Origin of the sequence: Mesorhizobium sp. B1-1-7 (assembly GCF_006442705.1) — a bacterium.
In the GTDB taxonomy this organism is placed as follows: domain Bacteria; phylum Pseudomonadota; class Alphaproteobacteria; order Rhizobiales; family Rhizobiaceae; genus Mesorhizobium; species Mesorhizobium opportunistum.
In genome coordinates, this window is the sequence record NZ_VFWQ01000020.1 from 1 (window position 1) to 56,564 (window position 56,564).

The 56,564-nt window shown below is 63.5% G+C and carries 51 protein-coding genes and 2 pseudogenes (1 of these 53 running past the window's edge); 20 read left to right on the forward strand and 33 right to left on the reverse strand.

Annotated features, from left to right (window positions below):
- Positions 1 to 977 (forward strand): annotated as a pseudogene (locus FJ978_RS27560) (phosphomannomutase/phosphoglucomutase); the annotation flags it as partial.
- Positions 978 to 1,169: 192 nt separating this feature from the next.
- The gene (locus FJ978_RS27565) at positions 1,170 to 3,407 is read left to right on the forward strand and encodes a mannose-1-phosphate guanylyltransferase/mannose-6-phosphate isomerase (protein ID WP_140575729.1); all 2,238 of its coding nucleotides are present in this window, start codon (positions 1,170 to 1,172) and stop codon (positions 3,405 to 3,407) included.
- A 213-nt stretch (positions 3,408 to 3,620) separates the two neighbouring features.
- Here FJ978_RS27565 and betB read toward each other — a convergent pair whose 3' ends face one another.
- From betB to betI, 5 genes are read right to left on the reverse strand one after another with little or no spacing between them, the layout of a single operon-like run.
- Complete coding sequence (gene betB / locus FJ978_RS27570) at positions 3,621 to 5,084, reverse strand: betaine-aldehyde dehydrogenase (protein WP_140575732.1); 1,464 nt, start codon at positions 5,082 to 5,084, stop codon at positions 3,621 to 3,623.
- 52 nt (positions 5,085 to 5,136) lie between these two features.
- Positions 5,137 to 6,789, reverse strand: a complete 1,653-nt coding sequence (gene betA, locus FJ978_RS27575; RefSeq protein ID WP_140575734.1) for a choline dehydrogenase — start codon at positions 6,787 to 6,789, stop codon at positions 5,137 to 5,139.
- Positions 6,782 to 7,783, reverse strand: a complete 1,002-nt coding sequence (locus FJ978_RS27580; RefSeq protein WP_140575737.1) for a threonine/serine dehydratase — start codon at positions 7,781 to 7,783, stop codon at positions 6,782 to 6,784. Before FJ978_RS27580 ends, betA begins: the two co-directional genes overlap by 8 nt.
- Positions 7,780 to 9,309 carry a choline-sulfatase gene (betC, locus tag FJ978_RS27585; RefSeq protein ID WP_140575740.1) on the reverse strand — a complete coding sequence of 510 codons (1,530 nt, stop codon included), beginning with the start codon at positions 9,307 to 9,309 and terminating at the stop codon, positions 7,780 to 7,782. Before betC ends, FJ978_RS27580 begins: the two co-directional genes overlap by 4 nt.
- The gene (betI, locus tag FJ978_RS27590) at positions 9,306 to 9,896 is read right to left on the reverse strand and encodes a transcriptional regulator BetI (protein ID WP_140575742.1); all 591 of its coding nucleotides are present in this window, start codon (positions 9,894 to 9,896) and stop codon (positions 9,306 to 9,308) included. The genes betC and betI overlap by 4 nt, the downstream gene beginning before the upstream one ends.
- Before the next feature lie 198 nt (positions 9,897 to 10,094).
- Here betI and FJ978_RS27595 point away from each other — a divergent pair, with 198 nt between their 5' ends.
- Together FJ978_RS27595 and FJ978_RS27600 are read left to right on the forward strand one after the other, a co-directional pair.
- A complete protein-coding gene (locus tag FJ978_RS27595) occupies positions 10,095 to 11,261 on the forward strand; it encodes an acetyl-CoA acetyltransferase (protein WP_140575745.1) in 1,167 nt (388 codons plus the stop codon).
- Between the two features lie 25 nt (positions 11,262 to 11,286).
- Positions 11,287 to 12,291 carry an asparaginase gene (locus FJ978_RS27600; protein WP_140575747.1) on the forward strand — a complete coding sequence of 335 codons (1,005 nt, stop codon included), beginning with the start codon at positions 11,287 to 11,289 and terminating at the stop codon, positions 12,289 to 12,291.
- Positions 12,292 to 12,300: 9 nt separating this feature from the next.
- On the opposite strand, the gene FJ978_RS27605 is transcribed toward FJ978_RS27600, so the two are convergent.
- Positions 12,301 to 13,677 (reverse strand): TIGR03808 family TAT-translocated repetitive protein, encoded by a 1,377-nt coding sequence (locus tag FJ978_RS27605; protein WP_140575748.1) that lies wholly within the window; start codon positions 13,675 to 13,677, stop codon positions 12,301 to 12,303.
- A 120-nt stretch (positions 13,678 to 13,797) separates the two neighbouring features.
- Between FJ978_RS27605 and greA the strand changes: the two genes are divergently transcribed.
- Entirely contained in the window at positions 13,798 to 14,271 is a 474-nt protein-coding gene (gene greA, locus FJ978_RS27610; protein WP_013896479.1) for a transcription elongation factor GreA, read from the forward strand.
- Here the strand turns inward: greA and FJ978_RS27615 are convergent.
- The 4 genes from FJ978_RS27615 to FJ978_RS27630 all read right to left on the reverse strand — a co-directional run bounded on the left by FJ978_RS27615 (position 14,268) and on the right by FJ978_RS27630 (position 18,509).
- Entirely contained in the window at positions 14,268 to 14,657 is a 390-nt protein-coding gene (locus FJ978_RS27615) for a type II toxin-antitoxin system death-on-curing family toxin (protein ID WP_013896478.1), read from the reverse strand. The genes greA and FJ978_RS27615 overlap by 4 nt on opposite strands.
- Positions 14,654 to 14,875 carry an AbrB/MazE/SpoVT family DNA-binding domain-containing protein gene (locus FJ978_RS27620; protein ID WP_013896477.1) on the reverse strand — a complete coding sequence of 74 codons (222 nt, stop codon included), beginning with the start codon at positions 14,873 to 14,875 and terminating at the stop codon, positions 14,654 to 14,656. The genes FJ978_RS27615 and FJ978_RS27620 overlap by 4 nt, the downstream gene beginning before the upstream one ends.
- A 74-nt stretch (positions 14,876 to 14,949) precedes the next feature.
- Positions 14,950 to 17,070 carry a methylmalonyl-CoA mutase gene (scpA, locus tag FJ978_RS27625; protein WP_140575750.1) on the reverse strand — a complete coding sequence of 707 codons (2,121 nt, stop codon included), beginning with the start codon at positions 17,068 to 17,070 and terminating at the stop codon, positions 14,950 to 14,952.
- The gene (locus FJ978_RS27630) at positions 17,067 to 18,509 is read right to left on the reverse strand and encodes a methylmalonyl-CoA mutase subunit beta (RefSeq protein ID WP_140575751.1); all 1,443 of its coding nucleotides are present in this window, start codon (positions 18,507 to 18,509) and stop codon (positions 17,067 to 17,069) included. Before FJ978_RS27630 ends, scpA begins: the two co-directional genes overlap by 4 nt.
- A 338-nt stretch (positions 18,510 to 18,847) precedes the next feature.
- On the opposite strand from FJ978_RS27630, the gene FJ978_RS27635 reads away from it, so the two are divergent.
- Positions 18,848 to 20,392: a helicase HerA-like C-terminal domain-containing protein gene (locus FJ978_RS27635; protein WP_140575753.1), complete on the forward strand. Its 1,545-nt coding sequence runs from the start codon at positions 18,848 to 18,850 to the stop codon at positions 20,390 to 20,392.
- Between the two features lie 95 nt (positions 20,393 to 20,487).
- Here FJ978_RS27635 and FJ978_RS27640 read toward each other — a convergent pair whose 3' ends face one another.
- Both FJ978_RS27640 and FJ978_RS27645 read right to left on the reverse strand, forming a co-directional pair.
- Positions 20,488 to 21,318 (reverse strand): L,D-transpeptidase, encoded by an 831-nt coding sequence (locus FJ978_RS27640; RefSeq protein ID WP_013896473.1) that lies wholly within the window; start codon positions 21,316 to 21,318, stop codon positions 20,488 to 20,490.
- A gap of 191 nt (positions 21,319 to 21,509) precedes the next feature.
- Entirely contained in the window at positions 21,510 to 22,172 is a 663-nt protein-coding gene (locus FJ978_RS27645; protein WP_013896472.1) for a haloacid dehalogenase type II, read from the reverse strand.
- Between the two features lie 153 nt (positions 22,173 to 22,325).
- Here FJ978_RS27645 and FJ978_RS27650 point away from each other — a divergent pair, with 153 nt between their 5' ends.
- The 4 genes from FJ978_RS27650 to FJ978_RS27665 all read left to right on the forward strand — a co-directional run bounded on the left by FJ978_RS27650 (position 22,326) and on the right by FJ978_RS27665 (position 25,528).
- Positions 22,326 to 23,204, forward strand: coding sequence for a branched-chain amino acid aminotransferase (locus tag FJ978_RS27650; RefSeq protein WP_013896471.1), 879 nt, complete (start codon positions 22,326 to 22,328; stop codon positions 23,202 to 23,204).
- Between the two features lie 176 nt (positions 23,205 to 23,380).
- Positions 23,381 to 23,980 (forward strand): superoxide dismutase, encoded by a 600-nt coding sequence (locus FJ978_RS27655; protein ID WP_013896470.1) that lies wholly within the window; start codon positions 23,381 to 23,383, stop codon positions 23,978 to 23,980.
- Between the two features lie 150 nt (positions 23,981 to 24,130).
- Positions 24,131 to 24,568, forward strand: a complete 438-nt coding sequence (locus FJ978_RS27660; protein ID WP_013896469.1) for a cytochrome c — start codon at positions 24,131 to 24,133, stop codon at positions 24,566 to 24,568.
- Positions 24,569 to 24,577: 9 nt separating this feature from the next.
- A complete protein-coding gene (locus FJ978_RS27665) occupies positions 24,578 to 25,528 on the forward strand; it encodes a cytochrome c (protein WP_140575754.1) in 951 nt (316 codons plus the stop codon).
- Between the two features lie 34 nt (positions 25,529 to 25,562).
- On the opposite strand, the gene FJ978_RS27670 is transcribed toward FJ978_RS27665, so the two are convergent.
- The 3 genes and pseudogenes from FJ978_RS27670 to FJ978_RS27680 all read right to left on the reverse strand — a co-directional run bounded on the left by FJ978_RS27670 (position 25,563) and on the right by FJ978_RS27680 (position 28,843).
- Positions 25,563 to 25,952 (reverse strand): SET domain-containing protein-lysine N-methyltransferase, encoded by a 390-nt coding sequence (locus tag FJ978_RS27670; RefSeq protein WP_013896467.1) that lies wholly within the window; start codon positions 25,950 to 25,952, stop codon positions 25,563 to 25,565.
- 145 nt (positions 25,953 to 26,097) lie between these two features.
- Positions 26,098 to 26,723, reverse strand: a pseudogene (locus tag FJ978_RS27675) (LysE family translocator).
- Positions 26,724 to 26,734: 11 nt separating this feature from the next.
- A complete protein-coding gene (locus FJ978_RS27680) occupies positions 26,735 to 28,843 on the reverse strand; it encodes a S9 family peptidase (RefSeq protein WP_140575756.1) in 2,109 nt (702 codons plus the stop codon).
- A 509-nt stretch (positions 28,844 to 29,352) separates the two neighbouring features.
- Between FJ978_RS27680 and FJ978_RS27690 the strand changes: the two genes are divergently transcribed.
- The gene (locus tag FJ978_RS27690; protein WP_013896464.1) at positions 29,353 to 29,778 is read left to right on the forward strand and encodes a MucR family transcriptional regulator; all 426 of its coding nucleotides are present in this window, start codon (positions 29,353 to 29,355) and stop codon (positions 29,776 to 29,778) included.
- A gap of 99 nt (positions 29,779 to 29,877) precedes the next feature.
- Here FJ978_RS27690 and FJ978_RS27695 read toward each other — a convergent pair whose 3' ends face one another.
- Positions 29,878 to 30,306 carry a SufE family protein gene (locus tag FJ978_RS27695; RefSeq protein WP_013896463.1) on the reverse strand — a complete coding sequence of 143 codons (429 nt, stop codon included), beginning with the start codon at positions 30,304 to 30,306 and terminating at the stop codon, positions 29,878 to 29,880.
- A gap of 130 nt (positions 30,307 to 30,436) precedes the next feature.
- Entirely contained in the window at positions 30,437 to 30,787 is a 351-nt protein-coding gene (locus tag FJ978_RS27700; protein ID WP_140575768.1) for a DUF5330 domain-containing protein, read from the reverse strand.
- Positions 30,788 to 31,320: 533 nt separating this feature from the next.
- Between FJ978_RS27700 and FJ978_RS27705 the strand changes: the two genes are divergently transcribed.
- The 3 genes from FJ978_RS27705 (at position 31,321) to FJ978_RS27715 (ending at position 34,251) form a co-directional block, all read left to right on the forward strand.
- Positions 31,321 to 33,069: a HAMP domain-containing sensor histidine kinase gene (locus FJ978_RS27705; RefSeq protein WP_140575850.1), complete on the forward strand. Its 1,749-nt coding sequence runs from the start codon at positions 31,321 to 31,323 to the stop codon at positions 33,067 to 33,069.
- Positions 33,044 to 33,835, forward strand: a complete 792-nt coding sequence (locus tag FJ978_RS27710; protein ID WP_140575770.1) for a peptidoglycan-binding protein — start codon at positions 33,044 to 33,046, stop codon at positions 33,833 to 33,835. Before FJ978_RS27705 ends, FJ978_RS27710 begins: the two co-directional genes overlap by 26 nt.
- Positions 33,836 to 33,903: 68 nt before the next feature.
- Positions 33,904 to 34,251, forward strand: a complete 348-nt coding sequence (locus FJ978_RS27715; RefSeq protein WP_140575772.1) for a DUF1491 family protein — start codon at positions 33,904 to 33,906, stop codon at positions 34,249 to 34,251.
- Here FJ978_RS27715 and FJ978_RS27720 read toward each other — a convergent pair.
- Positions 34,229 to 35,266: a hypothetical protein gene (locus FJ978_RS27720; protein ID WP_140575774.1), complete on the reverse strand. Its 1,038-nt coding sequence runs from the start codon at positions 35,264 to 35,266 to the stop codon at positions 34,229 to 34,231. The genes FJ978_RS27715 and FJ978_RS27720 overlap by 23 nt on opposite strands.
- A gap of 209 nt (positions 35,267 to 35,475) precedes the next feature.
- Here FJ978_RS27720 and FJ978_RS27725 point away from each other — a divergent pair, with 209 nt between their 5' ends.
- Positions 35,476 to 35,664 (forward strand): hypothetical protein, encoded by a 189-nt coding sequence (locus tag FJ978_RS27725; RefSeq protein ID WP_140575776.1) that lies wholly within the window; start codon positions 35,476 to 35,478, stop codon positions 35,662 to 35,664.
- 30 nt (positions 35,665 to 35,694) lie between these two features.
- On the opposite strand, the gene FJ978_RS27730 is transcribed toward FJ978_RS27725, so the two are convergent.
- The 14 genes from FJ978_RS27730 to FJ978_RS27795 form a co-directional block, all read right to left on the reverse strand.
- A complete protein-coding gene (locus FJ978_RS27730) occupies positions 35,695 to 36,264 on the reverse strand; it encodes a DUF1254 domain-containing protein (RefSeq protein ID WP_013896456.1) in 570 nt (189 codons plus the stop codon).
- Complete coding sequence (locus FJ978_RS27735; protein ID WP_140575777.1) at positions 36,257 to 36,841, reverse strand: DUF1214 domain-containing protein; 585 nt, start codon at positions 36,839 to 36,841, stop codon at positions 36,257 to 36,259. The genes FJ978_RS27730 and FJ978_RS27735 overlap by 8 nt, the downstream gene beginning before the upstream one ends.
- A gap of 110 nt (positions 36,842 to 36,951) precedes the next feature.
- Positions 36,952 to 39,105, reverse strand: coding sequence for a penicillin-binding protein 1A (locus FJ978_RS27740; protein ID WP_140575779.1), 2,154 nt, complete (start codon positions 39,103 to 39,105; stop codon positions 36,952 to 36,954).
- Positions 39,106 to 39,247: 142 nt separating this feature from the next.
- Positions 39,248 to 40,504, reverse strand: coding sequence for a Zn-dependent hydrolase (locus tag FJ978_RS27745; RefSeq protein ID WP_140575780.1), 1,257 nt, complete (start codon positions 40,502 to 40,504; stop codon positions 39,248 to 39,250).
- Positions 40,501 to 41,349 (reverse strand): BtpA/SgcQ family protein, encoded by an 849-nt coding sequence (locus FJ978_RS27750; protein WP_140575782.1) that lies wholly within the window; start codon positions 41,347 to 41,349, stop codon positions 40,501 to 40,503. Before FJ978_RS27750 ends, FJ978_RS27745 begins: the two co-directional genes overlap by 4 nt.
- Entirely contained in the window at positions 41,346 to 42,257 is a 912-nt protein-coding gene (locus FJ978_RS27755; protein WP_140575784.1) for a ribokinase, read from the reverse strand. Before FJ978_RS27755 ends, FJ978_RS27750 begins: the two co-directional genes overlap by 4 nt.
- A 13-nt stretch (positions 42,258 to 42,270) precedes the next feature.
- A complete protein-coding gene (locus tag FJ978_RS27760) occupies positions 42,271 to 43,041 on the reverse strand; it encodes a glutamine amidotransferase (RefSeq protein ID WP_140575786.1) in 771 nt (256 codons plus the stop codon).
- 32 nt (positions 43,042 to 43,073) lie between these two features.
- Positions 43,074 to 44,162 (reverse strand): phosphotriesterase, encoded by a 1,089-nt coding sequence (locus FJ978_RS27765; RefSeq protein WP_140575787.1) that lies wholly within the window; start codon positions 44,160 to 44,162, stop codon positions 43,074 to 43,076.
- A 1-nt stretch (position 44,163) separates the two neighbouring features.
- The gene (locus FJ978_RS27770) at positions 44,164 to 45,183 is read right to left on the reverse strand and encodes an ABC transporter permease (protein WP_140575789.1); all 1,020 of its coding nucleotides are present in this window, start codon (positions 45,181 to 45,183) and stop codon (positions 44,164 to 44,166) included.
- The gene (locus tag FJ978_RS27775) at positions 45,180 to 45,977 is read right to left on the reverse strand and encodes an ATP-binding cassette domain-containing protein (RefSeq protein ID WP_140575790.1); all 798 of its coding nucleotides are present in this window, start codon (positions 45,975 to 45,977) and stop codon (positions 45,180 to 45,182) included. Before FJ978_RS27775 ends, FJ978_RS27770 begins: the two co-directional genes overlap by 4 nt.
- A gap of 99 nt (positions 45,978 to 46,076) precedes the next feature.
- The gene (locus FJ978_RS27780; protein WP_013896446.1) at positions 46,077 to 47,018 is read right to left on the reverse strand and encodes a substrate-binding domain-containing protein; all 942 of its coding nucleotides are present in this window, start codon (positions 47,016 to 47,018) and stop codon (positions 46,077 to 46,079) included.
- Positions 47,019 to 47,151: 133 nt separating this feature from the next.
- Positions 47,152 to 47,769 (reverse strand): cupin domain-containing protein, encoded by a 618-nt coding sequence (locus tag FJ978_RS27785; RefSeq protein WP_013896445.1) that lies wholly within the window; start codon positions 47,767 to 47,769, stop codon positions 47,152 to 47,154.
- Between the two features lie 157 nt (positions 47,770 to 47,926).
- Complete coding sequence (locus FJ978_RS27790) at positions 47,927 to 48,859, reverse strand: dimethylarginine dimethylaminohydrolase family protein (protein ID WP_013896444.1); 933 nt, start codon at positions 48,857 to 48,859, stop codon at positions 47,927 to 47,929.
- Between the two features lie 21 nt (positions 48,860 to 48,880).
- A complete protein-coding gene (locus FJ978_RS27795; protein WP_181176732.1) occupies positions 48,881 to 50,482 on the reverse strand; it encodes an amidohydrolase in 1,602 nt (533 codons plus the stop codon).
- A 75-nt stretch (positions 50,483 to 50,557) separates the two neighbouring features.
- Between FJ978_RS27795 and FJ978_RS27800 the strand changes: the two genes are divergently transcribed.
- The 5 genes from FJ978_RS27800 to FJ978_RS27820 all read left to right on the forward strand — a co-directional run bounded on the left by FJ978_RS27800 (position 50,558) and on the right by FJ978_RS27820 (position 55,502).
- A complete protein-coding gene (locus FJ978_RS27800) occupies positions 50,558 to 51,454 on the forward strand; it encodes a LysR substrate-binding domain-containing protein (protein WP_140575793.1) in 897 nt (298 codons plus the stop codon).
- Between the two features lie 105 nt (positions 51,455 to 51,559).
- Positions 51,560 to 52,654, forward strand: a complete 1,095-nt coding sequence (locus FJ978_RS27805; RefSeq protein ID WP_140575795.1) for an ABC transporter ATP-binding protein — start codon at positions 51,560 to 51,562, stop codon at positions 52,652 to 52,654.
- A gap of 67 nt (positions 52,655 to 52,721) precedes the next feature.
- A complete protein-coding gene (locus FJ978_RS27810; RefSeq protein WP_140575796.1) occupies positions 52,722 to 53,837 on the forward strand; it encodes an ABC transporter substrate-binding protein in 1,116 nt (371 codons plus the stop codon).
- Between the two features lie 25 nt (positions 53,838 to 53,862).
- Positions 53,863 to 54,696, forward strand: coding sequence for an ABC transporter permease (locus FJ978_RS27815; RefSeq protein ID WP_023764368.1), 834 nt, complete (start codon positions 53,863 to 53,865; stop codon positions 54,694 to 54,696).
- Entirely contained in the window at positions 54,696 to 55,502 is an 807-nt protein-coding gene (locus FJ978_RS27820; RefSeq protein WP_140575799.1) for an ABC transporter permease, read from the forward strand. Before FJ978_RS27815 ends, FJ978_RS27820 begins: the two co-directional genes overlap by 1 nt.
- A gap of 33 nt (positions 55,503 to 55,535) precedes the next feature.
- Here the strand turns inward: FJ978_RS27820 and FJ978_RS27825 are convergent, their stop codons facing one another.
- Positions 55,536 to 56,564, reverse strand: the 3' portion of a protein-coding gene (locus FJ978_RS27825) for a glycosyltransferase (RefSeq protein WP_140575800.1). It continues 39 nt past the right edge of the window; 1,029 of the gene's 1,068 nt are visible here — the last part of the coding sequence; the start codon falls outside the window, past its right edge; the stop codon is at positions 55,536 to 55,538.

The window sequence follows — 56,564 nt, forward strand, 5'->3', positions numbered from 1 at the left end:
CCTATCTCGACGACCTGACCAGGGACAAGCGTATCGCGCGAAAGCTGAAAGTGGTCGCCGCCTGCGGCAACGGCACCGCCGGCGCCTTTGCCCCGGAAGCGTTGCAGCGCATCGGCTGCGAGGTGATCCCGCTCGATACCGAACTCGACCACACCTTCCCGCGCTACAACCCCAATCCCGAAGACATGCAGATGCTGCATGCCATAAGGGACAAGGTTTTGGAGACCGGCGCCGATGTCGGGCTGGGTTTTGACGGCGACGGCGACCGCTGCGGCGTCGTCGACAATGAAGGCAACGAGATTTTTGCCGACAAGGTCGGCGTGATGCTCGCGCGCGACATCTCCGGCCAGCACCCGGGTTCGACCTTCGTGGTCGACGTCAAGTCGACCGGGCTGTTCAACACCGACAGCGTGCTTAAGGCCAATGGCGCCGTCACCGACTACTGGAAGACCGGCCACTCCTACATCAAGCGGCGTGTCGCCGAACTCGGCGCCGTCGCCGGGTTCGAGAAATCGGGGCATTTCTTCTTCAACCCGCCGATCGGGCGCGGCTATGACGATGGGCTGGTCACGGCCATCGCCATCTGCCAGATGCTGGACCGCAACCCGGACAGCTCGATGGCCGACCTCTACCGTGCGCTGCCGCTGACCTTCGGCACGCCGACCATGTCGCCGCACTGCGCGGACGACGTGAAGTATGGCGTGGTCGAGCGGGTGGTCTCCGACTTTCAGGCGATGATGCGCGACGGCGCCGCTTTCGCCGGCCAGAAGATATCGGACCTGATCACCGTCAACGGCGTGCGTGTCGTCGCCGAGGATGGCACCTGGGGGCTGGTGCGGGCGTCTTCGAACAAGCCTGAGCTCGTCGTGGTCGTCGAAAGCCCGGTGTCGTCGCAGCGTCGCCGACAGATGTTCGAGGCCGTCGACGCCGTGCTGCGCCGCAGCCCCGAAGTCGGCGCCTACAACCAGACCTTCTGAGCTGTGATTCGGCCAGCCTGACCTCGATCTCGACGCGTGAGGCCGAAGCCACCATCACCAGTGGAAATGTCGCAGAACCGATCCCTGTCCACATCTCGAACCGATATGAGTTGCCGCATTTCCAATCGGACGAACACGGGCTAAAGGCTTGTGTCGGGCGCCAACCGCAGCTTTTTTGAATACGAGACCTGAATGACCGATCGAATTGTCAGTTTTGTCATGAGCGGCGGCGTCGGCTCGCGACTATGGCCGCTGTCCCGCGAGGACAATCCCAAGCAGTTCCATGACCTGTCGGGCGATGGCTCCATGCTGGCCAAGACCTTGCGCCGGCTGGCGGCAAGATCCGGCGGCGAAACGCCGATATTCCTGATCGCGTCGGAGCGCCACGCGGAACGTGTCCATGCCGACCTTGCCGGCCTGGATCTCGCCGGCGGCGGTCCGCTGTTCGAGCCCACGGGGCGAAACACCGCTGCCGCCGTCGCGCTGGCGACGCTGCGCACTTTGTCCGAGTTCGGCGACAGCCTCGTCCTGGTGGTGCCTTCGGACCACGAAATATCGACGGTAGGGCAATTCTGGCAGAGCATCGAGGCAGGGGCAGATGCGGCGCGCGCCGGCCGGCTTGTGGTGTTCGGCATAAAGCCGACACAGCCTGAAACCGGCTATGGCTATATCGAGGTCGCAGCCGAAAGCGGCGGTATTTTCGACGTTTCGCGCTTCGTCGAAAAGCCGGACCTCGCGACCGCCGAGAGCTATGTCAAAGCCGGAAGCTTCTACTGGAATACCGGCATCTTCCTGTTTCGCGCCGGCGCCATGCGCGACGCGTTCATCGCGTTCCAACCGGATATCTGGCAGGCCACCGAAGCGGCCTACAAGGCGGCGACATCGGATCTGTCCGGCCTCTATATGCCGCTCGAACTCTATGAGGCCATTCCGTCCAACTCGATCGACTACGCGGTCATGGAGCGGGCAAAAGACATCGCCATGGTGCCTGCGGGCTTCCGCTGGAACGACCTGGGCTCCTGGCAATCGCTCCTCGATGTCGGCCCTGCCGACGACCAGGGCAATGTCATCGTCGGCGATGTCGTCGCCATCGATTGCGAGAACTCCTACATCCGCAGTGACGGCAGCTTGCTGTCCGCGATCGGCATGAAGGATGTCGCCATCGTCTCAACTATCGACGCCACTTTCATCGCTCCGGTCAGCCACAGCCAGCACGTCAAGAAGATCGTCGAGCAGCTCGAGAAGAGTGGCCGGCTCGAAACACGGTTTACGCCTGCCCATGATCGGGTCATTGAAAGCGGCGCCTGGCGGCGGCGCGTGCATCACTGGCTGTTTCAGGAAACCTTGCCATTGTGGTCGACATCAGGTGTCGACGAGCGCCACGGCGGCTTCCATGAGGCGCTGGGTTTCGACGCCGAGCCGCTGATGAAGCCCAAGCGCATGCGCACCATGGCAAGGCAGGTCTATGCCTTCGCCGTCGCCAGCGCGCGCGGTTGGGACGGTCCTGCCGACCGGCTGATCGCACATGGCATCGACTTCATGGCAGGGAAGGGGCGCACCGACCGCGGCGGTTGGGTGCGCACGCTGAATGTCGACGGCTCCGTTGCCGATGCCACCGAGGATGCCTACGACCATTCCTGCGTTTTGCTGGCGCTGGCGCATGCACATATGTCGGGCAATCCGGTTGCCCTTCGGCTCGGCGAGGAAACCTTCGCTTTTCTCGATGCCCATCTCGAGGACAGCCGCATGACCGGATTCCTCGAGACATCGGACGGGGAGGGCGAGCGGCGCTCCAACCCGCACATGCATCTGCTCGAGGCTTTCCTGGCCTGGCATCAGGCCACCGGAGAGCGTGCCCATCTGCGCCGTGCCGCACGCATCATCGACCTTTTCCGCAGTCATTTCTTCGATCCTGAAAGCTGGACGCTCGGCGAATATTTCGACGCCGAATGGAAGCCGGCCGCTGGTGACAAGGGGCTCTGGACCGAGCCTGGCCATCACTTCGAGTGGGCTTCGCTGCTGGTCGATTTTGCCGAGCGCAGCGGCCAGGCCGAATTGCGCGGCTTCGCCAGGAAACTCTACGCCTCGGCAATCGCCAGCGGTCTCAACCGCGCCACAGGCCTTGCCTATGGCGCGGTCTCGCGGCAAGGCCTGCCGCTCGACCTGGCGTCACGCAGTTGGCCGCAGGCTGAAGCGGTCAAGGCGGCAATTGCGCTGAATGGCTCAGGCGGCCCCGATCTCAAGCCGGAAATCGAGGCGCGCGTCGGCCGGCTGTTCCGCTGGCACATCGATCCGGCGCCGCTGGGGCTGTGGATCGACCGCATCGACGAGCGCGGCCGCTCCTTGGCATCCGACGTTCCAGCCAGCATTTTCTATCATCTGGTCTGCGCGCTGACGCAGTATCTGGACGGGACGGCGGAGAAGGGGTGAGGCGCTCGCGGCGACGCCGAAGCTGCCGATCTCCCCCCTTGCGGGGGAGATGCCTGGCAAGGCAGAGGGGGGTGCTGTCCCGCCGGCTTCTCATCTCTCGGATGAATGGATCACACCAAAGGTTGGCGATCCTTCACACCCCCCTCTGTCCTGCCGGACATCTCCCCCGCAAGGGGGGAGATCGGCTGTGTCTCGGCTTTCGCCAATCGCCTCTCAATACGGGCTCGCCACGTCCCCCGTCTCGACGTAGACCGATTTCAGCTGCGAGTAGAGTGCCAGCGCCGCCAGCGAATTTTCCCGCCCTATGCCGGACTGCTTGAAGCCGCCGAACGGGATTTCGACCGGCGTCAGATTGTAGGTGTTGATCCAGCAGGTGCCCGCCTGCAGCTCGGAGATGACGCGGTGGGCGCGCGGCAGATCGCGGGTGAATACGCCCGCGGCAAGGCCGAATTCGGTGTCGTTGGCGCGGTCGATCACCTCGTCCTCGCCGTCGAACTTCAGCACGCTCATGACAGGTCCGAAAATCTCCTCCCGGGCGATGCGCATGGTGTCGGTGACGCCGGTGAACACGGTCGGCTCGACGAAGAAGCCGCCATCGAAACCTTGCAGCGAAGGCACGTTGCCGCCGCAAGCCAGCGTGGCGCCATCCTGCTTGCCGGTGCCGATATAGCCGACAACCTTCTCATGCTGCGCTTTCGAGACCAGCGGCCCCATCTGGGTCTCGGGATCGAGTGGATCGCCGATACGGATTTTCTTGGTCCGCTCGACCAGCCTTTCGACAAAGCGGTCGTGAATGCCGCTCTGCACGAAGACGCGCGTGCCGTTGGAGCAGATCTGGCCAGTCGAATAGAAATTGCCGAGCATGGCACCGCCAATGGCGTTTTCGATGTCGGCGTCGTCGAAGACGATCAGCGGCGACTTGCCGCCGAGCTCCATCGTCGCGTGCTTCATCTTTGAGCCGGCAAGCGCCAGCACCTTGCGGCCGGTCGGCACCGAGCCGGTCACCGAAACCTTGGCGACGACATCGTGGCCGACGAGGCCTGCGCCGACATCGCCATAACCCTGCACGACGTTGAACAGCCCGTCGGGCAGGCCGGCCTCGCTGTAGATCTCGGCCAGCGCCAGCGCCGACAGCGGTGTGTTTTCCGATGGCTTGAACACCATGGCGTTGCCCATGGCGAGTGCTGGCGCGGACTTCCAGCCGGCGATCTGGATCGGATAGTTCCAGGCGCCGATGCCGACGCAGACGCCGAGGGCCTCGCGCCGCGTATAGGCGAAGGGGCCGCCGAGGTCGACGGATTCGCCATTGTAGGCGGCGACCGCGCTTCCGAAATATTCAAGGCAATCGGCTGCTGAAGGCGCGTCCGCCACTAGAGTTTCCTGGATCGCCTTGCCGGTGTCGAGCGTCTCGATGCGGGCAAGGTCGGCGTTGCGGGCGCGCAAAATGTCGGCGGCGCGGCGCAGGATGCGGCCGCGCTCGACCGGCTTCAGCCGTGCCCAGGCGGGTTGTGCTGCCCGTGCGGCCTCGATGGCCAACTCAAGCACGTTCGGCGTCGCCGCGCGCAGCATGGCGATGGTCTCACCGGTGGCCGGATAGATGACCGGCAGTGGCGCGCCTTGCTCGTCGTCAACGTAGCGTCCGTTGACATAGTGCGATGCCGTGGGCTGGGCGCGCATGGGAAGTCTCCAAATTCTATTCGCCTGGGCCGGACGTTCGCCGGATCATGCTCTATCTGTCCGACGCCTGCCAGCGCGGATTGATCCATGGTTCCTGATTGGACGGCGCCAGCGGCGTGCGGCCCAGTATGTGGTCGGATGCCTTTTCGCCGGTCATGATCGACGGTGCATTGAGATTGCCGTTGGTGACGCGCGGGAAGATCGAGGAGTCCGCGACCCGCAATCCTTCGACGCCGATGACCCGGCACTCCGGATCGACGACGCTCATCGCATCGTCGGCGCGGCCCATCTTGCAGGTGCCGCAGGGATGGTAGGCGCTTTCGGCGTGATCCCGGATGAAGACATCGAGATCGTCGTCCGACTGCACGTGGCTGCCCGGCGAGATTTCCTGGCCGCGATAGGCATCGAATGCCTTCTGGCCGAAGATTTCGCGGGTCAGGCGGATGCAATGGCGGAACTCCGCCCAGTCGTCCGGATGCGACATGTAGTTGAAGCGGATCACTGGCTTCGATTTCGGATCCGGCGACCGCAGCGTCACCGAGCCGCGCGACTTCGAGCGCATCGGCCCGACATGCGCCTGGAAACCATGCGACTTGGCCGCCGCCTTGCCGTCATAGCGAACCGCCGCCGGGATGAAGTGGTACTGGATATCGGGATAGTCGATACCGGCGCGCGAACGCACGAAGGCGGCTGCCTCGAAATGGTTGGTGGCGCCGAGCCCAGACTTGAAGAACAGCCACTGCGCGCCGATGAGCGCCTTCGAGAACGGGTTCAGCACCGAATTAAGCGTGATCGGCTTGGTCGATTCCTGCTGGATGTAGAGCTCCATGTGATCCTGCAGATTGCGGCCGACGCCGGGCCTGTCGGCGAGCACGGCAATGCCGTTTTCGCGCAAATGCTCCGCCGGGCCGATGCCGGACAGCATCAGGATCTTGGGCGAATTGATCGACGAGGCGGCGACGATCACCTCGCGTCGCGCCTTAACGACCTGAATCTGTTTGTGAGCTTCGATCTCAACGCCGATGGCGCGTTGATTCTCGATGATCACCCGGCGGGCAAAGCCTTTGACCAGGCTAACGTTTTTGCGCCTGAGCGCCGGCCTCAGATAGGCTGATGCCGCCGACCAGCGGCGGCCGCCCTGGATGGTCTGCTCCATCGGCCCGAAGCCTTCCTGCTTCGATCCGTTGTAGTCGTCGGTCAATTCGAACCCGGCCTGGCGGCCGGCGTCGACGAAAGCGCCATAAAGTGGATTGCACCGTGAGCCGCGCTGCACGTGCAGCGGCCCGCCGCGACCACGCCAGCCATCCTCGCCGCCATCAGAATCTTCCATGCGCTTGAAGTAGGGAAGGACGTCGGCAAAGCCCCAGCCGGCCGCTCCCTGTTCGGCCCAATGGTCGAAGTCACGGGCGTGGCCGCGCACATAGACCATGCCGTTGATCGAGGATGAACCGCCGATCACCTTGCCGCGCGGCGTCGCCAGCACGCGGCCACCCAGATGCGGCTCCGGCTCGCTGGCAAAGCCCCAGTCGTAGAGGCTCATGTTGAGCGGGATCGACAGCGCCGACGGCATCTGGATCAGCGGGCCGATATCCGAGCCGCCGAACTCGATGACGATCACAGAATGCTTGCCGTCCTCCGACAGCCTGTAGGCCATGGCCGAGCCGGCCGAGCCGGAGCCGATGATGACGAAATCCGCTTCAAGCATGGTTCATATGCGCCATAAAATCGGCGAGCGAGACGTTGCCGCCAGTTGCCACCACGAGCACGGTCTTGCCCCGCACATCCACCTTGCCGCCGAGCAACGCCGCCAGCGACGCAGCGCCCGACGGTTCGAGCACCAGCTTCATCCGCTCGAAGGCGATTCGCATGGCGCGCCGCACCGATTGATCGTCGACCGTGATGCCGCGCACGCCGGCGGTCTTGACCGCCGCGAAGGGCGCGTCGCCCGGCCGCCGCGACATCAATCCGTCGCAGATCGACTTCGGGCCGATCGGCATGGTCTCGATGCTGCCATGCGCCAGCGATGAACCCATGCCATTGAAACCTTCGGGCTCGACGCCAATGATCTCGGTTGCCGGCGACAGATAATGGAATGCGAGCGACACGCCGCCGATCAGTCCGCCGCCGCCGACCGAGCAGAACAACAGGTCGGCGCTGGCATCCTTGGCCGAGAGCTGGTCGAGCGCCTCGAGGCCCGCGCCCGCCTGGCCGGCGACGATCTCCGGATCGTCGAACGGATGCAGCAGTGCCAGGCGTTCTGTCTCGGCGATCTCGCGCGCCTTGGCGGCGGCAACCTCTTCGCGCGCGCGCTCGCCATGATCGGTCAGCACGACGCGGGCTCCATAGCCTGCGGTGGCGTCGCGCTTGGCGGCCGGCGCATCGATTGGCATGACGATGGTGACCGGAATGCCGAGCGCCTGGCCGGCGGCCGCCAGCCCCTGCGCGAAATTGCCGGAGGAATAGGCAACGACGCCCTTCTTCGCCTCCTCGGCGGAAAGCCGCTTCAGCCGCCAATAGGCGCCGCGTATCTTGAACGAGCCAGCCCATTGCAGCGATTCCGGCTTGATGAAGATGCGGGCCGCACCGGTCTCGCGGGCAAGGGCTGCCGATTCCAGCAGCGGCGTGATCTGCGTCGCTCTGGATGTGACCGCATAAGCCTGCTTGAGATGGTCGAGGGAGGGGACAAGACTTGTCATCATTCGCCTCGCGGATACCTTTTGCTTTCCTCGAGATTGTCGAGATTCATGTGGTTGCGCATGTAGCGCTCGGATGCCTTCTGCAGCGGCTGGAAATCCCAGGGGTAATAGGCGCCGTTGCGCAGCGCCGGATAGACGACCCAGCGCCTCGCCTGGCTTTCGCGCACGGCGGCGTCGAATTTGGCCATGTCCCAGCGCGCCCGGACCTTATCCATGAACGCCGACACCAACGCCGCCTTGGCCGGTTCGTCGGCCAGATTGACCCGCTCCAGCGGATCGGCTTCGAGATCGAACAGCTGCGGCGGGTCGAGCTCGCAGTGGATGAACTTGTATCTGCCGTCGCGGATCGCCACCAGCGGCGCGTAGGAGCCTTCGGCGGCATATTCGATCAACACAGGGCCGCTGCGTTGCCCACCCTTGGTGAGCGGCAGCAGCGACTGGCCGTCGGTCCACGGCGCGATTGCATCGATGTCGATGCCGGCGAGGTCACAGAGCGTCGGCGTCACGTCGAGATTGGAGACCGGCGCCTCGATCAGCCCGGCCGGCACGCCTTTGCCGGCGATCATCAGCGGCACCCGCGCCGAGCCCTCGAAGAAGCTCATCTTGAACCACAGGCCGCGCTCGCCAAGCATGTCGCCATGGTCCGAGCAGAACAGGATGATGGTGTCGTCGAGCATGCGCGTGCGCTTGAGGACGTCCAGAACCTCTCCGAGCTTGTCGTCGACATAGGAGATGTTGGCGAAATAACCGCGCCGCGAGCGACGCACCTGCTCGGGCGTGATCTCGAAGGACGGATAATCGCTGGCGAGGTACAGCCGCTGCGAATGCGTGTCCTGTTCGTCCTGCGCGATAAAACCCGTTTCCGGGTCGAGCGCCTGGCAATGCTCGTAGAGATCCCAATACTGCTTGCGCGCGACATAGGGGTCGTGGGGATGCGACAGCGAAACGGTGAGACACCAGGGCCGATGGTGCGCATCGTCCTGCTCGCGCGAAAGCTGGTAGAGCTTCTGCGTGGCCAGGAACACGACCTCATCGTCATATTCCATCTGGTTGGTGGTCTCGGCGACGCCGGCGCCGGTGACCGAACCCAGATTGTGATACCACCATTCGATGCGTTCGCCGGGTTTGCGGTAGTCCGGCGTCCAGCCGAAGTCAGCCGGATAGATGTCGGTGGTCAAGCGCTCCTCGAACCCATGCATCTGGTCCGGCCCGACGAAATGCATCTTGCCAGAGAGGCAGGTGTAATAGCCGGCGGCGCGCAGATGGTGGGCGAAGGTCGGGATCGACGAGGCGAATTCGGCCGCATTGTCATAGACCCCCGTGCGCGACGGCAACTGACCGCTCATGAATGAGGCACGGCCCGGTGCGCAGAGCGGCGAGGCGGTGTAATTGTTGGCAAAGCGTGCCGAGCGGGCAGCGAGCGCCCTGAGATGCGGCACGTGCAGGAAGTCCGCCGGCCCGTCCGGAAACAAGGTTCCGTTGAGCTGATCGACCATGACGATCAGGAAATTGGGTCGCTTCGCTGTCACTGCTTCCGCCGCTCGCCGAGTTTGGTTTCGAGATAGTCTTCGACCAGCGCGATCGCGGTCGCGGCGTCGGGCACGCCGTCCTTCAACGCCCGCCTGATATAGAGCCCGTCGATCATCGCCGCGGTCGCCTCGGCGGCGCGGTCGGCCTCGGCCCTGGGCAGGATGCCGATAAGCCCGCTCATCAGGTTCGAGTGCAGCCGCCGGGCATAGACCCTGAGCAGGCGGCGCAGCGCGAACGACTTCTGCGCCTCGACGTAGAAGGCGAGCCATGCGGCGATGGTTTGCGGCTGGAACTGGATGTCGGAGAAGTTGACGGCCACCACCGCCGAAACGCGTTCACGCGGGGAAGCGGCGGATTGAAGAGCGCGCCGCATGTCGATGGTCAGTTCGGCCAGGATGTGCCGCATCGTCGCCAGCAGCAATTCGTCCTTGGCGCCGAAATAGTGATGGGCAAGTGCCGAGGACACGCCGGCGCGTCCGGCAATCTCGGACATGGTCACGTCGAGCGACCCGCGCTCGCCGATCGCAGAGATCGTCGCGTCGATGAGCGCCTTGCGGCGTAGTGGCTCCATTCCGATTTTCGGCATGCTGTTCCCGGCTTTTGCGGGGCAGATTATTTTTTATTGACGCGTCAATCAACAAAAAATCGACGCTGGCGCGACCTGCACCAAGCGATTGTCTGGTTCCGGCCCTTCACGGGCGAGGCAAGAATGTTTATATTTGAACAATAAAGGCGACGTGAGCCGTAAGCCTGTGCCAGGCTGGCGCCAAGGATGGAGAACGCCATGACCGCATGCATCGTCGGATGGGCGCATTCGCGCTTTGGCAAGCTCGAAGGCGAAACGCTCGAAAACCTGATCGTCAAGGTGGCGACCGACGCACTCGACCATGCCGGCATCGGTCCGGACGAGGTCGACGAGATCGTGCTCGGTCACTTCAATGCCGGCTTTTCGGCGCAGGATTTCACCGCCAGCCTGGTGCTCCAGGCCGACGACCGGCTGCGCTTCAAGCCGGCGACACGCGTCGAGAACGCTTGCGCCACCGGGTCGGCGGCGGTCAGGCAAGGCATCCGCGCCATCGACGCCAATGCTGCTCGCGTTGTGCTAGTGGTCGGCGCCGAGCAGATGACGACGACGCCCGGCCCCGAAATCGGCAAGAACCTGTTGAAGGCCTCCTATCTGCCCGAGGACGGCGAGACGCCAGCCGGTTTCGCCGGCGTCTTCGGCAAGATCGCGCAAGCCTATTTCCAGCGCTATGGCGACCAGTCCGACGCGCTCGCCATGATCGCCGCCAAGAACCACAAGAACGGCGTCGACAATCCCTATGCGCAGATGCGCAAGGATTTCGGCTACGAGTTCTGCCGTCAGGAAAGCGAGAAGAACCCCTTTGTCGCCGGTCCCCTCAAGCGTACCGACTGTTCGCTGGTTTCGGACGGCGCCGCCGCACTTGTCCTTGCCGACACGGCAACGGCACTGAAGATGCGCCGTGCGGTTGCCTTCCGCGCGAACGAACATGTGCAGGACTTCCTGCCGATGTCGAAGCGCGATATCCTGTCGTTCGAAGGCTGCGAGCAGGCCTGGACCCGGGCACTGAAGAGTGCCGGCGTGACGCTCGACGATCTCTCTTTCGTCGAGACGCATGACTGCTTCACCATTGCCGAACTGATCGAGTATGAAGCGATGGGCCTTGCCAGGCCGGGCGAGGGCGCGAAGCTCGCGCTGGACGGCACCACGGCCAAGGACGGCCGCCTGCCGGTCAACCCCTCCGGTGGATTGAAGGCCAAGGGCCATCCGATCGGCGCCACCGGTGTCTCCATGCACGTGCTGACCGCCATGCAGCTTGTCGGCGAGGCCGGCGGCATCCAGGTGCCCGGCGCAAAGCTCGGCGGCATCTTCAACATGGGCGGTGCTGCGGTCGCCAACTACGTTTCCATTCTCGACCGGATCAGGTAAACCGCCCGCATCTACGGGAAGTGGCATGACAAATCCGGTTCTGATCGAAGTCTTGCGCGGCGCCATCGTCGAGAGCGTGCATCGCGGGGCCGTCGCGGTCTTCGATGCCGACGGCAAGCCGTTGCTGGAGATCGGCGACACCTCGAAACCGGTGTTTCCACGCTCCGCGGTCAAGGCGATCCAGGCCTTGCCGCTGGTCGAAACGGGTGCTGCGGATGCCTATGGCTTCGGTGACCGCGAACTGGCACTCGCCTGTGCGTCCCATTCGGGCGAGCCGGCGCATGTCGAGCTGGCACGTTCGATGTTGGCCAGGGCCGGGCTGGATGGCTCAGCGCTCGAATGCGGTGCGCATTGGCCCTCGAACCACGACGCGGAGATTGCGCTCGCTCGGGCCGGCGGCTCGCCCAACGCGCTGCACAACAACTGCTCCGGTAAGCATTCCGGCTTCCTCTGTACCTGCGTACACTCCGGCATCGCGCATCGCGGCTACGTCAAGGCGGGACACGCTCTGCAGGAGATGGTGTGCGACGTCATGCAGGCGGTTACAGGCGCTGTCCACGGCGCGGATGAGCGGGCGACCGATGGCTGTTCGATCCCGACCTATGCCGTGCCGCTCAGGAGTTTCGCGCTCGGCTTTGCCCGCATGGCCACCGCACGAGGCTTTGGCCCAGAGCGGGCGAAGGCCGCAAAGCGGCTGCTGTCGGCCTGCATGGCGGAACCGTTCTTTGTCGCCGGCACCGGCCGTGCCGATGTCGCTTTGATGGAAGCCGCGCCCGGACGGATTTTTGCGAAAGGCGGCGCCGAAGGTGTCCACTGTAGCGCGATACCCGAGCTTGGCCTCGGCATAGCGATCAAATGCGATGACGGCGCCGGCCGCGCCGGCGAGGCCATGGCTGCCGCCGTCCTTGCCAAGCTGCTGCATGCGGACGAGGCCCTGTCGGCGAAGCTGGCCGCAATGGCAAACGCCCCGATCGAAAGCCGGATCGGCGCCAAGGTCGGAGCGCTGAGGCCGACCGCTGCTCTCAATTGAGGACGGTCTTCAGCTGACGTGATTGCGCTCGACGGTCAGATGGGCATAGCCGGTATTGTCGGATGACGTCAGGTCGCCTGTCGCGGGATCGGCCCAACGCTGGCCAACGATGGCGCCCTTCAGCGCGCCGTCGATGACGTTATCGGAGATGATGGCCGTACCGGCGCCCTCGACCACACTGACGACGATGCCGGTTCCAGCCTTGCGGATGATGTTGCCGGTGGCAACGACATTGCGCAGGTACGGCCCCCAGCCGATCTGCATGCCGTAGAGCGGTGCGTTCTCGATGACGTTGTTGGAAACGGTGGTGTCGGCCTCGACGCCGATGCCAACGCCGAACCCGGGCGCGTCGGCGGGATAGGGGCCGCTGGTCGACAGATTGCGCACGATGTTGCCCGAGCAGACACCCATGCGGCCGCCTTCGTTGAAGTTGACGATCGAGATGCCGTTGGCCGCGCCGTCGACGATGTTGTTGCTGATGACGGCTCCCTCGAAGGAGAATTCGGAATAGACGGCCGTTTCGCCCGAGCGCGAGCAGGTGTTGCCTGACACCTGCAGGTTGCTGGAACTGTTGGCGCGGATCGCCGAAAAAGCGCAGTCGGAGACGACATTTCCCGAGATGATGACATTTCCGGCCCGGAAGGCGTTGATGCCGTTGCCGTTCTGGCCGGTTCCGCCGCTGCGCGCGCCGATGCGTTCGACGCGGTTGCCGGTGACCATGGTGCCGTCTTCCGCCGCCTGCCAGCGGTGCACGAGGATGCCGCCATTGGCACAGTCGGAGACGGTGTTGGCGGTGATCGACAGGCCGGCGGCTTCGACCGAATAGATGCCGGCATCGGCGGCGCCCGATATGTCCGAGCGTTCGATGCGGCCCGCGGCGTGTTCCAGCGCAAGCCCGTTCTTGCCGCTGCCGGTTACCTGGCAATTGTCGACGACCAGATGCGCGACCCGGCGCAGATCGAGCAGTCCTTGCGCATAATCGCCCATCGAGCGGTTCGAACCATCGAAGACCAGCCCGCTCAGTTCGATATGGTCGGCCTGTTCGGCCATGAACAGATGGCCGTCGCCGCCATAGACGATCCGCGTTGCACCCGGCACGCCCGAAAGACGCACGCGGCTGGGCAGCGAAAGATTGGATACCACATAGGTGCCGGCCGGCAGGAACACCGGCATATCGCGGCTGTTTGCGTCGCGCAGCAGCTTGGCAAAGGCTTTGCTCTGGTCGTCGAAAGTGCCGGGCTGCACGCCGAGTTCGGTGGCGTTGATCGAGCCGCGCATCGAGGCTTTCTCGATGCCGGCAAGGCTGGCGGCCGCCGCCTTGCCAAGCGAGAGGCCGATGACGGCAAAGCCGGCGGTCTGCGTCAGCAGCGTTCGTCTGTTCAACATCGGCACAGGTCCTGGTGTTCAACCCTGGCAGCGCAGGAATCGTGCCAGACCCTCTGTTCCTCTTGGCGAGGGTATCGGCCATGGCTTGTCGAACGGCCGACCGGCGCCTAAGTTCACATAATGAGCAGAGCTTTTACACGCGAGGAAGATAGCGAAAACGCCATCGCCGGCGTCGGCGAGCGGCCTATCAGCACGCACCGCAATCTGGTGACGGAGCGTGGTTTGGCGCAGATCGAGGACAATCTGAGCGATTTGCGCGACATTCTGGCGAAAGCCGAACGGAAAGGCGACCGCGAGCGCATAGCGGTGGTATCGCGCGACCTGCGCTACTGGAACGCGAGGCGTGAAAGTGCCGAATTGTCCGTGCCCGAGCCGGGCAGCGACCTCGTTCGCTTCGGCATGGGCGTCACGCTCGAGGGCGATGACGGCAGGAAAGTGCACTGGAAGATCGTCGGCGAGGATGAAGCAAACCCTTCGAAGGGTTCAATTTCGCATGTTTCGCCGATGGCCGTGGCTCTGTTCGGCAAGAAGGTCGGCGAGGTCGTCACGGTCAACGGCAAGGAATGGGAGATCGTCAAGCTCTCGGATGGCTAATCCTTGAGCTTGACAACATGATCGCGGAAGAACGCCACCGCTCCTGTTTCGTCAATTTCCCCGGATGCGACAGCCATGACGAATTCGTAAAGCGTGCCGTTGTCGGCTGCCAAGGCATGGCCGTTCACGATTAAAAATGCGCCAGCGGCCACGATGGCAGTCCGCTTATTGCCGTCAACAAAGGCATGGTTCCTGGCAATGCCGAAGACGTAGGCGGCTGCAAGATCCTCGACTGTTGGATCTCCGTAATTGGCCTTGTTCTCGGCGCGGGCAAGCGCCGATTCAAGAGCATTTTCATCTCTCAAACCTTGCACCCCGCCATGCCTGCGCAATTGCTCTGCATGCATCGCTTCGACCGCGCGCCGGGTCAGGAACTCCCAGCTCATTCGGCGAGCTTCTGAAGCGCGACCTTGTATTTGTCCATGACCTTGCGAGCAGCTTCCATCTGCCGCTCGAAACTGTCGTCCACCGGCTCAAGGGTAATGCCCTTGTCCGTTTCGATGATCTGAAGCTGATCACCTGTCTTCATATTCAGTCGGCCGAGCAGCTCCTTCGGCAGGATCACGCCTTCGGAATTGCCGATCTTGCGAATGATCGTATTCATGACGGATTATCCTGTTGCAATATCGATTATAACTCGATCGTCGCTTTGTTGCAACAGATATTATAACAAACCTGCTACGCCGACAGCAACCGATCCATTAACCGATCTGCCGCTTCCGGAATAACCGTGCCCGGCGGGAAGATCTCGGCAGCGCCAGCCCGCAGCACCGCCTCATAGTCCTGTGGCGGGATGACGCCGCCGGCCACGATCAGCATGTCGCCTTGGCCGAGCTTTTTCAGCGCGTCACGCAATTCGGGGATCAGTGTCAGGTGCCCGGCCGCCAGCGATGAGGCGCCGATAATATGGACGTCATGCTCGACCGCCAGTTTCGCGATCTCTTCCGGTGTCTGGAACATCGCGCCGACCGTGACGTCGAAGCCGAGATCGGCGAAGGCCGTGGCGATCACCTTCTGCCCGCGGTCGTGCCCGTCCTGTCCCATCTTGGCCACCAGGATGCGCGGTTTGCCGCCAAATTTCTTCTCGAAGGCATCGAGCTTGTCCTGCAGCCCGTCGACCACCGGATTGTCGCCAAGCGCCTTGCGATAGACGCCGGAAATGGTCTGCACCGTAGCAATGTGCCGGCCGAAGACTTTCTCCAGGGCAAACGAGATTTCGCCGACCGTGGCATTGGCGCGCGCGGCGCGGATGGCGAATTCCAGCAGGTTTTCATTGCCCTGCGCGGCACGGGTCAGCGCGTCGAGCGCGCTTTCGACGGCGGCGACGTCGCGTGTGCCCTTCAGCCGCTGCAGCTTCGACAATTGCCGGGCCCTGACCTCGGCATTGTCGATCTTGAGCACGTCGACCGCGATGTCGTTCTCCGGCCGATGCGCATTGACCCCGACCAGCATCTGCTCGCCGGAATCGATGCGTGCCTGCGTGCGCGCCGCCGCTTCCTCGATGCGCAGCTTCGGAATGCCCTGCTCGGTTGCGGCGGCCATGCCGCCAAGCGCCTCGACCTCCTCGATATGGGTCAGCGCGCGCGCCGCCAGGTCGTGCGTCAGCCGTTCGAGGTAAGCCGACCCGCCCCACGGATCGATGATGCGGGTGGTGCCGGATTCCTTCTGCAGGATGAGCTGCGTGTTGCGGGCGATGCGCGCCGAATGGTCGGTCGGCAGCGCCATCGCCTCGTCGAAGGAGTTGGTGTGCAGCGACTGGGTGTGGCCCTGCGTGGCCGCCATCGCCTCGATCATGGTGCGGATGATGTTGTTGTAGGGGTCCTGCGCCGTCAGCGACCAGCCGGACGTCTGGCAATGGGTGCGCAGCGATAGCGAGCGCTCGTCCTTTGGCGCAAAATTCTTCTTCATCAAGGTCGCCCACAGCAGGCGCGCGGCCCTGAGCTTGGCGACTTCCATGAAGAAGTTCATGCCGATCGCCCAGAAGAAGGACAGGCGCGGCGCGAAGCGGTCGATATCAAGGCCCGCCGCAACACCGGCACGGGCATATTCGATGCCGTCGGCGATCGTATAGGCAAGCTCCAGGTCGGCCGTCGCACCCGCTTCCTGCATGTGGTAGCCGGAGATCGATATCGAATTGAACTTCGGCATGTTCTTCGACGTGTAGGAGAAGATGTCCGAAACGATCCGCATCGATGGTTTTGGCGGGTAGATGTAAGTGTTGCGGACCATGAACTCCTTCAGAATGTCGTTCTGAATGGTGCCCGCCAGATCCTTTTGCGCGACGCCCTGTTCTTCCGCGGCGACGATGTAAAGCGCCATGATCGGCAGCACCGCGCCATTCATCGTCATCGACACAGTCATCTCGCCGAGCGGAATCCCGTCGAAGAGTTGCCGCATGTCGAGCATGGAATCGATGGCGACGCCCGCCATGCCGACATCGCCGGCGACGCGCGGATGGTCGCTGTCATAGCCGCGATGGGTGGCGAGATCGAAGGCGACCGACAGGCCTTTCTGGCCGGCGGCCAGATTGCGCCGGTAGAAGGCGTTGGACTCCTCGGCCGTCGAGAAGCCGGCATATTGCCGGATCGTCCACGGCTGCTGGACATACATGGTCGGGTAGGGGCCCCGCACGAAGGGCGGCAGGCCCGGATAGGTATCGAGAAATGGCAGGCCCTTGAGGTCGGCCTGACTGTACAGATGCTTGACGGCGAGACCTTCCGGCGTCGTCCGCTGCCCCTTGACCTCGGCGGGTGCCCGCCGTGGCGGCGTCCAGCCGATCTGACTGAAATCCGGAATCAAGAAGCAACCCCGATGGATTGGTCGATGCGTACGGGAAACAGCGGTTCGCACAGGACGATGCCTTCGGTGAAGGCTGGCCGATGCTGCGCGTCCAGCGTCTCGACCGGACGTTCGCCCTGCTGCGGATAGAGCGTGGTGCCGATCAGGGCCCGCTCGCCTGTCTTGAAGGCGGCGTCGCGCCGCGCGGCGGCAGCACGGACGCGGCGCTGGATGTGCCCGCCCTGAAGGCTGGACAGCACACCTCCTTCAGCCTCGATCGCCTGCAACTCCGCCCACGCCGCCTCGCAGAGATCGGTGGTCAAGGCTTCGACAGCGCCTGAACCAAAGGCAGGATCGGCAACATGATCGACATGGCTTTCATTGGCCATGATCAACTGCGCGTTGCGTGCGACGCGGCGGGCAAAAGGTGCCGGCAGGCCGTGTGCGATCGTATGCGGCAGGATGGAGATTGAATCGGCGCCCCCCGCGGCTGCGGCGAAGCAGCCGATCGTCGTGCGCAGTATGTTGGTTTCCGGGTCCAGGGCGGTCATCATGCGAAACGATGTCTCGGCATGGATGTTGGCCGTGGAATTGGGGATCGAGCAGGCCTCCTGCACCCGCGCCCACAGCCTGCGCAGTGCCCGGACCTTGGCCATAGAAAGGAACTGGTCCTGGTCGACGCTGAGCGCGAAGCCGATATGGGGTGCGGCATAGACGAGCGGCTGCCGCGCCTTTTCGAACATTCTCAGATACGAGACCGCCGAAGCCAGCATGATGCCGAGCTCCTGCGCTTCCGTTGCGCCGGCATTGTGGAAGACGCGTCCATCCGCCTCGAGCAGCACGCCCGGAACGCCCATCGAGAAGAAATGCGCCAGCGATTGCGGCATCGATTCCTGCAGCGCCTCGATCGACATGCGCAGCCGGCCGGTTCCGGCAAGGATTGCCGCCGGGTCGATGCCGAACGAAAGGTTGAGCTTTGCCGGATCGGAGCGGCGCTTGCTCAGGAACGCCACCAGCCAGTCGGCCATCGGGCGGCTCCAGGGATGGGTGTCGATTCGGATCTGGACGCGGTTGAGGGGCACGCCGTCCAGCACCGTCTCCAGTGCCTGCGCCGTCCTCGGCAGGCCGTAGCCGAATGCGTTCGGAGCCCCTTCGAAGACCAGCGACAGTCCGGTCGCGCCCTGTGCGATGTCTTCCAGGGCCTGGGCCTTGGCGCGATCTATATCGGGGTCGTCGACGCGCTGGCTGACGATCCAGGGCGATCGGGGATTGGTGCGTACGATCGGCTCGGTTCCGGTCGCGCGGTCGTAGAGCGGCTCGATGCGGATGTTGTCGTCGGTGTGCGAGACCAGCTTTTCCTCGAAGGACGCACCGGCCAGCGCCTTTTCCGCCAAGGCCAGCCATCGCTGGCGCTCGGCATCCGCTGGTTCTGCATTCCTGGTCAAGGCTCCGGCGCCCATCCATTTTCCTCGCTTTACGTGGCCGCACCAGCCCGGGTCACTTCAGTCTACGGTCCCCGGTCGGTTATCGCAATGCAATGTGCTTCCAGGTCTCGAATTCGATCCCTTCAGATATAGGTTCGCCTGCGTGGACGAACCATGAACGATTGCCAAACACCAGCAAAATCCGCAAGTTCCATAAATCCGATTTCCGCGATTGGTCCGATTTGGACGATTGGCCCGGACGTTTGGCCCGGACATTTGGCCCGGACATTTGGCATTGTCGCTGCGCGGCAGCCTGACTATACCTGCGGCTTGGCCATTGGCTTTAGACACACCCGTTTGCGGAGACCGGATACATGGCTGACGACACCAGTATTTTCATCGGCGCCAGCCGCAAGCCGGACGACAGCTATCAGCGTCCCGAGCAGTTGCTGCTGCAATATGGAAACCGCCACGGCTTGGTCACCGGCGCCACCGGTACCGGCAAGACCGTCACCTTGCAGATCTTGGCCGAAGGTTTTTCCAATGCCGGCGTGCCGGTATTCTGCGCCGACATCAAGGGCGACCTGTCCGGCATCGCCATGATCGGCTCGGCCCAGGATTTCCTGGTCAAGCGAGCCGAACAGGTCAAGCTCGACCCTTATGACTTCCAGGAATTTCCGGTCATCTTCTGGGACCTGTTCGGCGAGCAGGGCCATCCGATCCGCGCCACCGTCTCGGAAATGGGGCCGCTGCTTCTGTCGCGCCTGATGAATCTCACCGAGGCGCAGGAAGGCATCATGAACATCGCCTTCCGCCTGGCCGACGAGGAAGGCCTGCTGCTGCTCGACATGAAGGACCTGCAGGCGCTGCTTGCCAACATTGCCGAGCGCGCCGACGAGATCGGATCGCGCTACGGCAATGTGACGAAGCCTTCCGTGGGGGCCATCCAGCGCACGCTGCTGGTGCTGGAGCAGCAAGGCGCGGCAAACTTCTTCGGTGAGCCGGCCTTGCGGATCTCCGACATCATGCGCACCACCCGCGACGGGCGCGGCGCCATCAGCGTGCTTGCTGCCGACAAGCTGATGATGAACCCGCGGCTCTACGCCACCTTCCTGTTGTGGCTGATGTCGGAACTGTTCGAGGTGCTGCCCGAAGTCGGCGACCCCGACAAGCCGAAGCTGGTGTTCTTCTTCGACGAGGCGCACCTGCTTTTCGACGAAGCGCCGAAGGTGCTGATCGACCGCGTCGAACAGGTTGTCCGCCTGATCCGTTCGAAAGGGGTAGGCGTCTATTTCGTCACGCAGAACCCCCTGGATATTCCGGAGAAGGTCCTGGCCCAGCTCGGCAATCGGGTCCAGCACGCGCTGCGCGCCTATACGCCGCGTGAGCAGCAGGCGGTGAGGACGGCGGCCGAGACGTTCCGGCCGAACCCCGATTTCGACTGCGCCACAACCATCACCCAGCTCGCCACCGGCGAGGCGCTGGTCTCGACGCTGGAGGCCAAGGGCGTGCCGTCCATGGTGCAACGCACTTTGATTCGCCCACCCTCGTCGCGGCTTGGGCCCATAACCCCCGCCGAGCGGCAAAAGCTGATCGCTGAAAGCCCGGTCGTCGGCCAGTATGATGAGGTCATCGATCGCGAATCGGCTTTCGAGATGCTACAGAAGAAAGCCAAGGAGGCGCAGGACGCCGAACAGCAGGCGCAGCAGGCTGGCACAGGCGGCTCGCGCTGGACTATCCCGGGCTTCGGCAATGACGATCCGCCGCAATCCGGCGGCAGGCGGGCACCCGCGCCGCGCCCCTCCAACCGCCAGACCGTGGCCGAGGCCGCGATTAAGTCGGTCGTGCGTTCGGTCGGCTCATCTGTCGGACGCGCGATCGTGCGCGGGATCTTGGGGAGCCTGTCGAGGGGACGCTGAACTTCCGGCTGGGGAGGGCGCCAAGGCCCTACTCCGTACAGCGCCGCGCGTCCGCTGGACACATGGCGCCGTAGCCCTCCATAGATGTTGCCGACTCAGAAAATCGAATCCGTGATCGCCTTGACCGGCCCGAGCAGTACCGATCCGTCCGGCACGCCGGCGTCGATCGGAATGGCCTTGTGGTTTGCCGTCGCCGCCGCAACCATCGGCTGCCTGGCATCGCTGGTCACGATGACCGGTGACTTCGACGGCACGCGGTCGTAGAGATCGATGATGTCCTGGTTCATCAAGCGCACGCAGCCCGACGAAACCGACTTGCCGATCGAGCGCCACTCCGGCGAGCCGTGCAAGCGGTAGAGCGTGTCCACATTGCCCTGGAAGAGATAGAGCGCGCGCGCGCCGAGCGGGTTTTTCAGCCCGCCGGGCATGCCGCCATTGTCGGCGCTGTACTGTTTCAATTCAGGCTGCCGGGCGATCATTTCGTCCGGCGGTGTCCATTTCGGCCATTTCTGCTTCCACTGGACGACGGCGTCGCCCGACCATTCGAAGCCGGCACGGCCGAGACCGACGCCATAGCGGATGGCCTGGCCGCCCGGACGGACCAGATAGAGGAAATGGCCTGTCGTATCGACGACGATGGTTCCCGGCTTCTGTCCGGTCGGGTCGGGAACGATCTGGCGCAGGAACTGCGGATCGATCCTGTCGACGGGGATGGCCGGCAGATCGAAGCCGCCATCGCTGACGGCCGCATACATCGAGGCATAATCGGCAAGCGGCGGCTCGACATAGGTGGGCGGCGGCGGTTCCACCGGGCCTGGCCCGGTGGTGGCGCATGCGGAAACCGCGATCGAGGCGGCGCCCAGGGCGGCGGCGTTGAGGAAGCCGCGACGGCTCAGGCGAAAGGATTCGATTTCGGTTATGGACATAGTTGCCTTCTTTAGGACTCAAATTCCAACAAAGCGTGAATACACCGACCGCTGTTGCGGGTGCCTGACAACACCTGGCGCGATAGGCGGTTCCGAATCTGGCCCGAACGTGGACAAACAAAGGCGAAGCTGTGACCGCGTCGTCACTGTGGCGCCATGGCCACAGCCTGTGGCCGGCAACAGCCTGTTGCCTAGCCGCCGGATACCAGGGCTTCGAGGCTCGGCAGGATCAAGGCCGGCGGAAAGTCCCGGTATTCCTCAGGCTGGTTGGAACGGTTGATCCACACCGTGCGGAAGCCGAATTTGGTGGCGCCTGCGATGTCCCAGCGATTGGAGGACTGGAAGGAAACCGCGCCGGGATAGAGGCGCCAGCCGGTGGCGACCATGTCGTAGACCGCCGGATCGGTCTTGAAGCGCCGCACCGCATCTACGGAATAGACATCGTCCAGAACCTGGTCGAGCGCGGCGGACTTGACCGCGGCCTGCAGCATTTCGGGCGAGCCGTTGGAGAGGATCGCCAGCCGGGCGCCCGAAGCCTTGAGCGCTTTCAGCACCGCCGGCACTTCGGGATAGCAATCCAGCCGCCAATAGGCTTCCAGCAGGTTCGCCTTGAGCCCTGGATCGGCCGAGGGCACTTTGCGCAGGGCGAAATCGAGCGCCTGCTCGGTCAACTGCCAGAAATCGGCATAGGCGCCCATCAACGTTCGCACCCAGGAATATTCGAGCTGCTTGGCGCGCCAGATTTCGGACAGCAACTGGCCGTCCGGCCCGATCCGGTCGGCATGGCGGCGCACCGCGGCATGCACGTCGAACAGCGTGCCGTAGGCGTCGAAAACATAGGCCGCGTATTGCATGGAACAGTTTTGGGGCGAGGCGGGGCAAGGTGCAAGTCCCGATTGCATCGCCCCTGCCTCTGGCCTCAACAAAACTCCCCCATGCCGGTTGACGGCGCCGGCCAAAGCATCATCCAATGCTACAATACGATTGATCGGAACGGGAAAAACGCGATGACACTGGCGGCTGCAGCGCAATCCGCGACATGGACTTTCGTCGATGGCGACTGGTACGAGGGCAACGTCGCCATCCTGGGGCCGCGCAGCCACGCCATGTGGCTTGGCACCAGCGTGTTCGACGGCGGCCGCTGGTTCGAAGGCGTGGCGCCCGACCTCGACCTTCATGCCAAGAGAGTGAACGCCTCGGCGATCGCGCTCGGCCTCAAGCCGAACATGACGCCGGAGCAGATCGTCGGGTTGACCTGGGACGGCTTGAAGAAATTCGACGGCAAGACGGCTGTCTACATCAGGCCGATGTACTGGGCCGAGCATGGCGGCTACATGGGCGTGCCGGCCGATCCTGCCTCGACCCGTTTCTGCCTTTGCCTCTACGAATCGCCGATGATCCCGCCGTCCGGTTTTTCGGTGACCGTGTCGCCGTTCCGGCGCCCGACCATCGAAACCATGCCGACCAATGCCAAGGCCGGTTGCCTTTACCCCAACAATGGCCGTGCCATTCTCGAGGCCAAGATGCGCGGCTTCGACAACGCGATGGTGCTCGACATGCTGGGCAACGTCGCCGAGACGGGCACCTCGAATATCTTCCTGGTCAAGGACGGTCATGTCTTTACACCGGCGCCGAACGGCACCTTCCTGTCCGGCATCACTCGCTCGCGCACGATAAATTTGCTTGGCGAGTATGGCTTCAAAACCACCGAAAAGACGTTGTGCGTGCGCGATTTCCTGGAGGCGGACGAGATCTTCTCCACCGGAAACCATTCTAAGGTGGTGCCGATCACCCGCATCGAGGACCGCGACCTGCAACCCGGGCCGGTGGCCAAGAAGGCGCGCGAGCTCTATTGGGACTGGGCGCATTCGGCGACAACCGGCTGAGGCGCCGGTCCGGTCGTTTTGTCGCTGCCCGGTTCGCCGCGGGAAAACCGTGTGACAGTTTTCCGGAACCCGCCTAGAAAGGGAACTGGCGCTTCATTCCGGAGTTGTTCCAGCTCAACCCAGACCTATCTTACTCCGGTACGGACACCGGATTTTTCCACGAGGGAGTACCATCCATGGCTTTCGAATTGCCCGCTCTGCCCTATGACTACGAGGCCTTGCAGCCTTACATGTCGAAGGAGACGCTGGAATATCATCACGACAAGCACCACAAGGCCTACGTCGATAACGGCAACAAGCTGGCCGCCGAGGCCGGCTTGGGCGATCTGTCGGTCGAAGAGGTGGTCAAGCAGTCGTTCGGCAAGAATGCCGGTCTCTTCAACAATGCCGCGCAACACTACAACCACATCCATTTCTGGAAGTGGATGAAGAAGGGCGGCGGCGGCAACAAGCTGCCCGGCGCACTGCAGAAGGCGGTCGACAGCGACCTCGGCGGTTACGACAAGTTCAAGGCCGACTTCATCGCCGCCGGCACGACGCAGTTCGGTTCGGGCTGGGCCTGGGTCTCGGTCAAGGACGGCAAGCTGGCGATCTCGAAGACCCCGAACGGTGAAAATCCGCTCGTCCACGGCGCATCGCCGATCCTCGGCGTCGACGTCTGGGAACATTCCTATTACATCGACTATCGCAACGCCCGGCCGAAATATCTCGAGGCGTTCGTCGACAGCCTCATCAACTGGGACCACGTCCTGGAGATGTACGAAAAGGCGAAGTGATCTATCGTCAGAGAAGCCCCGGCACCCCGGGGCTTTTCTTTTTCTGCGCCGAAATCCAACAGCAAAAATCATCCAGGCGAAGGGGAATATTCCACCCGTCGCATCCGTTAACGCTTCGTCCCGAAACGCCTTCATCATGGAGCCAAATGAATGAGAAAGCTTGTCATCGCCATCTCAATGCTCGCCTTCGCCGGTTCGGCCGCCTTTGCCGATCCGATCCTCGACCGGCAGGCCCTGATGAAGGAGCGCGGAAAGATCGTCGGCGGCTTGGCGAAAGTGGCCAAGGGCGACGAGCCCTTTGATGCCGCGGCCGTGCTGACGCAACTTCAGGCGCTGCAAGCAAATGCCGAGAAGTTCGACGCCGATGCCATGTTCCCGAAAGGCAGCGATACCGGCGACACGACGGCGGCGCCAAAAATCTGGGAAGACATGGCCGGCTTCAAGGCCACCGAAGACAAGTATCTTGCCGACGTCAAGGCGGCGGTCGCGGCGGCTCCCGCCGACGTCGACGCGCTGAAAGCGCAAGTCGGCGCCATCGGCTCGGATTGCGGCACCTGCCACCAGACCTATCGCGTGAAGAAGGGCTGATAGCGGGCAATGTCCCGGCTGAAAAAACTCGTCGGCGCCCTCATCATCTTGGGTGGCGTCGGCGCGGTTGCAGGCTGGATCCTGTCGGCGCCGACGACGCTGGACACGCAGGCCCTGGCCAAGCTTGGGCCAGGTGACGCAGCCAAGGGCAAGCGCATTTTCTACGCCGGCGGCTGCACCTCCTGCCATGCAAAACCGGGCTCGCAAGGCGATGCCCGGCTTCAGTTGGTCGGTGGCCTCGAACTCAAGACGCCGTTCGGCACCTTCGTTCCCCCCAACATTTCGCAAGATCCCAAGGACGGCATCGGCGCATGGTCGCTCCAGGATCTCGCCAACGCCATGCTGAAGGGCGTGTCGCCCTCGGGTCGGCATTTCTATCCGGCATTCCCCTACGCTTCCTACGCGCGCATGAATCCGGCCGACATTGCCGACCTCTATGCTTTCCTGAAGACGCTGCCCGCGGTCGCTGGCAAGGCGCCGGACAACTCGCTGGCATTCCCATTCAACATCCGACGTGGCATCGGCCTGTGGAAGCGCCTCTATCTCAGCGATCAGCCGGTCATTCCTCTACCCGATGGCACGCCTGAACCGGTGATGGCTGGCCGCTATCTGGTCGAGGGGCCCGGCCATTGCGGCGAATGCCATACGCCGCGTGACCTTGCCGGCGGCACCAGGAAAAGTGAATGGCTGGCCGGCGCCGTCGCCGCCGAAGGCAAGGGCGTCGTGCCGAACATCACGTCGGGCGAGGGCGGCATCGGCAACTGGTCCGAATCCGACATCGCCAACTACCTCGAGACCGGCTTCACGCCGGATTTCGATTCCGTCGGCGGCGCCATGGTCGACGTGCAGCGCAACATGGCCGAGCTGACGCCGCAGGATCGGGCGGCCATCGCCGCTTACCTCAAGGCTGTACCGCCACATCCAAACGGCTATCCGGCGCGCAAGCCGGCTGCGAATTGATCTACGTCCGCCCCAGGCGGCTTCAGGCGTCGGATCACAGGTGCCGGTCGCCGAGGAAATCAAAACCCGTTTCGAAGAAAAGATTGTAGTTGCAGGTCAACTCTTCGCCCGCTGCGATGTCGCGCAAGGCATAGGTTTCCTCAGGCGAGGAGACGTCGCAATTCGGTTCGTCGTCATGGTTCATGTAGCGGGCATCGTCCGCTTCGAAGACGATATAGGCCGGATCGCGCCTGTCGGGGTAGGAATAGCGGTCCAGATAGTTCTTCACCGGCCCCGTCTCGCCCTCATAGGTTTCCACGTCGATGATCCGGTCGAACCGGGGGTCGAGCTTCCAGATCAGTGTGCCCTTGGGGATGTGGTTCTTGGCAAAGACGCCGATACCCTGGATCGGCGATTTGTCGAGATAGACGTCGACGAGCAGCATAGTGGACCCTTGTGCGAATGTGGGCCTCATCGCCCGGGGAAATCGTGCTTTGGGTAGCGCGCGACCGTCGCAATTGCGAGCGGAAATCAGCAGCGCGGAATTCAAAAGATCATGATCGTCGCGCCTGGCGGGAGAGCGCCCGCCGTCAGCGCTGTTGCAGGGCCAGGCGGACACCCAAGGCGCAGTAGATGCCGCCGACAACCTTGCCCTGCCATTTCAGCACCGTCGGGTTTCGGCGCAGGAAGGTACCGAGCCGCCCGGCGCTCACCGCAAAAACGACCGTGCTGAAAAGGCCCAGCAGAACGAAGATCACCCCGAGTGTCATCAACTGGAGCATCACCAACCCGTTTTCAGGCCGCACGAACTGAGGCAGGAAGGCGAGAAAGAAAAGCGGGTCTTGGGATTGAGCACTTCGGTCAGGATAGCTTGCCCGAATGCCTTGCCGGCCGAGATCGCAAGCTTGCCGGCGGTCGGATCGGCGGGCGTCTTTTCGATGATCGCGCGGATGCCGAGATAAACGAGGTAGGCCGCGCCGATATACTTCACGACGCTGAACAGCGTCGCGGAGGTGGCGATGACGGCCGAGATGCCGACCATCGCCATGGCTGTGTGAAACATGTCGCCGGCCGCGATCCCGGCACCCGTTGCGATCCCGACCTTCGTGCCCGAACTCGTTGCCCGGGCAATCGTCAGCAGGGTGGCCGGGCCCGGAATAAAGACAAAGCCGAACACAACGGCGACATAGGCGATCAATGTGGACAGATCGATCATTGGCGGGTCTCCTAGGCAAGCTGGGCCTTGCCCGTCACCTTCAGTGTGAAGGCATAGGTATAGGCTATCTCTTCCAGGCGTGAAAACCGGCCCGAAGCACCGGCGTGGCCGGAATCCATGTTGATCTTGAACAGCACTGGATTGTCGCCACTCTTGCGGTCGCGCAGCCGCGCCACCCATTTGGCCGGCTCCCAATAGGTGACGCGCGGATCGGTGAGGCCGGCGAGCGCCAGGATCGGCGGGTAGTCGAGCGCCGCGACATTGTCGTAGGGCGAGTAGGCGGCGATCGTCCGGTAGTCGTCGGCTGACGCGATCGGATTGCCCCATTCCGGCCATTCAGGCGGGGTCAGCGGCAGGGTCGCGTCGAGCATGGTGGTGAGCACGTCGACGAACGGAACCTCTGCGACGATGCCGCCGAAACAGTCCGGCGCCATGTTGGCTATGGCGCCCATCAGCATGCCGCCGGCCGAGCCGCCTTGCGCGACGATGCGGTCATGCGCCGTAAAGCGCTCGGCAACGAGGTGGCGCGCACAGGCGATGAAGTCGGTGAACGTGTTCATCTTGTGCTCACGCTTGCCGTCATCGTACCAGCCGTAGCCCTTGTCCTTGCCGCCACGGACATGAGCGATGGCAAAGACAATGCCGCGATCGACCAGCGAGAACCAGTTGGTGTTGAAGGCGGCCGGCACGGCGATGCCGTAGGAACCATAGCCATACAGCAGGCAAGGTGCGGATCCATCCAGCGGTGTGTCGCGGTGGTGCAGAAGCGAGATCGGCACCAGTTCGCCATCGGCGGCGGGCGCCATCAAGCGCCTCGTGACATAGTGGTCCGGGTCGTGGCCGGAAGGCACTTCCTGGGTCTTGAGCAGCACCCGCTCGCGCGTGCGCATGTCGTAGTCGAATACCTGCGACGGCGTCGTCATCGACGAATAGGAAAAGCGCATGGTCTCGGTGTCGTATTCGTACGACCCTGAAAGGCCGAGCGAAAAGGCTTCTTCATCAAAAGAAATCAGGTGCTCCTCGCCATTCGCGCGATCGCGCACGACGATGCGCGGCAGGCCCTCCTTGCGCTCGAGCCGGACCATATGGTCCTTGAAACCGATCACCGACAGGATCAGCCGGCCCGGCTCGTGCGGCACCAGCTCCTGCCAGTTGGCGCGCACCGGATCGCTTGCCGGCGCCGTCATGATCTTGAAGTCCTTCGCCCCGTCCGCATTGGTCAGGATGAAGAAAATGTCGCCGCCTTCCTCCAGCTCATATTGAAGGCCGGTCTCGCGCGCCGAAACAAGCTTGGGTTCGGCAAAAGGATCGCTTGCGCTCAACAGCCGGTATTCCGAAGTCTCGTGATCGTTGATGCCGATCATGATCCATTCGTTGTTGCGGGTGCCATCGACATTCATGAAGAAACCGGGGTCGGTCTCCTCATAGATCAGGCGGTCGTCCTCAGGGTTCTGTCCCAATGCATGGAACAGCACCTTCGACGGCCGGTGGTTGGGATCGAGACGGGTGTAGAAGAACCCGTCATTGCCGGCGTCCCACACACCAGATCCGCCTGTGGCTTGTATCTGGTCCGCCAGTTCCTTGCCATCGCCAAGGTCGCGCACGCGCAGCGTGTAGAATTCGGAGCCCTTGTCGTCGAAGGCCCACAGCAGCTTGGCGTGGTCGGCTGAATGATCGACGCCGCCGAGCCGGAAATAGGCCTTGCCCTCCGCTTCCGCGTCGCCGTCGAGCAGGATCCGCTCGGTGCCGCCGTCGCGCGGCATGCGGAAGTAACGCGGCTGCTCGCCGCCAAGCTTGAAGGAAGAACCATAGGCATAAGGCCCGTCCTTCATGGGGACGGAAGAATCATCCTCCTTGATGCGGCCCTTCATCTCCTTGAAGAGCTGCTTCCTAAGGCCTGTCGTATCGGCCATCAGCTTCGACTGGTAGGCGTTCTCGGCTTCGAGTTCGGCGCGTATCCCCGCATCGAGCAGGGAAGGATCCCGGAACATCTCCTGCCAATTGTCGGCCCGAAGCCAGGCATACTCATCCGTTCGCGTGATGCCGTGGTGCGTGTCGGTAACCGGCCGCTTCTCGGGCGCCGGCGGACTGACGGATGGAAATGCGGAAGTCTTGGTCATTGCGTCTCGCTGCCCGTGTCTCTGGTCTTTGCCGGCCAGTCTCATGCGACCGTATTCACGGCTTGGCAAGTGGCCAATCGAGGCGGCCGGCCGGCGGACATCTCGGCTGGTTGCCCTGCGCGAAAAAGACGATCAGCAACCTGTGGTTTCGTGGACAGATGTGAACAACCAAGCTTGCAAGCGCGATCGCCAAGCAAAGCCGAGCATTCAAACCCGTTTCGTGAGTTATCGCGAATGTAACGGCGAGCTGACGCGGCGTCAGCCTTTGCCCGTTTGGCCGAAAAAATATCGAAAAATTACATGATGCACGAAAGATTGAAGCTGAACGACGAATAGTTGATCAACATTCGTAGATATAATGCAGTGAGTGAATTGACTTACTTGATCCATGGCCGCATTGATGTGCCCGCGACACGAATCGCAGAAGCTCTACCTGCACAAAATTCGTGCAATGCCCTGCCTGCAAAAATGGGCACAATCGACGTCACTCTTGTTGGGGCCTGAAGACCATGGATATTGTCGAATCACCTTCCCGAAACAATGAAGCGCTGATCGAGCTCACCGCCGATGTGGTGGCTGCCTATGTCAGCAACAATCCGGTGCCGGTTGGCGAACTGCCGAACCTGATATCCGATGTCCACGCTGCCCTCGGGCGTGTGGGCGGAACCGCCGAGCAGCCCCCCGCCGACAAGCAGAAGCCGGCTGTAAACCCGAAACGCTCCGTCCATGACGACTACATCGTCTGTCTCGAGGACGGCAAGAAGTTCAAGTCGCTCAAGCGTCACCTGATGACCCACTATGATCTGACGCCGGAGCAGTATCGCGAAAAGTGGAACCTCGACCCGAGCTATCCGATGGTTGCCCCGAACTACGCGGCGGCTCGTTCACAGCTCGCCAAGAAGATGGGCCTCGGCCGCAAGCGCAAGGCGCGGTAGTCGCTCCTCGTCAGGCTTAACCGACATCAGCGGCGCCTTCGGGCGCCGTTTGATTTTGCGGCTTGGTAGACGGACAGGTGATCTAGACGGACAGGGGACTTAGGCGGTCTGTTCGAGCGCCATCTCGGCATCGCGCTTGATGCGCTTGACCATTGAGCGGAGGCCATTGGCGCGTTGGGGCGACAGGTGTTCGTCCAGGCCGAGCGCCTTCAGCGTCGCTTCGGCATCGGTTTTCTGGATTTCACTGGCGGTCCGTCCCGAAAACAGCGCCAAGACGATCGCGACCAGTCCGCGCACGATATGGGCATCGGAATCGCCCCTGAACGCAATGACCGGATCGGGGCCCGGTCCCCGTTCGGTGGTCAGCCAAACCTGGCTGACGCAGCCGGGCACCTTGTTGGCGGCGTTGCGTTCCTCATCGGGAAATGGAGGCAATGCTTCGCCGAGTTCTATGACATAGCGATAGCGGTCCTCCCATTCGTCAAGGAAGGAGAAGTCGTCGCGGATCGTCTGGATCGAGGCCGTCATGACTCGGATATAGTGACCCGGCGGCGCCGCGTCACGGAAAAAACCCCAGCGGCGCCGCGTCACGGAAAAAAAACAAGGACACCGCGGGCGTCGAGAGGGCAGAAGGCCCGCGGTGCGCCGTCGAGACGGCTTAATTCTTTACCGGCAGGTTGACTGTCTCGGGCAGCACGATGTTCTCGACCACGCTGCCGGTCATTGTCGAAGTGTCGGGGCCGGCGGACTTGTCGTCCAGCATCGCCGCCGCGATCTTGGCGGTCTCCTTGGCGCGTGCCGTGATGGTATGCATGGCGGACTTGCCGGTTTCGCAGACATCGGGCTTGCGCTCGCAAATGCCGGCAATGTCACCGACTGCGTCGCGCGCCGCGAACAAGGCCTGGATCGGCCCGACGCTTTCCTGCCCGGGTTCGTCGGAACCGGCAGTCAGGGGCAGCGCCAGCAGCACCAGGGAAAACCAGAAAGCCATTCTTATCAGGAAGAACATGCCTTGCCTCTCGTCGTGACCGGATCATGCATCACATGGCATGACCTCTTTTATGGCAGGATGTTGGCACACAGGCACGAAGGACGGCTTGCGGGTCAGCCGACAATTTTCCTCAAATTTTAGACAAATTCGAAACGAAGCGTTTTGCGATGGATTTGTCTCATATCGGGACGATTTTCGTTACCGACCAATAACCATTTATCTGGCTGTTTCCATTGCGCTTTTCTAGAACTCGAGCGTTTTCGTGCCCACCACTGGTCCACTGTGGGCGGGCGTTCCCGGATAACCCTCCATTTACTATGGCGGCATTTGCCCGGGTTTTCGACGGCAAGCATCCCGATATTTGACACAGGCCGGGCTTTGGTCGGGCCTGCCCTTATCCATTCCTTAAACGCTGGATGAGAGTTTCAGAGCCAATCAAAACAATCTGCGGAAGCAGAGCTGTTCACGACGAGTGCGAGTGCGTTGAGTTGATGCCGATCAAGGCCAGATACGCTGAATTGCCTGGCGCGATTGCCGCCGGTTGCGAACGTATGGTCCATCCCTCCATTCTCGGTCAGGGCGACCGCGAGCGCCAGCGCCGCTTCATCGGCGTCATGCTGGCGGCGCCATTCTTTGCCGCCGGTGCCGCGGTCACGCTCGTGACGTCAGGCATGGGCGCCGCGGTGACCATGGCCGCCATCTTCGCGGCCTTCGGTCTGTGCTGGTTCATCGCCCTGCTGGCGGCGGCGACAGGCAAGATGGCCGTGGCGGCACGGATCGCACTGGCGATGGCGGCTGTTGCGCTTGGTGGCCTTATCAGTGCCGCCGGCGGCTTGAGTTCTCCTGTCGCCATGCTTGTCGTGGCGCTGCCGTTTGAAGCCTGGTGGATCGGCGCCTCGCGGCGTGCTGCACTTTGGGGGGCTGCCTCGGCCGTCGTCGCCATTGCCCTTCAGCCGCTGTCCGCGGCCTTCCTTCCATTCGCGGGCGCGCAGATCGCCGCCTGGCATTGGCTGGTGCCGCTGGCCTGGGCACTCACGGTCGTGCCGCGCGTAGCGGCGTTTCGCGATACCGCCGGTGCGGCCGATAGAGTCGATACCGGGGATCGGCTGGAAGACATCATCGATGCGGTGGTCCTGCGTGTCGCTCGCCATGGCGAAGTCCTGGACGCCTCGGCCAGGGCACGCACGCTTTTGAAATTGCCGCCGGAGCTGCTTTCGGGGACCGGTTTCTTCGATCGCGTCCATCTGTCCGACCGTGTCGCCTATCTCAGCGCCTTGGCCGACATGCGCGATGGCGCCCTGTCGCGCCGCCTCGAACTGCGCATCAGGCTGCCGCAGAACGGGAATGGCCAAGGTGACAATCGCCTGATGGCTGACAATTATCGGCCGTTCGCGCTCGAACTGGTGCGCGGTGAGGAGCAGGGCGATGTCTTCACGCTTGTCCTGCGCGAGAATGACGAGACCGCCCGGCTGCGCGAAGAACTGGCGCAGGCCAATGAGGCGGCGGCCGCCGCCGAAGTGGCCAAGGGCCGGTTCCTGGCGGTGGTGAGCCATGAACTGCGCACGCCGTTGAATGCCATCATCGGCTTCTCGGACATGCTGCTGCACGAGATGTTCGGCGCCTTCAAGGACCCGCGCCAGAAGGAATATGTCGGCCTGGTGCGCGATTCCGGCCAACATCTGCTGGCCGTCGTGACATCCATACTCGACGTATCGAGGATCGAATCGGGCGCCTACGCAACGGAACCGGAGCCGTTCCGGTTCATGGAAGCCGTGGAAATGTGCCAGTCGATGATGCGGCTGCAGGCGCAAGCCAAGAACATCGACCTGCAGACGCAGATCGCGCCGGACGCCGGCGACATCAACGCCGATCGCCGGGCCGTGCAGCAGATCCTCATCAACCTCGTTTCCAATGCGGTCAAGTTCACGCCTGATGGTGGCGATGTCGTCGTCGGCGCCAAGCGGATCGGCTCGCGTCTCCATTTCTGGGTCAGGGACACCGGCATCGGCATCGCCGAGGAGGATTTCGCCAATCTCGGCAAGCCCTTCATGCAGATCCAGAATGACTACACCCGCCGTTTCGAGGGCACCGGTCTTGGTCTTTCCCTGGTGAAGGGCCTGGTCGCGCTGCACGAAGGCACGATGTCGATCGAAAGCATGCCGGGCGAGGGCACCACGGTGACCATCAGCCTGCCGGTCAACGGGCCGAAGGGACGCCCCGTCAATCAGATCGGAGTGCTGACGATGCCGGCGATGAGGGCGAAAGGGGACAGGGATGGCTCGCTCCGCAAGACAGCCTAAGGCGGTCAAACGCCGCAGCAATGCCTTCCAGGACGGTGCCATTGCCGTCGGCGGGATGATTTCGCGCAATCCTGTCCTGGTGGGCGGATCGACGGCATTCCTGGTGACGCTGTTCTATGTCTCGGCGAATGCGCTGTGGTATCAGCCTTTCCCGCATGCCGGGGCGTTTTTCGCCACCCGCAGCTTCCAGGGATTTCCACATACGGCCATCGACGAGCCCGAGACCACGATCAACATCGTGCGGCCGAATGCGGTGCCCGCCCCGATCAAGGGCGATCCGGTGGTCGAGCAGGTGCAGGGCATATTGAAGGACCTCGACTTCTATTCCGGCACGGTCGACGGCATTTCCGGCCCCAATACGCGCAAGGCCATAGAAGCCTACCAGCAGAAGGTCGGGCTCAACGCCTCCGGCGAGATCGACGCGCTGCTGCTGGATCAACTGGGCGCGACGCCGAAGACCGCCGCCGTGCCGAAACCGCAGCCGCGTCCGGACACGCCGGCCGCCGTTCCGGTGTCCTTGCAGACAAGTTCCGGGCAGAATGACGTGGAGACGAATGCAGCGTTGCAGGGGCCTGATCCTCGCATCGTCAAGATCCAGGCCGGACTGAAGGCGTTCGGCAATGACGACATGCAACTGGATGGGGTCGTAGGCGCCCGCACCAAGGCGGCGATCAAGGAATTCCAGTCGCTGTTCGGGTTGCCGCAGACCGGCGAACCCGATGAGATCGTCTACGTCAAGATGCGTGAGATCGGCCTTACCAACTAACGGCAGAATGACGGCTCGCCGAGCCGCGGAAACAGCGATACATAGCCCGCACGCTTTGCGGAGTTTTCATGCGCGTCACATCGGATCTGTGGGTTTCGGCCCTGTTGCGCCGGATTTTCAGTGCCGGCGGATTTGCCGCCGTGGTCAAGCGCGGCGCGACCGAGGCAGGCGCTGTTTTCGTGCTGGCGCGGGACAGGATGGGTGAAATGGCCCTCTATGGACCGGCGCCGCAGACCAGCTACGATTCGGCCATGCCCGACGATCGCTTCTTCACCCTGCTGGCCGCCGGCGACGATGCCGCCGTGCTAGACGCGCGCCTCGAAAGGGAAAAGAAGTTCGATCCCGACATTTGGGTGGTCGAAATCGAGGCCGGCGCCATCTCCGTCGAGGAGCTTATTTCCGTGAAGATGCCCTGAGGCCGGAGGGCGTCACGGCATCGTCGCTGTTCGATGCCGTGCGGCTGTCGCCGTTTGCAGGCGCGGCCTCGCGAACCGCTTTATGCAGCGTTTCGGCCTTCCAGCCCCGCACCCTCTCCAGCGCCACGTCGCGATGCAGCAGCCGGTAGCGGTCGAGGTAGGTGCGGATCGCCTGCGGATGCGGGAACAGGCCGGGATAGACGGCGACCGTGATCAGGAATGCCCGGTCCTCGCTGAAATCGAGCGAGCGCAGCGCCGCAAGCAGCGGCGCATAATTCTGGTTGGCGGTCAGCGATCGTGCGGTCGAGAAATCGATGTCGAGGGCATCCGCAAGCGCGGTCTGGAAGAAGGCGGCGTTTCCCGTCAGTGCCGTCTCGCGCAGTTTGACATAGGTATCCGAGCCAGGGAATGCATCGACCTGCGCCGCCAGGGCCTCGTCGCCGGTGCGCATCATAGAGCGCAGCCTGCGCCGTGCATTCTCGGCGGCAACGCCGGAGGCCTGTTGTGCTGCCGCACTGTCTTGCGCCACGTCCGCGTCGACGGCGGCCGCGATCGGCACCGTTGGAGCTTGCGCCTCTGGATCGCGCACGCGCACCAGGGTGGGTCTTTCAAGCGCCCTGATCAGGTCGGCGATGGTCGGGTTCAGATCCTTGCGCCGCGCGATGGCGCGTGCGTGCGGCAGCCCATGCCGGCCGATCAGCGCGATGAGGTCGATGTCACTGACCGCGCGCGAGCGGATGAGCAGCGGCGCGGCGACGTCGACCGGTTCCTCGCACAGGCGGCGCACCAGCGCGGCGGGCGCATATTCGCATTCGGAAAGGGCGGCTGCCACGTAGCGTCGCGATTCAAGGGACACATCGTCGAACAGCGGCAGCGTCAGGTCCTCGAGCTGGCCGATCTCGCGGCGTGACGGGCGGGTCAGTGAGCAGAATGCCGACACCGCGGCGCGGAACAGCCTTTCGGCCCTTCCCGATTCCGTTCGAACAGCGATTTGCCTGAAGTCCGAAGATGACACGAAGGATACGCCCGATACTCGATACACACTTTGCCACGCTCAACCAGGCTGTGCCGGTTTCGCGATTGCCTCGGTCAGAACGTGCTGACCTCGGAACAAAGATCAAGTTAGCGATGATCCGTTAGCGCTCCGTTAACCCTCTGCCGGCCTTAATAACATTTGGAGGCGTTGCGTTGTGCTCCGGGGAAACCGAGAGGAATGCGCGAATCATGGGCATGGTACTGTCTTTCGTGCCGCGAACGGCACCGACCAATCGAGTAAAGCAAGCCACCGAAATACCGGCGGCGGTGATCATCTTTCCCGGCATCCGCTACGAGCGGCCCCAGGCCGGCGAGGTGCGGCCTGTAGATCCGGACACGCCGGGATCATCGCGGACGAAGCCTGTTCCGCACCATTGAAGCGCGGTGCTTAAACGGATCTAGGCGGCGCTAGAAGTCCTGCAGCTCGCAGGAACTCTGATCGAGAAAGCGCGACACGATGGGCTTCCAGCTGTCGTCCGGCACGAAGCTGCGGATGACGAAAATGCCCTCGTTGATCGGCGCCTCGACGAAGATCGCTCCCTGCATATCCTCGGGAAGATCCTTGCGCACGTCGATCATCTGCGCCGGTGTCAGCACCACGGCATCCAGTTTGCCGCCTGTCGCGGTATGATCGTTGAAGGAATAGATGTTGTGGCCGCTGCGGTCATAGACCGACACCGACCAGAAGGGCACGTTTCCCGGCGCCCTGATCCGGACAATTCCCTCGTCAAGGTCGAAACGGCAGGCCGTGGCATAAAACAGCGGGTCGACCGATTTCACCACCGGCGCGCCGCCGGCCTCGGCATCGAGCCGGTTCATCCTGTAGAGATCCGAGGCCATGGAAAGACGCGACCAGGCGTCACGTTCCGAGAATTCCGGCACCAGAAGCAAGACGACGATGTGCACGATGCCGGCGCCGACGAGGCCGAGCAGGACAGCGTAAAAGAGCCTGCGCATCGCGGCATAAACGCTACGCATCGCAGCCCACCTTCACGATCCTGGGCAGCGAGACGTCGGACAGGCCGGTGCTGCTGGCGATCGGCGTGTCGTAGAAAGTGAGGACGAAATACATCCGCCCAGAACCGTCGGTCAGAAGCCAGTTGCCGGGCATTGGGCGATGGCCGGCGGAAATGATCACCGAATTGTCGGGCTGGCGAACCACCTCGTAGGACTGAAGTGCCGCAAGTCGCGGTTTGCCGGTTTCGACGACGCCGAGCGATTGATCGGCGGCATAAAGCGTCCAGAAGCGGGCGGTCGGAAACCCTCCCTCTATCGTGTAGGTGCATTGCCGCTTGAGCTGGTCCCCGGCAGCGTCATTTTCCGCGACGAAGGACAGACCTTCCGCGCGACCGAGCGCAAGCACGCCCTCGCGTGCCACGCGCGCCTTGGAGTAGGGGTCCGCGGCCGGCGTGCCGATGTCGGGAAAAGCGGTCCATTGGCCGATCCTGATCGCGCCGACACCGTCCTGGATCTTCAGCGCATACCAGACGCTGGCGCCGCCGCCGCCAATGGCTATGGCAAGCGAGAGCAGCATCAGGAAGGCATTTTTGAGCATGAAGGGCCGGGTTCACAGAGGATTGCCGCTCGGGGATATCGCGGCGCGGGGCCTCGTGGCAAGCCGGCGAGATGGATTTGCCTGCAGGCCCGGTTCGCGCCGTGGCGGTGTTACAATGCCGAAAGCGTTTCGGGCGTGGTGGAGGTGTCGAGCCTGGGGGCCGTCTGGAACAGTTGGGTCATGTCCCTCAGCGTCTGCGTGGTTCGGCTGGACAGAACCGGCGGGCGTTCGGCGGCTGCTTCGGCTGCCGCCTGATCCTCGCTCTTCTTCTGCGCTTCCGCCGCCTTGGCCGCGATCTCCTCGTCGACGAACGGCTTGTCGATGCCGGGGATCGGCTTCAAGTCGATGTTCTGGTGCGCGTAAACCATCAGCCGCTGCCAAACCATCGCCGGCAGCGAGCCGCCGGTCATATTCTTGGTGGGGGTGAAGTCATCGTTGCCCAGCCACACGGCCGCCGTGTAGTTGCCGGTGAAGCCGACAAACCAGGCGTCGCGGTAGGATTGCGTCGTGCCGGTCTTGCCGGCGACGACGATGTTGGGGATCTGTGCGCGCCGCGCCGTGCCTATCACCGGTACGGCCGTCAGCATGGTGTTCATGGATTTCAACGCCTGCTCGGAGAGCACCCGATGCGGCGGCGGCGCGTCCTTGGTCCAGTCATACACCACGTCGCCAGTACGGGTGACGAGCTGCGTGATGCCATGCCTGGAGCCGACGAAGCCGTTCTGGGCAAACACGCTGTAGCCGGTCGCCTGGTCCATCACGGTCATGCCCGAAGTGCCGAGCACCATCGTCTTGTGTCCCTCGAGCGGCGATTCCACGCCAAACGCTTCCGCCATCGCCTTGATGGGAGCGATGCCGAGATGGTCCTTGGCCAGTCGCACCGGCACCGTGTTGATCGACTTCGCCATCGCCATCAGCAACGTGATGTTGCCAGCCGACTCGCCGCTGTAATTGTGCGGCGACCAGTTGCCCCAGCTGATCGGCCCGCCCGAGATGATCGAGTTCGGCGTAAAACCGTGTTCCATCGCCGTGGCGTAGACATAGGGCTTGAACGACGAGCCGGTCTGGCGCAGCGCCTTGGTGGCGCGGTTGAACTGGCTGGCGCCGTAGTCGCGGCCGCCGACGATCGCCCGCACCGCGCCGTTGGTCTCGATGACCACCACGGCACCCTCGGTGACGTTGTACTCCTTGCCGAACTGGCGCAGGTGGAACTCGACCGACTCCTCCGCCGCCTTCTGGATGTTGGCGTCGAAGGTGGTGTGGGCAACCAGCGAATGCTGGCCAGGCTTGGCGATCTTCTTGACCTCGTCGAAGGCCCAGTCGAGGTAGTAATCGGGGCTCTTCTGTTCGCCGCGATCGACGACGTCGGCGGGATGCAGCCTGGCCTGCAGCACCTGGCCCTCGGTCATGAAGCCGGAATCGACGAGGTTGGACAGCACCACATTGGCGCGCGCACGCGCCGCCGGCAGGTTGATGTGCGGCGCATATTTGGTCGGCGCCTTGAACAGGCCGGCCAGCATGGCGGCTTCGGCAAGGTTCAGGTCCTTGACGCTCTTGCCGAAATAGAAATCCGCCGCCGCCTCGATGCCGAACGTGCCGCCGCCCATATAGGCGCGGTCGAGATAGAGCTGCAGGATTTCCTTCTTCGACAGATTGGCCTCGAGCCACAGCGACAGGAAGGCTTCCTTGATCTTGCGCTCGAAGGTCCGCTCATTGGTCAGGAACAGGTTCTTGGCCAGCTGCTGGGTGATGCTGGAGCCGCCCTGGACGACCGAATTCGCCCGCACATTCTCGAAGATGGCCCTGGAAAGGCCGAGCACGTCGATGCCGTAATGGTCGAAAAAGCGGCGATCCTCGGTGGCGAGCACCGCCTTGATGACATGATCGGGCATCTCGTCGACCGGCACGGAATCGCGCTGGATGATGCCGCGCTGGCCGATCTCGTTGCCGTAACGGTCGAGGAAGGTGACGGCGAAGTCGCCCTGCGCCCGCCAGTCGCCCGAAGTGTCCTGGAAGGCCGGAATGGCCAGCGCCAGCATGACGACGATGCCGCCGGCACCGAGCGTAAAACCTTCGCTCAAGAGTTCGACGATGCCGCGGCGCCAGCCCTTGAGCCGGAAACGCCGCGAGAAGATCGTCGCGGCTTCCCAGAACTGGCGCGCCTTGAACCCGATCTCGTAGAGCGAGGAATCGAGCCAAGCGTCCAGCGCCAGCAGCCGGGCGGCGAGCGGACCTCTTCTCTTGCGTGGCTCAGGATCGACCATTCAAAAACCCGGCTCGGCTGTGACGCAACCTGAAAGCCGCAAGCAGGCAATTTCAGGGCCGCGCCCTGTCCTGACTATTCATCCATTTTGCCGGCGCTCACAAGGGCGGCGAGGACACAGCCGCGAGCTTTGTTGGAAATGATTATCGCCGCAGTTCGAGCGACGAAGCCGCCGCGATGGTCGCCTGCAGCAGAACCCGCGCGCCGGTGATCGCGTCCGCGGGCTCCACATATTCCGCCTCATTGTGGCTGAGCCCATCGCGGCACGGCACGAAGATCATCGCGGCGGGCGCCACGCGGGCGATGAACAGCGCGTCATGGAAGGCGCCTGATATCATCTGCTTGTGCGACAGCCCCTGCGACCTGACGGCGTCTTCGATGATCTTGATCATATCGGCGGAGAAAGCCGCGCCGGGCATGTCGAAGGATCGTTTGATCGTTGCCATGCAGCCCTGTGCCTCCGCCTCGGCCGTGCAGGCCTGGCGCGCCTCGGCCTCGATGGCATCAAGCCGCTCAGGCCGCGGATGCCTGAGGTCGACGGTGAAGGTCACCGACTGCGGTATGGCGTTGATCGATCCTGGCTGAGCGGCGATCCGGCCTACGGTCAGCCGCGCGCTGCTGTCGAGCGGCATGATTGTCGTCTGCAGCCTGTGTATGGCGGCAATCGCGGCGACCATCGGATCCCTGCGGTAGGCAAGGCCCGTGGTGCCGGCGTGACCGGCGGTGCCCTCGATGGAAACCTCCAGCCAGCGCGTGCCCTGGACGGCTGTCACGACACCGATAGGCAACTGCTCCTTTTCCAGGGAAGGCCCCTGTTCGATATGCAGCTCGATGTAACCTGATATCGGCATGCCGATCGGACGCAGGGCAGCTTCCGGCAAGGCTGCGATCGTCGCGTCGAGTTCCTTTGCGAGGGAGGCACCGTTGCTGCCGACGATCGATTTCCATGCGGCGGTGTCGGCGCCGGTGAACGCCATGGAGCCCATCACGCCCGGGGCGAAGCGGCTGCCCTCTTCATTGGCCCAGGCGACGACCTCGATCGGCATACGGGTCTCAGCCTTCACGTCCTCGAGGGCTTCGAGAACCTCGAAGGCGGAAAGCGTCCCGAGCGCCCCATCGAAGCGGCCGCCCGTTGGCTGGCTGTCGAGATGGCTGCCGATCAGGAGCGGCGGCAGTGCTGCGTCCGCGCCCTCGCGACGGATGAAGAGGTTCGCGATCCCGTCCTGGAAAACGGTGAATCCGCGCTCCAGCGCCAGCTCCGCCAGCAGGCGCCGGGCGCTCCGATCCTCGACGCTGAACGCCTGCCGGTTAACGCCCCCGGCCGGCGTCGCGCCGATCCGGGCGAACGTGTCGAGCCGTCGGAGCAGTCTTTCGCCGTCGATCTGCGGCGCAAGCCTCATCGCTTGAGGCCACGGATGAAGGCGCTCACCCGTTGCGGGTCGACCTGGTTCCACCAGACCCCGTCCTGCTTCAGGGAACTCGCGACAATGACGCCGTCGACGATGTCGAGGATGTCGTTGGCATTGTCGGGCGTCACCCCGCTGCCGACAAGGGTCGGCAATCCGGCCGCGTCCTTGATCATCCTGATATAGCCGAGGTCGGTGGCATGGCCGGTGCGCTGTCCAGTGGCGATGACCGCATCGGCGTCGAAGAACACCAGGTCCTTGACCTGTTCCTCGACCGGCCGGTCGCCGACGATCGCATGGGCGCCATGCTTGACATGCGCATCGGCGAAGATGCGGATGCCGTTGGCCCGAAGCCGGGCACGGAAGCGCATGGCGCGCGCCGCTTCGCCTTCGATAAAGCCCTCATTGGCGACATAGGCGTTGGCCCATTGATTGACGCGCACAAAGGAGGAACCGGAGGCACTGGCGATCGACAGCGCGGGAATGGCGGCATTGGCGAGCACGTTGATGCCGACCGGCCGGCCAAGCTCGCGGCGGATACGGTCGGCGACGACGGACATGTAGGCGGAGGTTTCGGGGCCGATGTCATCTGGCTTGGCGAACGGCACGTCGCCGTGGTTCTCGACGATCACGCCGTCGCAACCGCCATCGAGATATGCTTTGGCATCGTCGAGGCCGCGTTGGTAGATGGCCTCGACCGCCTCGCCATCATAGCGCGGCGCGCCCGGCAGGGGTGCGAGATGGACGACGCCGATCACCACCTTGCTTCTGCCGAAGATCGATCGCAGCGCGTCGTTCTCGCCCTGCTTGGAGCCGATGGATTTAGGGGATTTTGTCATGCGGTTTCCGCTTCCGTCGTTTCCATGAGCGTTTTCATCTCCTGCCTGTCGGGGCAGGAGCCGAGCGTTCCGGCGCGTCCGACCGAGATGGCCGCAGCGCGAACCGCAATCCTGGCCGCTGCAGCGAGATCCATGCCGGCGGCAAGGCAGCCGGCGAGGCAACCGCAAAACACGTCACCCGCGCCGCTGGTGTCCGTCACAGCCACCTTGGGCGCCATGATCCGCTCGATCCGTCCTTCACCATCGGCGACGAGGCAGCCAAGCGCCCCAAGCGTCACGATAGCGGTGCCTGCGCCTCGACGGATCAGCTCGCGGGCTGCCGCGTCAGGATCGCCGGTTCCGGTCAGTTGCGCCGCTTCGCCCGCATTGGCGATGACGAGGCTGACGTCGCTCAAATGCGGCATCGCACCAGTTGCAAGCGGGCTCGGATTGAAGATGGTCATGGCGCCAGCGCCATGCGCCGCCCGCAGACAGGCAGTCGTTGCATTCGGATGGAGATTGCCCTGCATCACGACGATGTCGCCGCGTTCGATCGAGGCCGCGAAACCACTCTCTGCCAGGGGATCGAAGGCAGTGGCGCAACTGGCACCGGTGACGATGAGGTTCTCGCCCCGCGCATCGACCATGATCGTCGAACGGTCGCTCTCCCTGGGCAGCATCGTCAGATGGCTGGTGTCGAGGTCGCGGCGCAATTGTTCCCTTATCCATGCCCCGGCGGCATCATTGCCGATCGGCGTCCAGAACCGGACGTCGGCTCCGGTGCGCGCGGCAGCCACCGCCTGGTTCGCGCCCTTGCCGCCAAGTCCGTCGGCATGTTCCGATGCGTTCAGCGTCTCGCCCGGCCGCGGGAACCGGTCCAGCCGAAACGTCGTATCGACGCAGACATTGCCGAGGACATGGACGCGCATGGCTAATCCCTTGCTAGTCCTTGGCCGTTGCCCAGCCCAGCATCTGCTCGAACAGTGTCTTGTAGCCGCCCCAGGCGATGAAGCCCGGAGGCAGCCAGTGCGGGCCGACATCCGAGGTCCAGGCGACGGTCCGGCCCTTGCCGTATTTGCCGGTTACCAGCAGCGGCAGGGAACGGTAGTCGGATGACACGGTGGCCAGAACCTCCGCCTCGTCCTTGACCGTGACCTCATTGAAGCCGAGCAGGATCGGCCAATCCTTGCCCAGGCCCCTGAGAATTGGATGATCCTGCGGACCGACGACGGCCGGCGCATAGCCCTCCGGAACCTCGACACGGTCGTCGATAGGCAGGCACGTCACCGGCAGGACGTCCTCGACCGGCGTCTTGTGATAGCGCGCGCCGCCGTTGATGCCCTGGAAGCTGTAATAGCCGCCGAACATCAGCAGGCCGCCGCCATTGCCGACATACTCACGCAGCAGGCGCAGCCGGTTCGGCGTCGGCTTGGAATGGATCCAGGTGTCGGGGTGAAGCAACAGCGTGTTGGCGCCGAGATCGGAAAGCACGACCGCGTCATAGGCTGAAAGCGCGTCCATGGTCTGCGGGAAATTCCGCTGCGCCTCATGCGCCGGCATGAAGGTGACGTCGAACGGACCGTCCTTCAGCGCGGCCAGCAGTTCATCGGCGCCGGTGTGATAGGTCACGGTCGGAAACTGGTCGAAGCCCTTGATATGGGTCGCGGTCGAGACCCAGGACTCGCCTGCGAGAAGAACTTTCTTCCTGGACATGTATACTCCCTTGATTGTGTTGATCCGCGGGCTCAGGGGCCTTCGGCGAACACGGTCTTTGGATTGTCGATGAGCATGCGGTCGATGGCCGACTGCTCGACGCCATGGCGTTTCAGTCTCGGCACGAAATGCTTGAGGAGGAAGCCGTAGCCGAAGCCGCCAAAGCGCGTCAGCATGATCTTCAAAAACACGTCCTGCGACAGAAGAAGCCGATCGACCAGACCCATGTCGATCAGCGAGCGGATTGCCTGCGCATTCTGCTCATCCGAAGGCGACTGCGCATCCTGGTCCGCATAATAGAAATCCATGCCGATCATGTCGTATTCCAGGAAGGCGCCGCGCGCGGCAAGGCTTCTCTGGTAGGCGAGATCGTCGTGGCTCGGATTCATATGGCAAAGCACCGTGTGCCTGAGATCGGCGCCTTCCGCCTCGACGACGTCTAGCACGTCATGCGCCAGCCGTTCCCAGCCGGGCAGGTGGATGGTCAGCGGCACGCCGGTTATCCTGGCCGCGCGCGCCGAAGCCCGCAGCGACTTGCGTTCCTCGTCGGTGAAATCCTTGCTGACGCCGACCTCGCCGATGATACCGGCCATGATCTCGGGCTGCACCGCCCCGCCGCCGACGTCGTTGACGAGGAATTCGGTGACATCGTCGACGTCCATCGCCTTCAGCCAGTCGGGGTGGGTGTGCTGCAGGTAGAAACCCGTGCCCATGACGATCCGCAATCCGGAACTGCGGGCGATGCGCGCCAGCTTCACCGGATCGCGGCCGATGCCGATATTGGTCGCATCGACGACGGTGTGGCCGCCGAGCGCCCTGTACTTCGCCAACTCCGAAAGCGCCAGGTCGCTGTCGTCGAGCGAGACGTTGTCGCGGTTCATGTAGGGGTTCATCCGCAGCTCGCCGATGATCTCCATGCTGACCGGCTGCTCGGCGATATTCTTCTCGTCGGGATGACAAGGGCATTTCCAGGATGTCGAGCCATCGAGCAGGATATGCTCATGCATCAGCGTCACGCCCATGTCGGCGATCGCGACCGGGCCGGTAACCGTCATCACGGTGCCGGAGCGAACACCGATCGGCGCCCTTTGCCTTGGCGTGTCGTCGAACAGATGATCCATGTCAGCGGCTCCGCGTTGCGCCCTTGAACAGCCGGAAATTCAGCCAGATGGCAACGAGAATGATTGTGCCGGTAACGATCGGCGTCAGGAAGGGCGACATATGTGCCAGGATCAGGCCGTTGCCGATGACCGCGACGGTCAGCGCGCCGAGTATGGTGCCGATGATCGTGCCGCGCCCGCCGAACAGGCTGGTGCCGCCAAGCACCACGGCGGCGATGACATCGAGCTCGAAACCCTGGCCGGAATTCGATGAGCCGGAGCCGAGCCGGGCCGCCAGGATGACACCGGCGACCGCCGCCGCCATGCCCGACAGGATGTAGACGAAGAGCGTCATGAAGCGCGTGTCGACACCGGCGCGGCGCACGGCTTCGGCATTGGCCCCGATGCCGGTGACATAGCGGCCGAACGGCGTCTGGTTGAAGGCGAGATAGGCGACGATCAGGACGAGAAGGGCGAGCAGCGCCGGCACCGGCACACCGAGGAACCAGGCCCTGCCGATGTTGACGAAGAAGCTGGTCGGCTCGACCGGGATCGAATAGCCGCCGGTGATCAGCAGCGCCACGCCGCGGATGACGGAAAGCCCGGCAAGCGTGACGATGAAGGCCGGTATGCGCTCATAGGCGATGAAGAAGCCTTGCAAGGCGCCGATCGCCGCTCCAAGCGCCAGCATGGCGACGACGACCAGCGGCCACGGCAGGCCAGCTTGGAGGGCGACGGCCGAGAGCGTCGCCGTCAGCGCCAGCACCGAGCCGACCGAGAGATCGATGCCGCCGGTGGTTATGACGAAGGTCATCGCCGCCGCGACGATCAGCAGCGGCGCCGACTGGCGAACGATGTTGAGCAGATTGGGCGTCGTCAGGAAGGAACCGGTGACCAGCGAGAAGATCACGCAGACGACGATGAAGAACAGCGCGATGGAGACGACGCTGCCATTGGCTATCGCCACATCCTTCCATGTACCCTTGTGGGCGCGCTTGGGCGGCGAAACGCCAAGCTCGGCGGATGGCGAGGTGGCGTTCATGGCCGTACCCCCTCATCGCGGCTGGCACGCGCCGACCGCGCATTGAATTTCCGGCCGACGATCAGGTTGACGACCTCCTCGATGCTGGTGTCGCCGATCTTGCGTTCGGCGACATTGCGGCCCTCGTACATGACCTGAATGCGGTCGCAGACCAGGAACAGGTCCTGCAGCCGATGGGTGATGAGAATGACGCTGACGCCACGGGCGCTGACGGCGCGGATGAGTTCCAGGACCGCCTCGACTTCCGCCACCGCAAGCGCCGCCGTCGGTTCGTCCATGATCAGCACCGACGGGTCGAAGGAGGCGGCACGGCCGATGGCGATCGACTGTCGCTGGCCGCCGGAGAGGTTTTCGACCTTGAGCCTGGTATCGGCGATGACGATGCCGAGCCGGTCGAGCATCTCGCGCGTCTCGCCATGCATGCGCCTGTTGTCGAGAAAGGGGACGCCAAGAATGTGGCGGCGCGGTTCGCGGCCGAGAAAGAGATTGCCCGCCACATCCACCGTGTCGCAGAGCGAAAGGTCCTGGTAGACCATCTCCACCCGAGCGGCGCGGGCATCGGCCGGCGAGGAAAAGGACACGGCGTTGCCGTCGATCTCGATGCTGCCGGAATCGGGAATGACCGCGCCGGACAAGACCTTGCTCAGAGTGGATTTGCCGGCGCCGTTGTCGCCGACCAGGCCGAGCACCTCGCCGGGCTTCAATGTCAGCGAAACATCATCCAGCGTCTGGATGGGGCCGTATCGTTTGGAAATACCGGTCATCCTGACGCGGTAGGTCTCGCCATCGCTCATCATGGTTCCAGTTCTCGAAGGACGACATGTTCAATCGGTCGTCGGGCCGCGCGGCCAACCAATCAGGTCGATGCGCGGCCCGGCGGTCCGGGGAGGATACTACTTGAACATGTCCTTGAACTGGCCGACATTTTCCTTGGTCACGATGGTGATCGGAACATTGATGATCGGATCGATCTTCTCGCCCTTCTTGAGCTTGCCGAAGGCCTCGATGGCGGCCTTGCCTTCACCAGCCGGATCCTGCTGGACGACAGCGACCACCCAGCCTTCCTCGAGACCTTGCACCGCCGATTTGGTCAGGTCCCATCCGAACACCTTGACGTCGCCGGTGCGGCCCTGGCTGGTGACGGCGGAAACCGCACCGAGCAGTGCCGGCTCGCCGGTCGCATAGAGCGTCGTCATGTCGGCATTGGCGGTCATCAGGTTTTCAGAGGCGGAAAGGGCGACGTCCTGCACGTTCTGACCGTCGACCGTATCGAGGAAGGTGACCTTCTGGCCGCTGTCGGCGACGGCCTTCTTGAAACCGTCGAGGCGCTGGTTCTGGATGAAGGAATTGAGCGCGCCGACAACGCCGATCTTGGCGGTTCCATTCATCTTGGTCTTGACGTAGTCGGCGTAGAATTTGCCGATATCCTCGCCCGCCTTGGTGTTGTCGACACCAACGAAGGCGACATTGTCGCCATTCGGGATCTGCGCGTCGATGGCAATGACCGGAATGCCGGCGGCCTTGGCCGCGGTGATCGCCGGTTTCACACCGTTGACATCGATGGCGACGAGAATGATGCCGTCGACCTTCTGGGTGATGTAGTTCTCGATCGCGTCGTTCTGCGCGCTCGGCACGTTGTTGGCGTTGAAGATGACGAGATCGACGCCGGCGGCCTTCGCCGCGGCTGTCGCACCGTCATTGATCTGGTTGAAGAAAAGAGCCTGCTGGTTGATGGTGACGAGTGCATAGGTCTCGGCCATGGCGGAGCCAGAACCAAGCGCGAAGGTCATGGCGATGGCCGCGGCGCAGCCTGAAAGGATCTTTGTAAGACGCATTCCGGTTCCCCTTGGTTTTGCGAAAAAGGCCCTTGATCGGGCTCACATGGCGCCTGAGCGCATGGGCATAATTCAAGATACTTGATTTCTTGTCAAGTGACTTGAATTAGCGTCGGCGAAGGGAGACCGCCTGTCAGAATGTCGCGGGCGTGTTCACCCAGAAAATGCTGGCGCGTTCGTCGCCGACATTGCGGTACCAATGGGGGAGTTCCGAATTGAAGACGAAGGAATCTCCGGCGGACAGGCGAAACGTCTTCTCACCGACCATCAGTTCGATGGCGCCTTCCAGGAGATAGCCGACTTCCTCGCCGGCATGCTGGATCGGGCCGGCGCTTTCACCGCCCGCCTCGATATGATGGATATTGCACTGCAGGAGATGGCCCGGCGAATAGGGGATGACTCGCTCGAGCGAAATGCCTTCGCCGCGCCGGAGCGGATCGAGCGCGATCAACGGCCGCGCTCCAGCTCGAAAGACGATGCCTTCCTCGCCATCGGACTCCTCGAACATCCAGCCAATGTTCGTGCCGAGCACCTCGACAAGCCGGTGGAGCATGGGAAGCGAGGGCGAGACCTTGCCGTTCTCGACCTTGGAAAGCAGGCTCTCGGAGCAGTTGGCGGAGGTGGCGAGCGCCTTCAGGGTCAGGCCCCGTGTCTGCCGGGAGAGCTTCAGCCTCGTGCCAAGCCGTGAGAGGCTGGTGGCTGTCGAGCGCTCGTCACTGCCCTTGCTGTTGTGGGTATCGATCTTGTTCATTGGGGGAGGCGAACATCTCCGCTGGTTGGGCCGACTCGTAAAACTGATCCGAAGCGTTGTCCATCCTGTGATCATGGACAACGCGTCGGATCGGCATCATGGACCCGTCCAGGGCAAACGAAGCGCCCGCCTTCCCGATACTGGCGAGCGCGCGGTCTCAGGCCGCTTCGCGTTTCAGCGCCTGCGCCATGCAGTGGATGCCGCCGCCGGTCTTGGAGATCTCGCTCATGTCGACTGCCGCGACCTCGAAGCCGCGCGCCTTGAGCTGGCCGATCAGCGTTTGGCTGGAGGTCGGCGCGATGACCCGGTCCTTGCCGAGCGACATGAAGTTGCAGCCGAGTGCCATCGTGTCCTGGAACGGCACGTCGATGATCTCGTGGCCCTTGCCTTTCAGCCAGTCGACGATGCCGGGCTCGGTGCAGGCGAGGCAGACGGCAGTGAGCTTCTCGGCGATCGGCACCACCATCAGGTCGATATGGACATAATACTCGTCGATGAAGGCGATGCGTGTCTCCCAGCCTTCCTTTTCGAACCAGGCCTGCACCTGGCGCGCGCCTTCCTCCTGCGTGCGGGCGCCACCGCAGCCGATCAGCACCACGCCGTCCTCGATGACGTTGAAGTCGCCACCCTCGAACGTGCCCGCCGTGACCATATCGTAGATCGGGATGCCGAGTTTCTCGTAGGTGCGGATGGCGGCGTAGTTTTCGCCGCGCCGCCACCAGTTGGCCATGGCGGTGATAATGGCGCCATAGGGCGTCATCACGCTGGAATCGCGCGAGTAGACCTGCATCGGCAGTTCCGGCGTCGGCTCGTGCCAATGGATGCTGACGCCGAAATGCTCATAGGCGGCGACCAGGTCCTTGTGCTGCGCCTGCGCGATCTGGACGTTGCAGGGCGCCTCGCGCAGATGCTTGCGCGACAGCGAACTGGTCGACAGATGGCGCAGGAAATTCGGCGAGCCAAGCAGGACGTCGGTCAAGACGTCGGTTTCGTTGGCGAAGCCCCAGACGGTCAGCGGCTTGGTGCCGCCGGCCGGGTTGCGGCGCTGCAGCGAGAACGGTTCGGCGACGATGCGATCATGGACGGTCATGGGGTTCTCCTCGTGCTTTGATCATGCGGTTTGGTTGGGTTGACCGCTCGGTATCCACCAGTCGCGGCCGCGCGCGGTGGTGACATATTCGGGCCAGCGGAAATGGATCGGCGGGTCGTAGTCGCAGAGCGGCGCGATCCAGTTCGCACCGCCGATGCCGCCGCCGGTGCGGGTGACGAACTCGTCCATCGCCGCATCGCGGGCGGTTTTGTCCTCCAGCAAGCGCAGCGCCGCCAGCGCGACCGTCTTGGCCGCACAGATGACCATCGGATCGATCGTCGCGGTAATGCCGCCAAGCGCGTTCATCACCCAGCCCGGGTAGGGCTGGCCGCTTGCCGAACGCAACGCCGGACGGGCGACATAGAACCTCGCCGTCGGCGCATGCCAGCTCATGTCGGTGTAGTCGTCGGAGGTCGAATTCAGCTGCGACGGCGGCAGGTCACGGCGCAGGATTTCCTCGGCCTGCCTGGGGTCGATCAGTCGTTCCAGCTCGTCGATGAACGGGTTCTCGGTCGCGGCATTTCCAGCATTGACCTGGATTTCGCGCCCGACCGCCTTGGCGGCTTCGTCCCAGCGCGGTGGCCCGACCGTCGACAGCGCCGCATAGGCGATCTCGGCCATGGCGTGGTTGGCAAGCCCCGGCCGCGATTTCGATACCCAGTGACGCTCGAATCGACAGCCGCTGATCGCGGCGGCGGCCGTGGCATTGCGATCGAGCACGGCGGTGACCTGTTCGGCCATGCGAAGCGTAGGCACGCGGATCATGTACTGGATCTCGGCCAGCCCCGCCGGCAGATTGTCGGCGGTGGCCTGGCCGGCGGTCAGGATCGCCTCGCTGATCGACCAGCCGCCCTGATGCGGCAGCATCGAATCGCGCAGTGCCTTGGAGGCCATGTACATCGTCATCAGCGCATCGTTGGCGCCGGGCGCACGCACCGCCGAATGCGCCTGCGGGATCGGTGCACCGTCGCCTGCGCGAACCCAATTTTCGGGTTCGTCGCACACAAAGCGGTAGATCATCGAATAGGCGGCACCGCAATGCGTGTCCCAGCGCGCCGTGTTGCAGAGCGGCAGCATGTAGAAGGGATGAAACGAAATCATGCCGGCAAGTCCGTCATAATAGCCCTTGGCCGCGTGGATCGGCTTCGAGCCGCGCACCTTCTCGGCGGGCTCGCCGGTGAAGCGCAACGTGCCGGCAATGCCGTGCCGCTGCATGGCCGCCTTGACGGCAAGCAGGCCGCCGAGGCTCGCCATGCCGAGCCCTGAATGCGGATCGGTGTGGCCCCCGGCCTCGAAGCCAAGGCCGGGCCGCGGCTGCTTCACGGTCACTGCGTCCTGGCAGTTGCCGGGCACCGCGTCATATTCGGCATAAAGGCCGATCGTCGGCCCGGCGCCATTCGTCCAGTGGGCGCAGAACGCGGTTGGCATGCCGCCCGAGCCTTCCTCGACGGAAAAGCCCTCATGCTTCAGCCGCGCGACATACCAGGCGGCCGACTGGTATTCGCGCCATGCGGTCTCGCCGAAATCGAAGATGGTGCGCGTCCACTGCGACAGCAACGGCTGGATGCCGTCCAGGCAGGCAAGCGCGGTCTCCTGCGCTGATGTCGTCACCGGTTTGTCCATGCGTCAAAGAAAGCAGTGAAGCGGCTCGCCAAAAAGTGATATGTTTTCCCGGTTCGTGCAAATTCGGTTCACCTCTTGAGAATTCCCTCCACACAGGCGCTGCGCGCCCTCGACAGCTTCGCCCGTCATGGCAGCGTCTGGCGCGCTGCCGACGAATTGCACCTCACCCGCAGCGCGGTAAGCCATCAACTGCGTCTGCTGGAGCGCGATCTCGGCTTCGACCTGCTTGAGCGCATCGGCAAGGGCGTGGCGCTGACGCCGCGCGGCCAGCGCTATGCCAGCGACGTGCGCAAGGCGCTGACAGTGCTTGGCGATGCGGTGACGCGCGATGCCGGCACGGGCGTCGGCGGCTCGTTCGCCGTCTCCTGCACGCCGGGCTTCGCCTCGTTGTTTTTATGCACCCATATCGGCGAGTTCCGGCAGATGTACCCTGACGTGGCGCTGCGCATCCTGACCCCCAGGCGGCTCGACGACGTCAGCAATGCCGACGCCGATGCCTTCATCGCTTTCGGTGTCGGCAACTGGCCGAACCGAGCCGTCGAGCCGCTCTGTGAAATCTCGTTCACGCCACTCTGCAGTCCGACGCTGCTCAACAAGGTCGGCGGCTTTTCTCGGCCCGCGGACGTGCTGCGCGCCAACCTGCTTCACCTTGACGACACCGAGGACTGGGCGCGCTGGCTGGCGCTGTCCAAGGTGGAAAACCCCGACACCGAGGGCGGCATCTTCTTTTCGGACATGAACCTCGTCTTCTCGGCGGCGATCGCCGGCCAGGGCATTGCCATGGGCGACGAACTGACCAGCCGGCGCGCCTTGAGCGAAGGCCGGCTGGTCAGGCCGTTCGACATCGCGATCAAGTCACCGCGTTCCTATTACCTGGTCTCCGAACACGCGAAAGCGAGCCATCCGGTGCTGGAGGCGTTCGGGGGCTGGCTGAGATCGAAGCTCTCGGAGAACCCGGTCAGGCCGTATTGACCGACCATAGATGAATCAAATTTGCCGATCAGGCGAAAACTATTCGGTTGCGGTGAGCCGCCGGCCTGCCTACGATTTCCTCTTGGGACTGAGGAAGAAGGCAGGATGCAGCAACCCGGCCGGGCCGCAGAGATCAAGGCAATCGGGATCGGCAAGAGCTTCGGCTCGTTCCGTGCGTTGGACGATCTGACGCTCAATATCGGCCGCGGCGAGTTCCTGACCCTGCTTGGCCCCTCCGGTTCGGGCAAGACCACCTTCCTGATGATCCTCGCCGGCTTCGTGCAGCCGACCGAGGGCCGCCTCCTGAGCGACGGCACCGACATCACCAACCGTCCGGCCGAGCAGCGCGCCGCCGGCATGGTGTTCCAGGGCTATGCGTTGTTCCCGCATATGAGCGTCGAGGCCAACATCGCTTTCCCGCTCAAGGTCCGCAAGAAATCGGCCTCCGAGATCAAGAAGCGTGTCGGCGAGATGATCGAGCGTGTCGGCCTGGTTGGTCACGAGAAGAAACTGCCGTCGCAGCTCTCCGGCGGCCAGCAGCAGCGCGTGGCGCTGGCTCGCGCACTGGTGTTCGAACCAGGCGTGCTCCTGCTCGACGAGCCGTTCTCGGCGCTGGACAAGAGCCTGCGCGGACAGATGCAGGCCGAGATGAAGCGCCTGCATCTGGAAACCGGCACCACTTTCGTCTTCGTCACCCACGACCAGAGCGAGGCGCTGGCGCTGTCGTCGCGCGTCGCCATCTTCAACCACGGCAAATTGCTGCAGGTCGGCGCGCCGGACGAGGTCTACGACCGGCCGGACAACCGCTTCGTCGCCGAGTTCCTCGGGGAGATCAACATGCTGCCGCTGAAAGGGGTCAAGCCCGCCGGCAATGGCTCGACGGGCGTTTGCGAGGATCGCGCGGTCAGCATGCATTGCAAGGCCGAGAAAGTCCGTGGCGATGCAATCCTGGCAATCCGCCCCGAATATATGTCGATCGCTGGCGAGGCCGCCGCCGGCGAGAACGGCATTGCCGCGACCGCCACCGCCTCGACCTATCTGGGTGCGGCGACCAGGCTCGACCTGACGACGCGGCAGGGCGCCAGGGTGACCGTCTCGGTGCCCAACGAGGTCGCGGCCGCGGCGCTGAGCAAAGGCAATTCCGTCTGGCTGACCTGGCCTGCGGAAAAGGGTTTCCTCCTTCCGGAAGGAGGACAATGACCGCCGGCGTGGACCGATGGGACACGCAGGCTTCCGGGAATGATCAACGACAAAAAGGGGAACTGACATGACAAACGATACCAAGAAACAAGCCATCGAGACCCTGTCCGCCAGGGCAGGTCGCGGCGAGATTTCGCGCCGCCAGTTCACGCAGCTGGCAGCACTCGTGCTCGCCGGCACGCCGATGCTTTTGCGTTCGACCGGTGCCTTTGCACAGGCCAAGGAACTGGTTCTGGTGAACTGGGGTGGCGACGCCATCACGGCTTACGACGCCGCCTACGGCCAGGCTTTCACCAAGGACACCGGCATCACCGTCAAGATGGACGGCTCCGGCCCGACCGAAGGCGCGATCGCCGCGCAGTCCAAGAGCGGCGCCCCGACCTGGGACCTCGTCGACGTCGACCCATTCTCGGCCATCACGCTCGGCGCCCAGGGCGCGCTGGAGCCGATCGACTACAAGATCGTCGACAAGACGAAGATGCGGCCGGGCTTCGGTTGGGAGTATGCCGCCTCGACCTATTTCTTCTCCTACGTCATCGCCTATGATTCCGAGAAATACGGCAAGGACGCGCCGACCGGCATGGCCGATTTCTTCGATGTGAAGAAGTTCCCCGGCAAGCGCTCGCTCTACAAATGGGGCGTTTCGAGCTGGGAAGCCGCACTGCTGGCGGACGGCATCGCGCCGGCCTCGCTCTATCCGCTCGACCTCAAGCGCGCGCATGACAAGATCGCCGCCTTCAAGGAAAACGTGGTCGCCTATTGGGGCGGCGGCGCCGAGAGCCAGAGCGTGCTGCTCAACGGCGAGGCCTCGATGGCCATCGTCTGGTCGACCCGCGCCTCGCTGATCGAGCAGGACTCGGGCGGCAAGATCAAGTTCATCTGGGACCAGGGCCTGATCTCGCCCGGTGCCCTTGCCGTGCTCAAGAACAACCCAGGCGGCAAGGACGCGGCGATGAAGTTCATCGCCAGCGCGCAGGATCCGCAAAAGCAGCTCGTCATGTTCGACAAGCTGGGGCAGGGCCCGGCCAATCCAGCCGCCGACGCGCTGATCCCCGCTGACAAGAAGCGCATCAACCCGGTCGATCCCGAGAACATGAAGAAGCAGATCCCGCTCGACATGGACTGGTACGCCAAGAACTACGGGCCGGCGCTCGACGAATACACCAAGATCATCTCGGCTTGACCAGGGCCGGGATCATCGGGTCCAGATGAGAGCATATCTCTCCGACAGGATGGGCGCGGCGCTGTTGATGGCGCCGCTGCTCCTATTTCTTGTCCTCGCCTATGCATGGCCGTTCCTCGGTGTCGTGAAGTGGAGCTTCACACTGCCGACGCCGGGGCTCGGCCAGTACGAGGCACTGCTCACCGACGATCTGGTGCAGTCGGTGTTCATCCGCACATTGCGCATCGCGGCCATCGTCACGGTCGTCTCGGTTGCCGCCGCCTACGCCATCACCGTCGTCTGGGTGCGCGGCACGCCGGCGCAGCGCCTTGTCGCCGAATTCTGCATCCTGGTGCCGTTCTGGATCTCGGTTTTGACGCGCGCCTTCGGCTGGGTGGCGCTTTTGTCCAATCGCGGCCTAATCAACACCTGGCTGCAGGCGATCGGCTTCATCTCCGAACCACTGACCCTGGTGCGCAACGAGTTCGGCGTCATCGTCGGCATGACGCATTTCCTCATTCCGTTCGCCGTCTTTCCGCTCGCCTCGGCCATGCGCAGCCTCGACGACCGGGTGCTGCTGGCGGCACGCGGGCTCGGCTCCAGCCGCATGCGCACTTTCTGGACCGTGTTCGTGCCGATGACCCGCTCCGGCATCATCGGCTCGGCGATGATCGTGTTCGTCTTCTCGCTCGGCTTCTTCGTCACGCCGGCGATCCTCGGCGGTGGCCGCAGCGTGATGATCGCCGAACTGATCTATCTCCGCATCTTCCAGAGCCCGGATTGGGGGCTGGGTGCGGCGATCAGCGTCGTACTGGTGCTGTTCGTCGGTGCGCTGATGGCGCTTCTGTTCCGTTATGTCAGACCGAAACAGTTGATCTGATGCCGACCTATCGCCCCGGACCCGTCTCGCTGATCCTGGCCGTTCTGGTGGCGCTGTTCCTGCTTTTGCCGCTTCTCGCCGTCATCCCGGTGTCGCTGACGCCGAGCCGCATGCTGGCGATGCCGTCGGGCGAACTGTCGCTGCGCCACTATCGTTCGCTGATCGAGGATCCGCGCTGGCTTCAGTCGATCCTGCTGTCGATCAGGATCGGCATCGTCAGCAGCGCGATTTCCACGGTGCTGGCGCTCTGCTTCAGCCTCGGCGTGTGGATGTTCCAGCCGCGTTTCACCGCGGCCCTCGTCGGCTTCGTGCTGCTGCCGATGGTGGTGCCGCCGGTGGTCTCGGCGGTGACGCTCTATTTCCTGCTCACCTCGATCTCCGGCGTCAGCTCCTTCTTCGGATACGATACCTGGCTTGGCGTCGCCATGGCGCATTCGGTGATGACGGTGCCTTTCGCCACGGTGCTGATCCTGGTCTCGCTCAGCCAGCTCGACCGGCGCATCGACCTTGCCGCGCGCGGCCTCGGCGCCTCGGTGTGGGAGCGCGCCACCCGCGTCATCATGCCAAACATCAAGTTCGGCATCGTCACCGCGGCACTGCTGTCCTTCGTGCTGTCCTGGGAAGAGATCGGCGTCACGCTGTTCATCACCTCGGTCAACGCCATCACCCTGCCAAGGCTGATGTGGATGGGCCTGCGCGACAACATCGATCCAGCCATCGCCGCCCTCTCGGTGATCCTGATCATCATCACCGTGCTGGTGCTGGCGGTGCGCAGCTTCGTGGTCCGGTTGCGCGGCAGGCCCTGACCACGGTCGGTGATCATCCTCCAAGCGCTTCGGCTACCCCATCGCGCGGCGGATCGTGCTGGACAGGTTGGTAAGGAATCTCGGCCGGGACGATGCGTCGAGCTTCCACGACAGCACCGCCATGGCCATTTGCCGCGGCAGCATGCCGACCGACAGGAACCAGCCGGCAAGCACGGCGCGGCGCCGCAGGGACGCCGACATTTCGAGGCTGGCGACAGCCCCCGCCGCCGCGAGCGCCAGCCGGGAATCATCGGCGACGGGGTGCCGGTGCCTATCCGCGCAGAGCGACGCCAGCCGTTCTTCCAGATGGACCGGATCATGGCGAACAACGTCTGCCGGCACGACGGTCAGGCCTACCTGCGATGCCTGGTCCGACAGCGCCTCCATGCGGTGGAAATCGTGCTCCACCCGCCAGCGCGCCCGCTCGGCGAGCTTTTCACCGAAAACCGAATGGTTGGCGCCGTGGATACGGTAAGCCCCGACACATTCATCGATGGACTGGACGTGGCCATGGAGTGGCGCCAGCGTCGCAAGATAGCCGTCGGCGCCCTGACGGAAATCCGGTTCCGGAATCGGCATGATCGATTCCAGGGTCGTCCGGTCGAAGGCCAGCCCGCTGGTCACGGTCGTCTGGTAGCGCCCCTTGTGCAGCAGTTTCGGCACGACATCACCGCTGTCGAAGGGCAGTTCCGGCGGCGGAAAGACGTCCTTGATGTGTTGCCGCTCATCGACAATGTGCAGTCTGGATTGCACCTGGGCAGTTGCCGCGTCCCAGGTGTCGACGATCCTGGAGACGGCTTCCGGATAAAGATAATCGTCCGCGTCGAGGAAGAGGATGATTCTGCCCGAACTGGCGGCAAAGCCGGTATTGAAGGCAGCCGCATGCCCGCCATTCTTTCGTCTCGGACAAGCAAGGATCCTGTCGCCGTAGGAGTCCATGATGGCCGTGGAATTGTCCTGCGATGCATCGTCGACGACGATGACTTCGACGTCGTCGTGGTCCTGCTCCAGGGCGCTGTCGATGCTACGTTCAAGGAAATGCGCGTAATTGTAGTTCGGGAT

Bases quoted from the DNA above. Each gene is read 5' to 3' on its own strand.
- FJ978_RS27565 (WP_140575729.1), top strand. From the start codon at position 1,170: ATGACCGATCGAATTGTCAGTTTTGTCATGAGCGGCGGCGTCGGCTCG.
- betB (WP_140575732.1), bottom strand. From the start codon at position 5,084: ATGCGCGCCCAGCCCACGGCATCGCACTATGTCAACGGACGCTACGTT.
- betA (WP_140575734.1), bottom strand. From the start codon at position 6,789: ATGCTTGAAGCGGATTTCGTCATCATCGGCTCCGGCTCGGCCGGCTCG.
- FJ978_RS27580 (WP_140575737.1), bottom strand. From the start codon at position 7,783: ATGATGACAAGTCTTGTCCCCTCCCTCGACCATCTCAAGCAGGCTTAT.
- betI (WP_140575742.1), bottom strand. From the start codon at position 9,896: ATGCCGAAAATCGGAATGGAGCCACTACGCCGCAAGGCGCTCATCGAC.
- FJ978_RS27595 (WP_140575745.1), top strand. From the start codon at position 10,095: ATGACCGCATGCATCGTCGGATGGGCGCATTCGCGCTTTGGCAAGCTC.
- FJ978_RS27600 (WP_140575747.1), top strand. From the start codon at position 11,287: ATGACAAATCCGGTTCTGATCGAAGTCTTGCGCGGCGCCATCGTCGAG.
- FJ978_RS27605 (WP_140575748.1), bottom strand. From the start codon at position 13,677: ATGTTGAACAGACGAACGCTGCTGACGCAGACCGCCGGCTTTGCCGTC.
- greA (WP_013896479.1), top strand. From the start codon at position 13,798: ATGAGCAGAGCTTTTACACGCGAGGAAGATAGCGAAAACGCCATCGCC.
- FJ978_RS27615 (WP_013896478.1), bottom strand. From the start codon at position 14,657: ATGAGCTGGGAGTTCCTGACCCGGCGCGCGGTCGAAGCGATGCATGCA.
- FJ978_RS27620 (WP_013896477.1), bottom strand. From the start codon at position 14,875: ATGAATACGATCATTCGCAAGATCGGCAATTCCGAAGGCGTGATCCTG.
- FJ978_RS27630 (WP_140575751.1), bottom strand. From the start codon at position 18,509: ATGGGCGCCGGAGCCTTGACCAGGAATGCAGAACCAGCGGATGCCGAG.
- FJ978_RS27635 (WP_140575753.1), top strand. From the start codon at position 18,848: ATGGCTGACGACACCAGTATTTTCATCGGCGCCAGCCGCAAGCCGGAC.
- FJ978_RS27640 (WP_013896473.1), bottom strand. From the start codon at position 21,318: ATGTCCATAACCGAAATCGAATCCTTTCGCCTGAGCCGTCGCGGCTTC.
- FJ978_RS27645 (WP_013896472.1), bottom strand. From the start codon at position 22,172: ATGCAATACGCGGCCTATGTTTTCGACGCCTACGGCACGCTGTTCGAC.
- FJ978_RS27650 (WP_013896471.1), top strand. From the start codon at position 22,326: ATGACACTGGCGGCTGCAGCGCAATCCGCGACATGGACTTTCGTCGAT.
- FJ978_RS27655 (WP_013896470.1), top strand. From the start codon at position 23,381: ATGGCTTTCGAATTGCCCGCTCTGCCCTATGACTACGAGGCCTTGCAG.
- FJ978_RS27660 (WP_013896469.1), top strand. From the start codon at position 24,131: ATGAGAAAGCTTGTCATCGCCATCTCAATGCTCGCCTTCGCCGGTTCG.
- FJ978_RS27665 (WP_140575754.1), top strand. From the start codon at position 24,578: ATGTCCCGGCTGAAAAAACTCGTCGGCGCCCTCATCATCTTGGGTGGC.
- FJ978_RS27670 (WP_013896467.1), bottom strand. From the start codon at position 25,952: ATGCTGCTCGTCGACGTCTATCTCGACAAATCGCCGATCCAGGGTATC.
- FJ978_RS27680 (WP_140575756.1), bottom strand. From the start codon at position 28,843: ATGACCAAGACTTCCGCATTTCCATCCGTCAGTCCGCCGGCGCCCGAG.
- FJ978_RS27690 (WP_013896464.1), top strand. From the start codon at position 29,353: ATGGATATTGTCGAATCACCTTCCCGAAACAATGAAGCGCTGATCGAG.
- FJ978_RS27695 (WP_013896463.1), bottom strand. From the start codon at position 30,306: ATGACGGCCTCGATCCAGACGATCCGCGACGACTTCTCCTTCCTTGAC.
- FJ978_RS27700 (WP_140575768.1), bottom strand. From the start codon at position 30,787: ATGTTCTTCCTGATAAGAATGGCTTTCTGGTTTTCCCTGGTGCTGCTG.
- FJ978_RS27705 (WP_140575850.1), top strand. From the start codon at position 31,321: ATGGTCCATCCCTCCATTCTCGGTCAGGGCGACCGCGAGCGCCAGCGC.
- FJ978_RS27710 (WP_140575770.1), top strand. From the start codon at position 33,044: ATGGCTCGCTCCGCAAGACAGCCTAAGGCGGTCAAACGCCGCAGCAAT.
- FJ978_RS27715 (WP_140575772.1), top strand. From the start codon at position 33,904: ATGCGCGTCACATCGGATCTGTGGGTTTCGGCCCTGTTGCGCCGGATT.
- FJ978_RS27725 (WP_140575776.1), top strand. From the start codon at position 35,476: ATGGGCATGGTACTGTCTTTCGTGCCGCGAACGGCACCGACCAATCGA.
- FJ978_RS27730 (WP_013896456.1), bottom strand. From the start codon at position 36,264: ATGCGTAGCGTTTATGCCGCGATGCGCAGGCTCTTTTACGCTGTCCTG.
- FJ978_RS27735 (WP_140575777.1), bottom strand. From the start codon at position 36,841: ATGCTCAAAAATGCCTTCCTGATGCTGCTCTCGCTTGCCATAGCCATT.
- FJ978_RS27740 (WP_140575779.1), bottom strand. From the start codon at position 39,105: ATGGTCGATCCTGAGCCACGCAAGAGAAGAGGTCCGCTCGCCGCCCGG.
- FJ978_RS27745 (WP_140575780.1), bottom strand. From the start codon at position 40,504: ATGAGGCTTGCGCCGCAGATCGACGGCGAAAGACTGCTCCGACGGCTC.
- FJ978_RS27750 (WP_140575782.1), bottom strand. From the start codon at position 41,349: ATGACAAAATCCCCTAAATCCATCGGCTCCAAGCAGGGCGAGAACGAC.
- FJ978_RS27755 (WP_140575784.1), bottom strand. From the start codon at position 42,257: ATGCGCGTCCATGTCCTCGGCAATGTCTGCGTCGATACGACGTTTCGG.
- FJ978_RS27760 (WP_140575786.1), bottom strand. From the start codon at position 43,041: ATGTCCAGGAAGAAAGTTCTTCTCGCAGGCGAGTCCTGGGTCTCGACC.
- FJ978_RS27765 (WP_140575787.1), bottom strand. From the start codon at position 44,162: ATGGATCATCTGTTCGACGACACGCCAAGGCAAAGGGCGCCGATCGGT.
- FJ978_RS27770 (WP_140575789.1), bottom strand. From the start codon at position 45,183: ATGAACGCCACCTCGCCATCCGCCGAGCTTGGCGTTTCGCCGCCCAAG.
- FJ978_RS27775 (WP_140575790.1), bottom strand. From the start codon at position 45,977: ATGAGCGATGGCGAGACCTACCGCGTCAGGATGACCGGTATTTCCAAA.
- FJ978_RS27780 (WP_013896446.1), bottom strand. From the start codon at position 47,018: ATGCGTCTTACAAAGATCCTTTCAGGCTGCGCCGCGGCCATCGCCATG.
- FJ978_RS27785 (WP_013896445.1), bottom strand. From the start codon at position 47,769: ATGAACAAGATCGATACCCACAACAGCAAGGGCAGTGACGAGCGCTCG.
- FJ978_RS27790 (WP_013896444.1), bottom strand. From the start codon at position 48,859: ATGACCGTCCATGATCGCATCGTCGCCGAACCGTTCTCGCTGCAGCGC.
- FJ978_RS27795 (WP_181176732.1), bottom strand. From the start codon at position 50,482: ATGGACAAACCGGTGACGACATCAGCGCAGGAGACCGCGCTTGCCTGC.
- FJ978_RS27805 (WP_140575795.1), top strand. From the start codon at position 51,560: ATGCAGCAACCCGGCCGGGCCGCAGAGATCAAGGCAATCGGGATCGGC.
- FJ978_RS27810 (WP_140575796.1), top strand. From the start codon at position 52,722: ATGACAAACGATACCAAGAAACAAGCCATCGAGACCCTGTCCGCCAGG.
- FJ978_RS27815 (WP_023764368.1), top strand. From the start codon at position 53,863: ATGAGAGCATATCTCTCCGACAGGATGGGCGCGGCGCTGTTGATGGCG.
- FJ978_RS27820 (WP_140575799.1), top strand. From the start codon at position 54,696: ATGCCGACCTATCGCCCCGGACCCGTCTCGCTGATCCTGGCCGTTCTG.